This is a genomic window from Kribbella sp. NPDC055071 (assembly GCF_053608045.1).
Map to the genome: position 1 here is coordinate 111959 of NZ_JBSGUS010000011.1, position 54363 is coordinate 166321.

The 54363-nt window shown below is 67.9% G+C and carries 60 protein-coding genes (2 of these 60 only partly in view); 36 read left to right on the plus strand and 24 right to left on the minus strand.

What is annotated here, in order from left to right:
• A protein-coding gene (gene mshD / locus ACWF4Z_RS19665; RefSeq protein WP_452244514.1) for a mycothiol synthase crosses the window boundary here: on the minus strand, positions 1 to 161 show its 5' end (the start). The gene continues 787 nt to the left of window position 1, outside the view; the window shows 161 of its 948 coding nt (coding positions 1-161); it begins with the start codon at positions 159 to 161; the stop codon falls past the left edge of the window.
• Between the two features lie 159 nt (positions 162 to 320).
• Here mshD and ACWF4Z_RS19670 point away from each other — a divergent pair, with 159 nt between their 5' ends.
• Together ACWF4Z_RS19670 and ACWF4Z_RS19675 are read left to right on the plus strand one after the other, a co-directional pair.
• On the plus strand, positions 321 to 2099 hold the full coding sequence (locus ACWF4Z_RS19670) for a bifunctional metallophosphatase/5'-nucleotidase (RefSeq protein ID WP_452244515.1): 1779 nt from the start codon (positions 321 to 323) through the stop codon (positions 2097 to 2099).
• 492 nt (positions 2100 to 2591) lie between these two features.
• Positions 2592 to 3014 carry a hypothetical protein gene (locus tag ACWF4Z_RS19675; protein ID WP_452244516.1) on the plus strand — a complete coding sequence of 141 codons (423 nt, stop codon included), beginning with the start codon at positions 2592 to 2594 and terminating at the stop codon, positions 3012 to 3014.
• 19 nt (positions 3015 to 3033) lie between these two features.
• Here the strand turns inward: ACWF4Z_RS19675 and ACWF4Z_RS19680 are convergent, their stop codons facing one another.
• On the minus strand, positions 3034 to 3294 hold the full coding sequence (locus tag ACWF4Z_RS19680) for a MoaD/ThiS family protein (protein ID WP_452244517.1): 261 nt from the start codon (positions 3292 to 3294) through the stop codon (positions 3034 to 3036).
• A gap of 143 nt (positions 3295 to 3437) precedes the next feature.
• Between ACWF4Z_RS19680 and ACWF4Z_RS19685 the strand changes: the two genes are divergently transcribed.
• Together ACWF4Z_RS19685 and ACWF4Z_RS19690 are read left to right on the plus strand one after the other, a co-directional pair.
• Entirely contained in the window at positions 3438 to 4148 is a 711-nt protein-coding gene (locus ACWF4Z_RS19685; protein WP_452244518.1) for a winged helix-turn-helix domain-containing protein, read from the plus strand.
• A 67-nt stretch (positions 4149 to 4215) separates the two neighbouring features.
• The gene (locus ACWF4Z_RS19690; RefSeq protein ID WP_452244659.1) at positions 4216 to 5589 is read left to right on the plus strand and encodes a hypothetical protein; all 1374 of its coding nucleotides are present in this window, start codon (positions 4216 to 4218) and stop codon (positions 5587 to 5589) included.
• Here ACWF4Z_RS19690 and ACWF4Z_RS19695 read toward each other — a convergent pair.
• The 4 genes from ACWF4Z_RS19695 to arfB all read right to left on the minus strand — a co-directional run bounded on the left by ACWF4Z_RS19695 (position 5543) and on the right by arfB (position 7841).
• Positions 5543 to 6148: a hypothetical protein gene (locus ACWF4Z_RS19695; protein WP_452244519.1), complete on the minus strand. Its 606-nt coding sequence runs from the start codon at positions 6146 to 6148 to the stop codon at positions 5543 to 5545. The genes ACWF4Z_RS19690 and ACWF4Z_RS19695 overlap by 47 nt on opposite strands.
• A complete protein-coding gene (locus tag ACWF4Z_RS19700; RefSeq protein ID WP_452244520.1) occupies positions 6145 to 6708 on the minus strand; it encodes a hypothetical protein in 564 nt (187 codons plus the stop codon). Before ACWF4Z_RS19700 ends, ACWF4Z_RS19695 begins: the two co-directional genes overlap by 4 nt.
• On the minus strand, positions 6705 to 7343 hold the full coding sequence (locus ACWF4Z_RS19705) for a hypothetical protein (protein ID WP_452244521.1): 639 nt from the start codon (positions 7341 to 7343) through the stop codon (positions 6705 to 6707). The genes ACWF4Z_RS19700 and ACWF4Z_RS19705 overlap by 4 nt, the downstream gene beginning before the upstream one ends.
• A gap of 63 nt (positions 7344 to 7406) precedes the next feature.
• Positions 7407 to 7841, minus strand: coding sequence for an alternative ribosome rescue aminoacyl-tRNA hydrolase ArfB (gene arfB, locus ACWF4Z_RS19710; RefSeq protein WP_452244522.1), 435 nt, complete (start codon positions 7839 to 7841; stop codon positions 7407 to 7409).
• Positions 7842 to 7924: 83 nt separating this feature from the next.
• Between arfB and ACWF4Z_RS19715 the strand changes: the two genes are divergently transcribed.
• From ACWF4Z_RS19715 to ACWF4Z_RS19740, 6 genes are all read left to right on the plus strand, one after another.
• Positions 7925 to 8353: a TlpA family protein disulfide reductase gene (locus ACWF4Z_RS19715; RefSeq protein ID WP_452244523.1), complete on the plus strand. Its 429-nt coding sequence runs from the start codon at positions 7925 to 7927 to the stop codon at positions 8351 to 8353.
• A 75-nt stretch (positions 8354 to 8428) separates the two neighbouring features.
• The gene (locus tag ACWF4Z_RS19720) at positions 8429 to 9370 is read left to right on the plus strand and encodes an RDD family protein (RefSeq protein WP_452244524.1); all 942 of its coding nucleotides are present in this window, start codon (positions 8429 to 8431) and stop codon (positions 9368 to 9370) included.
• A gap of 280 nt (positions 9371 to 9650) precedes the next feature.
• Positions 9651 to 10121, plus strand: coding sequence for a DUF4395 domain-containing protein (locus ACWF4Z_RS19725; RefSeq protein ID WP_452244525.1), 471 nt, complete (start codon positions 9651 to 9653; stop codon positions 10119 to 10121).
• Positions 10122 to 10133: 12 nt separating this feature from the next.
• Positions 10134 to 10982: a sulfurtransferase gene (locus ACWF4Z_RS19730; protein ID WP_452244526.1), complete on the plus strand. Its 849-nt coding sequence runs from the start codon at positions 10134 to 10136 to the stop codon at positions 10980 to 10982.
• A gap of 3 nt (positions 10983 to 10985) precedes the next feature.
• Positions 10986 to 11282: a DUF1416 domain-containing protein gene (locus tag ACWF4Z_RS19735; RefSeq protein WP_452244527.1), complete on the plus strand. Its 297-nt coding sequence runs from the start codon at positions 10986 to 10988 to the stop codon at positions 11280 to 11282.
• A 301-nt stretch (positions 11283 to 11583) separates the two neighbouring features.
• Complete coding sequence (locus ACWF4Z_RS19740) at positions 11584 to 12810, plus strand: choice-of-anchor P family protein (RefSeq protein ID WP_452244528.1); 1227 nt, start codon at positions 11584 to 11586, stop codon at positions 12808 to 12810.
• Positions 12811 to 12913: 103 nt separating this feature from the next.
• Here the strand turns inward: ACWF4Z_RS19740 and dtd are convergent, their stop codons facing one another.
• From dtd to ACWF4Z_RS19760, 4 genes are read right to left on the minus strand one after another with little or no spacing between them, the layout of a single operon-like run.
• Positions 12914 to 13339 carry a D-aminoacyl-tRNA deacylase gene (gene dtd / locus ACWF4Z_RS19745; protein WP_452244529.1) on the minus strand — a complete coding sequence of 142 codons (426 nt, stop codon included), beginning with the start codon at positions 13337 to 13339 and terminating at the stop codon, positions 12914 to 12916.
• Positions 13336 to 13767 carry a hypothetical protein gene (locus ACWF4Z_RS19750; protein WP_452244530.1) on the minus strand — a complete coding sequence of 144 codons (432 nt, stop codon included), beginning with the start codon at positions 13765 to 13767 and terminating at the stop codon, positions 13336 to 13338. The genes dtd and ACWF4Z_RS19750 overlap by 4 nt, the downstream gene beginning before the upstream one ends.
• On the minus strand, positions 13767 to 14063 hold the full coding sequence (locus ACWF4Z_RS19755; protein WP_452244660.1) for a molybdopterin-dependent oxidoreductase: 297 nt from the start codon (positions 14061 to 14063) through the stop codon (positions 13767 to 13769). Before ACWF4Z_RS19755 ends, ACWF4Z_RS19750 begins: the two co-directional genes overlap by 1 nt.
• Positions 14006 to 14935, minus strand: a complete 930-nt coding sequence (locus ACWF4Z_RS19760; RefSeq protein ID WP_452244531.1) for a molybdopterin-dependent oxidoreductase — start codon at positions 14933 to 14935, stop codon at positions 14006 to 14008. The genes ACWF4Z_RS19755 and ACWF4Z_RS19760 overlap by 58 nt, the downstream gene beginning before the upstream one ends.
• A gap of 152 nt (positions 14936 to 15087) precedes the next feature.
• Here ACWF4Z_RS19760 and ACWF4Z_RS19765 point away from each other — a divergent pair, with 152 nt between their 5' ends.
• Positions 15088 to 15645, plus strand: coding sequence for a hypothetical protein (locus ACWF4Z_RS19765; protein ID WP_452244532.1), 558 nt, complete (start codon positions 15088 to 15090; stop codon positions 15643 to 15645).
• On the plus strand, positions 15645 to 17366 hold the full coding sequence (locus ACWF4Z_RS19770; RefSeq protein WP_452244533.1) for a hypothetical protein: 1722 nt from the start codon (positions 15645 to 15647) through the stop codon (positions 17364 to 17366). The genes ACWF4Z_RS19765 and ACWF4Z_RS19770 overlap by 1 nt, the downstream gene beginning before the upstream one ends.
• A 57-nt stretch (positions 17367 to 17423) precedes the next feature.
• Here the strand turns inward: ACWF4Z_RS19770 and ACWF4Z_RS19775 are convergent, their stop codons facing one another.
• Positions 17424 to 17786 (minus strand): DsrE family protein, encoded by a 363-nt coding sequence (locus ACWF4Z_RS19775; protein ID WP_452244534.1) that lies wholly within the window; start codon positions 17784 to 17786, stop codon positions 17424 to 17426.
• A gap of 162 nt (positions 17787 to 17948) precedes the next feature.
• On the opposite strand from ACWF4Z_RS19775, the gene ACWF4Z_RS19780 reads away from it, so the two are divergent.
• The gene (locus tag ACWF4Z_RS19780) at positions 17949 to 18443 is read left to right on the plus strand and encodes an FABP family protein (RefSeq protein WP_452244535.1); all 495 of its coding nucleotides are present in this window, start codon (positions 17949 to 17951) and stop codon (positions 18441 to 18443) included.
• Here the strand turns inward: ACWF4Z_RS19780 and ACWF4Z_RS19785 are convergent.
• Together ACWF4Z_RS19785 and ACWF4Z_RS19790 are read right to left on the minus strand one after the other, a co-directional pair.
• A complete protein-coding gene (locus ACWF4Z_RS19785; RefSeq protein ID WP_452244536.1) occupies positions 18440 to 19117 on the minus strand; it encodes a response regulator in 678 nt (225 codons plus the stop codon). The two genes, ACWF4Z_RS19780 and ACWF4Z_RS19785, sit on opposite strands and share 4 nt — an antisense overlap.
• Positions 19110 to 20366, minus strand: a complete 1257-nt coding sequence (locus ACWF4Z_RS19790) for a sensor histidine kinase (protein ID WP_452244537.1) — start codon at positions 20364 to 20366, stop codon at positions 19110 to 19112. The genes ACWF4Z_RS19785 and ACWF4Z_RS19790 overlap by 8 nt, the downstream gene beginning before the upstream one ends.
• A gap of 96 nt (positions 20367 to 20462) precedes the next feature.
• Here ACWF4Z_RS19790 and ACWF4Z_RS19795 point away from each other — a divergent pair, with 96 nt between their 5' ends.
• A complete protein-coding gene (locus ACWF4Z_RS19795) occupies positions 20463 to 21842 on the plus strand; it encodes a cation:dicarboxylate symporter family transporter (RefSeq protein ID WP_452244538.1) in 1380 nt (459 codons plus the stop codon).
• 156 nt (positions 21843 to 21998) lie between these two features.
• Here the strand turns inward: ACWF4Z_RS19795 and ACWF4Z_RS19800 are convergent, their stop codons facing one another.
• Positions 21999 to 22820 (minus strand): LLM class flavin-dependent oxidoreductase, encoded by an 822-nt coding sequence (locus tag ACWF4Z_RS19800; protein WP_452244539.1) that lies wholly within the window; start codon positions 22818 to 22820, stop codon positions 21999 to 22001.
• 111 nt (positions 22821 to 22931) lie between these two features.
• On the opposite strand from ACWF4Z_RS19800, the gene ygfZ reads away from it, so the two are divergent.
• The 5 genes from ygfZ (at position 22932) to ACWF4Z_RS19825 (ending at position 26519) form a co-directional block, all read left to right on the plus strand.
• The gene (gene ygfZ / locus ACWF4Z_RS19805; RefSeq protein WP_452244540.1) at positions 22932 to 23924 is read left to right on the plus strand and encodes a CAF17-like 4Fe-4S cluster assembly/insertion protein YgfZ; all 993 of its coding nucleotides are present in this window, start codon (positions 22932 to 22934) and stop codon (positions 23922 to 23924) included.
• Between the two features lie 46 nt (positions 23925 to 23970).
• Positions 23971 to 24927, plus strand: a complete 957-nt coding sequence (locus ACWF4Z_RS19810) for an asparaginase (protein WP_452244541.1) — start codon at positions 23971 to 23973, stop codon at positions 24925 to 24927.
• 71 nt (positions 24928 to 24998) lie between these two features.
• On the plus strand, positions 24999 to 25517 hold the full coding sequence (locus tag ACWF4Z_RS19815; RefSeq protein WP_452244542.1) for a helix-turn-helix domain-containing protein: 519 nt from the start codon (positions 24999 to 25001) through the stop codon (positions 25515 to 25517).
• A 33-nt stretch (positions 25518 to 25550) separates the two neighbouring features.
• Complete coding sequence (locus ACWF4Z_RS19820) at positions 25551 to 26072, plus strand: hypothetical protein (protein ID WP_452244543.1); 522 nt, start codon at positions 25551 to 25553, stop codon at positions 26070 to 26072.
• A 93-nt stretch (positions 26073 to 26165) separates the two neighbouring features.
• Positions 26166 to 26519, plus strand: a complete 354-nt coding sequence (locus tag ACWF4Z_RS19825; protein ID WP_452244544.1) for a DUF2516 family protein — start codon at positions 26166 to 26168, stop codon at positions 26517 to 26519.
• Between the two features lie 3 nt (positions 26520 to 26522).
• Here ACWF4Z_RS19825 and ACWF4Z_RS19830 read toward each other — a convergent pair whose 3' ends face one another.
• Positions 26523 to 27314, minus strand: coding sequence for a L,D-transpeptidase family protein (locus ACWF4Z_RS19830; protein WP_452244545.1), 792 nt, complete (start codon positions 27312 to 27314; stop codon positions 26523 to 26525).
• 91 nt (positions 27315 to 27405) lie between these two features.
• Here ACWF4Z_RS19830 and ACWF4Z_RS19835 point away from each other — a divergent pair, with 91 nt between their 5' ends.
• Complete coding sequence (locus ACWF4Z_RS19835; RefSeq protein WP_452244546.1) at positions 27406 to 28254, plus strand: haloalkane dehalogenase; 849 nt, start codon at positions 27406 to 27408, stop codon at positions 28252 to 28254.
• Positions 28251 to 28769 (plus strand): O-acetyl-ADP-ribose deacetylase, encoded by a 519-nt coding sequence (locus tag ACWF4Z_RS19840; RefSeq protein ID WP_452244547.1) that lies wholly within the window; start codon positions 28251 to 28253, stop codon positions 28767 to 28769. The genes ACWF4Z_RS19835 and ACWF4Z_RS19840 overlap by 4 nt, the downstream gene beginning before the upstream one ends.
• A 31-nt stretch (positions 28770 to 28800) precedes the next feature.
• On the opposite strand, the gene ACWF4Z_RS19845 is transcribed toward ACWF4Z_RS19840, so the two are convergent.
• Together ACWF4Z_RS19845 and typA are read right to left on the minus strand one after the other, a co-directional pair.
• Entirely contained in the window at positions 28801 to 29364 is a 564-nt protein-coding gene (locus tag ACWF4Z_RS19845; RefSeq protein WP_452244548.1) for a L,D-transpeptidase, read from the minus strand.
• 185 nt (positions 29365 to 29549) lie between these two features.
• Positions 29550 to 31412, minus strand: coding sequence for a translational GTPase TypA (gene typA / locus ACWF4Z_RS19850; protein WP_452244549.1), 1863 nt, complete (start codon positions 31410 to 31412; stop codon positions 29550 to 29552).
• A gap of 303 nt (positions 31413 to 31715) precedes the next feature.
• Between typA and ACWF4Z_RS19855 the strand changes: the two genes are divergently transcribed.
• Complete coding sequence (locus ACWF4Z_RS19855; protein ID WP_452244550.1) at positions 31716 to 32351, plus strand: TetR/AcrR family transcriptional regulator; 636 nt, start codon at positions 31716 to 31718, stop codon at positions 32349 to 32351.
• A gap of 336 nt (positions 32352 to 32687) precedes the next feature.
• Here the strand turns inward: ACWF4Z_RS19855 and ACWF4Z_RS19860 are convergent, their stop codons facing one another.
• Positions 32688 to 33437 (minus strand): SDR family oxidoreductase, encoded by a 750-nt coding sequence (locus ACWF4Z_RS19860; RefSeq protein ID WP_452244551.1) that lies wholly within the window; start codon positions 33435 to 33437, stop codon positions 32688 to 32690.
• A 95-nt stretch (positions 33438 to 33532) separates the two neighbouring features.
• Between ACWF4Z_RS19860 and ACWF4Z_RS19865 the strand changes: the two genes are divergently transcribed.
• Positions 33533 to 34471, plus strand: a complete 939-nt coding sequence (locus tag ACWF4Z_RS19865) for a hypothetical protein (protein ID WP_452244552.1) — start codon at positions 33533 to 33535, stop codon at positions 34469 to 34471.
• 59 nt (positions 34472 to 34530) lie between these two features.
• Positions 34531 to 35688: an amidohydrolase family protein gene (locus tag ACWF4Z_RS19870; protein WP_452244553.1), complete on the plus strand. Its 1158-nt coding sequence runs from the start codon at positions 34531 to 34533 to the stop codon at positions 35686 to 35688.
• On the opposite strand, the gene ACWF4Z_RS19875 is transcribed toward ACWF4Z_RS19870, so the two are convergent.
• Entirely contained in the window at positions 35679 to 36422 is a 744-nt protein-coding gene (locus ACWF4Z_RS19875) for an SDR family oxidoreductase (RefSeq protein WP_452244554.1), read from the minus strand. The genes ACWF4Z_RS19870 and ACWF4Z_RS19875 overlap by 10 nt on opposite strands.
• 143 nt (positions 36423 to 36565) lie before the next feature.
• Between ACWF4Z_RS19875 and ACWF4Z_RS19880 the strand changes: the two genes are divergently transcribed.
• The 5 genes from ACWF4Z_RS19880 (at position 36566) to ACWF4Z_RS19900 (ending at position 41240) form a co-directional block, all read left to right on the plus strand.
• Positions 36566 to 37444: a helix-turn-helix domain-containing protein gene (locus tag ACWF4Z_RS19880; protein WP_452244555.1), complete on the plus strand. Its 879-nt coding sequence runs from the start codon at positions 36566 to 36568 to the stop codon at positions 37442 to 37444.
• 4 nt (positions 37445 to 37448) lie between these two features.
• Positions 37449 to 38744: a D-inositol-3-phosphate glycosyltransferase gene (gene mshA / locus ACWF4Z_RS19885; protein ID WP_452244556.1), complete on the plus strand. Its 1296-nt coding sequence runs from the start codon at positions 37449 to 37451 to the stop codon at positions 38742 to 38744.
• Positions 38741 to 39229, plus strand: coding sequence for a YbjN domain-containing protein (locus ACWF4Z_RS19890; RefSeq protein WP_452244557.1), 489 nt, complete (start codon positions 38741 to 38743; stop codon positions 39227 to 39229). Before mshA ends, ACWF4Z_RS19890 begins: the two co-directional genes overlap by 4 nt.
• 10 nt (positions 39230 to 39239) lie before the next feature.
• Complete coding sequence (locus ACWF4Z_RS19895; protein WP_452244558.1) at positions 39240 to 39986, plus strand: phosphoglyceromutase; 747 nt, start codon at positions 39240 to 39242, stop codon at positions 39984 to 39986.
• A 420-nt stretch (positions 39987 to 40406) separates the two neighbouring features.
• Positions 40407 to 41240 (plus strand): hypothetical protein, encoded by an 834-nt coding sequence (locus ACWF4Z_RS19900; protein WP_452244559.1) that lies wholly within the window; start codon positions 40407 to 40409, stop codon positions 41238 to 41240.
• A gap of 580 nt (positions 41241 to 41820) precedes the next feature.
• On the opposite strand, the gene phoU is transcribed toward ACWF4Z_RS19900, so the two are convergent.
• Complete coding sequence (gene phoU / locus ACWF4Z_RS19905; protein ID WP_452244560.1) at positions 41821 to 42528, minus strand: phosphate signaling complex protein PhoU; 708 nt, start codon at positions 42526 to 42528, stop codon at positions 41821 to 41823.
• A gap of 207 nt (positions 42529 to 42735) precedes the next feature.
• Between phoU and ACWF4Z_RS19910 the strand changes: the two genes are divergently transcribed.
• From ACWF4Z_RS19910 to ACWF4Z_RS19920, 3 genes are all read left to right on the plus strand, one after another.
• Positions 42736 to 43950, plus strand: coding sequence for a sensor histidine kinase (locus ACWF4Z_RS19910; protein ID WP_452244561.1), 1215 nt, complete (start codon positions 42736 to 42738; stop codon positions 43948 to 43950).
• Positions 43947 to 44624, plus strand: a complete 678-nt coding sequence (locus tag ACWF4Z_RS19915) for a response regulator transcription factor (protein WP_131353111.1) — start codon at positions 43947 to 43949, stop codon at positions 44622 to 44624. The genes ACWF4Z_RS19910 and ACWF4Z_RS19915 overlap by 4 nt, the downstream gene beginning before the upstream one ends.
• Before the next feature lie 118 nt (positions 44625 to 44742).
• A complete protein-coding gene (locus ACWF4Z_RS19920; protein WP_452244562.1) occupies positions 44743 to 45765 on the plus strand; it encodes an iron-siderophore ABC transporter substrate-binding protein in 1023 nt (340 codons plus the stop codon).
• Between the two features lie 31 nt (positions 45766 to 45796).
• On the opposite strand, the gene ACWF4Z_RS19925 is transcribed toward ACWF4Z_RS19920, so the two are convergent.
• The gene (locus tag ACWF4Z_RS19925) at positions 45797 to 46363 is read right to left on the minus strand and encodes a hypothetical protein (RefSeq protein ID WP_452244563.1); all 567 of its coding nucleotides are present in this window, start codon (positions 46361 to 46363) and stop codon (positions 45797 to 45799) included.
• A 275-nt stretch (positions 46364 to 46638) separates the two neighbouring features.
• On the opposite strand from ACWF4Z_RS19925, the gene ACWF4Z_RS19930 reads away from it, so the two are divergent.
• The 4 genes from ACWF4Z_RS19930 to ACWF4Z_RS19945 all read left to right on the plus strand — a co-directional run bounded on the left by ACWF4Z_RS19930 (position 46639) and on the right by ACWF4Z_RS19945 (position 49290).
• Positions 46639 to 47124, plus strand: a complete 486-nt coding sequence (locus ACWF4Z_RS19930; protein ID WP_012918679.1) for a CarD family transcriptional regulator — start codon at positions 46639 to 46641, stop codon at positions 47122 to 47124.
• A 13-nt stretch (positions 47125 to 47137) separates the two neighbouring features.
• A complete protein-coding gene (ispD, locus tag ACWF4Z_RS19935; RefSeq protein ID WP_452244564.1) occupies positions 47138 to 47836 on the plus strand; it encodes a 2-C-methyl-D-erythritol 4-phosphate cytidylyltransferase in 699 nt (232 codons plus the stop codon).
• On the plus strand, positions 47833 to 48303 hold the full coding sequence (ispF, locus tag ACWF4Z_RS19940) for a 2-C-methyl-D-erythritol 2,4-cyclodiphosphate synthase (RefSeq protein WP_452244565.1): 471 nt from the start codon (positions 47833 to 47835) through the stop codon (positions 48301 to 48303). The genes ispD and ispF overlap by 4 nt, the downstream gene beginning before the upstream one ends.
• Before the next feature lie 111 nt (positions 48304 to 48414).
• Positions 48415 to 49290 carry a LysR family transcriptional regulator gene (locus ACWF4Z_RS19945; RefSeq protein ID WP_452244566.1) on the plus strand — a complete coding sequence of 292 codons (876 nt, stop codon included), beginning with the start codon at positions 48415 to 48417 and terminating at the stop codon, positions 49288 to 49290.
• Here the strand turns inward: ACWF4Z_RS19945 and ACWF4Z_RS19950 are convergent.
• The 3 genes in view from ACWF4Z_RS19950 to ACWF4Z_RS19960 are tightly spaced (at most 4 nt apart) and all read right to left on the minus strand, a layout consistent with a single transcriptional unit that may run on beyond the window.
• On the minus strand, positions 49274 to 49939 hold the full coding sequence (locus tag ACWF4Z_RS19950; RefSeq protein WP_452244567.1) for a hypothetical protein: 666 nt from the start codon (positions 49937 to 49939) through the stop codon (positions 49274 to 49276). The genes ACWF4Z_RS19945 and ACWF4Z_RS19950 overlap by 17 nt on opposite strands.
• Positions 49940 to 49943: 4 nt before the next feature.
• Positions 49944 to 51302, minus strand: coding sequence for a M1 family metallopeptidase (locus tag ACWF4Z_RS19955; RefSeq protein WP_452244568.1), 1359 nt, complete (start codon positions 51300 to 51302; stop codon positions 49944 to 49946).
• Positions 51302 to 54363 carry the 3' portion of a Pls/PosA family non-ribosomal peptide synthetase gene (locus ACWF4Z_RS19960; protein ID WP_452244569.1) on the minus strand. Its footprint extends 871 nt past the window's final position, so the window shows 3062 of its 3933 coding nt (coding positions 872-3933); its start codon lies beyond the right edge, outside the window; its stop codon occupies positions 51302 to 51304. The genes ACWF4Z_RS19955 and ACWF4Z_RS19960 overlap by 1 nt, the downstream gene beginning before the upstream one ends.

Here is a 54363-nt window from a genome sequence, read left to right on the forward strand (position 1 = left end):
GCGAGGACGTGCACGTCGCCGGGGTGTTCGCCGTCGAGGTGGAGCAGGGAGCGCTCGGACAGTGGATTGACACCGTCGCTGTGTGCGGCGGCGCGGGCGAGTTCCGTGACGGCGGCGGCGGTGGCCGAGGGCAACGGTGAGGGTACGGCTTCGAGAGTCACGTGAATACCGTAAAAGGTCCGGCTGAGTTCATGCTCAGGTCCTTCTCCGGATCGCGCCATGTCGGGTAATTTCGCGGCACCGCGGACCTTTTCGCGGCGATCGCAGCCGCACACCACAGCCGCGGCGATCGAGACGACGACGGAGCAGACGGAGTAGACATGGCCTTGACACGACGAGACAAGACGCGGTTGGGCGGACGGCGGGCCCTCGGGCTGATCGCCGCCGGGACGGCCGCGGTGCTCGCCATGGCCACGGGGGGAACCGTGACCCAGGCAGCGCCGGCGAGGCCCAAGCCGACGCACACGCAGATCCAGTTGCTCGCCATCAACGACTTCCACGGCAACCTGGAGCCGGCGACGGGCTCGGGCGGCAACATCAACGGCATCCCGGCGGGTGGCGCGGCGTATCTGGCCACGCACCTCAAGGACCTGCGCGCGGCCGCGGCCGCCAAGGGACAGGACTCCGTCACCGTTGCCGCAGGTGACCTGATCGGCGCCTCGCCGCTGCTGTCGGCCGCGTTCCACGACGAGCCGACGATCGAAGCGCTGAACGGGATGGGCCTGGAGGCCGCGTCGGTCGGCAACCACGAGTTCGACGAGGGCTGGCACGAGCTGCTCCGGATGCAGTCCGGTGGCTGCCTGCCGGACGGCGACGGGCAGAACAACCAGAACTCCTGCCCGGACACGAAGCACCCGTTCAAGGGCGCGCAGTTCAAGTACCTCTCGGCGAACGTGTTCTTCGAGAACACGCAGCAGACGCTGTTCGCGCCCTACACGATCAAGAGCTTCGACGACGGCCGCAAGGTGGCGTTCATCGGCATGACGCCGGAGAACACGCCGAACATCGTCACCAAGGCCGGCGTCGAAGGGCTGACGTTCAAGGACGAGGTCGAGACGGCGAACAAGCTGGTCCCGATCCTGAAGAAGAAGGGGGTGAAGTCGATCGTCGTGCTGCTGCACGAGGGTGGCTTCCCGGCCGACCCGAAGGCGTACAACAGCTGCCCGGGGATTTCCGGTCCGGTCGTCGACATCAACGCCGGGCTGGACCCGGAGATCGACGCGATCATCTCCGGTCACACCCACCAGGCCTACAACTGCTCGCTGAAGGACAGCGCCGGTCAGCCTCGCCTCGTCACCAGCGCGTCCTCGTTCGGCCGCCTCGTCACCGAGGTCCGGCTGAGCATCAACAACGCGACCAACGACGTCGACCGGGTGAACACGCTCGCCAACAACGAGATCGTCACCCAGGACGTGCCGCAGGACCGCAAGACCAGCGAGTTGGTTGCCAAGTACAAGCAACTGGTCGCCCCGATCGAGAACAAGGTGATCGGCCACATCACCACACCGTCGGTGGTGCGGACGAACGACGACTCACTCGAGTCACCGCTGGGCAACCTGATCGCGGATGCGCAGCTCGCCGATCCGTCCGTCGTGTCAGGCGGGAAGACTCCGGTCGCGGCGTTCATGAACCCGGGCGGGATCCGGGCCGACCTCGCGTCGACCAACGGTGAGGTCACCTTCGGACAGGCGTTCACGGTGCAGCCGTTCAACAACTTCCTGGTGTCGATGGACATGACCGGGACACAGATCAAGGCGTTGCTGGAGCAGCAGTTCTCCGGGCTGAACGGGCCGGAAGCGCCGAAGTTCAAGGTGCTCCAGGTGGCCGGCATCACCTACACCTGGAACCCGGCCGCCGCGGCCGGCTCGAAGATCGTCGCGGGCTCGATCACGATCGGCGGACAGCCGCTGGTGGACGCGACGCCGTACCGCATCGTCACCAACAACTTCCTGTCCGACGGTGGCGACGGGTTCCCGGCGTTCACCACCGCCACCAACAAGGTCTTCGGCGGCCTCGACATCGACGCCTTCTCGAAGTTCCTGAGCGCGCACGATCCCTACACCCCGGGTCCGACGGACCGCATCTCCACCGGCTCCTGACGCACCAGCCGGTGCGCCGCCAGCCCGGCGGCGTACCGGCTCACGCTCCAGGCAAGCGCGGCCCGTCCCGCCAACCCTGTGGGCGCGGGTGGCTGGAAACTCAGGTGCCGGGGCGGACGTGGCGGCCTAGGGTTTGGCGGACTGCTCGGTCTGGGTGACGGTCGAGGCTGAGCTCCCGGGGACACCGCTGTACGAGGCGGCTCCGGCGTTCGGGTCCGCCGGGTGGGACCGGACGCGCGATTGTGTGGTTGAGGTTCTGGAAGCGCTCGCGCAGGTGGAGGTGCCGGACGTCGTACGGCGAATGTCTGTCTTGGACGAGTCACAACCCTTCCGACCGGAAGGAGTCGTACGAGCGGGATTCCGGCATGCCGCTCGACGGGCACCTGTTCAGCAGCCCGGCCGTCGTCGCGTTGTTGGGCTGACCAGCAAGGCTTGGGGGATGCCGAAGGTTGGTGGTACCTTGCGTGTTCGGTCTTTTACGGAAGGTGACCGATGGCGCACGTTGCACCCACTTCGCATCGCCGTGCTTCCCGCTCATCACGCAGGCGTCGCGGTACGAACCAGACCGGTACGAACCAGCCCAGGACGAGCCGGGGCGGCGCTCATCAGGCCGGGGCTCGTCGAGCCGCTACTGACCGGGCCGGAGCTGGAACGGACCAGCACGACGACTGGGTCGACGGACCGATCCAGACGCGCACGTGGCTGGGGCTGACGTTCGCGTTCGTCCTTGGGCTGGTGTTGACGGCCCAGGCTCATGTCGGCGTGCATGCGGCCGGGATCACCCTGCTCGTCATGCTGGTTCCGCTGACAGTGGGCGTGTTCGTGACGGCGTTCCGGCGCGGGTTCGGATCCGGCACGGCGGCCTTGACCACCGGCGCCGCCCTTGCCTTCGTTCTGCTGAAGTTCTTCTTCTGAAAGCCACCCAAAAGACGGCTCAGCCGCCCGCGAACGGCGGCAGCGCGTCGACCTGAGCCCCCGCCTGCAGAGCGGTCGCGGGGTCCGCGCGCTCCCCGTCCAGCAGGAACGTGCAGATCGACAGCACCCGGGCCAACTCCGGACGATCGGCCGAGACAACAGCGATCAGGTCGCGGATCGAGGTCGCCTCGGCGGTCGCGGTGGACCGGCCGGCCGCGGAGCGCGCGGCGGCGAAGTACCTGATCGTCACTTCCGGCATGTGGTCGGACGCCTCACTCATCGGTTAAGTCTTCGGCTATTATGTCAGCTTGCTGTTGCTATCCCAGTGTGGCTCGGGCCCCCGGCAAGGACGCCGTTGGGGCCTGACGCGCACAAGGACCGGGTCGCTCACCAGGGATCCGACGATCAGCACAAGGAGACAGCGTGAGCACGTTGCTTCTGCTGACGAACGCATTGCAGGCCTCCACCGAGGTCCTGCCGTCGCTCGCCCTGCTGCCGCACCAGATCCGGATCCTCCCCGCTGAGGTCGCCGCTCTCGTCGACGCCCCAGACGCGGATGCCGTCCTGCTCGACGCACGCCGTGACCTCGTCGCGGTGCGGAGCGCGTCCCGCCTGATTCGTACGACGGGGATCGACGTACCGCTGATCCTGGTCGTCACCGAGGGTGGTCTGACCGCGGTCAACGCGGACTGGGGTGCGGACGATGTGCTGCTCGACACGGCCGGTCCGGCGGAGATCGAGGCACGGCTGCGCCTGGTGATCGGCCGCCTCGCCGCCGTGCGGAACGAGGAGCCCGACTCCACGCTGATCCGCAGTGGTGACGTCGTGATCGACGAAGCGTCGTACACGGCGAAGCTCAACGGGCGGGCGCTCGACCTGACGTACAAGGAATTCGAGCTCTTCAAGTTCCTCGCGCAGCACCCCGGGCGGGTGTTCACCCGGGAGCAGCTGCTGCAGGAGGTCTGGGGCTACGACTACTTCGGTGGCACTCGGACGGTGGACGTGCACGTACGACGGTTGCGCGCCAAGCTCGGCCCTGAGCACGAGTCACTGATCGGCACCGTGCGGAACGTCGGATACCGCTTCGTCATCCCGCCCGCGGCCACTCGCGAGACAGCCGAGGCGACCGCCTGAGCCAGCCGCCTGAGCCAGCCGCAGGGCCGGGTGGAACCTGCGGGGAGGTAGATTCGGCGCCGTGGCGATGGAGTCGGGGACGCTACTCACCACGGTGGGGCGTGCGGGGGTCTTGTTCGGCAAGGCTTGGCCGCGTCTGTTCGCGGTGTTCCTGATCGCCCAGCTCGCGCATCGTGGACTGCAGTGGGTCGCGGTACAGGCGGGCGCGAAGGCCGAGGCGGCCGGCATCGCCGTACTGGCGCTGCTCGTGGTGGTGTCGCTGGCGATGTACGTGGCGATGTTCCTGGTGATGCGCGGCGAGCTGCCGTTCCACCGCAGAGCCGTCGCCGAGGGCGTGCTCGCCCCGGACGGCATGGAGCCGGGCCGGGAGCACCGCCCGCTGGACGCGCTCGCCGCGGCGCTGCTGCCCTTCCTGGCGTTCTACGCGGCGTACAAGTTCCTGCAGAACGAGGCCCTCGACTACGAGTACCAGCTCGCCGTCCACAAGGTGAACGAGACCGCAGCCACGATCTTCAACGGTGGAACGGTGGCGCCGCAGTCCGAGGGGCTGCAGTCGCTGTCGACCTGGTTGTTCGTCGGGCTCGGCGTCACGGCGTACCTGCTCCGACTCCTGTTCAAGAAGTGGCGCAAGGACAAGGAAGGCCCGGTCCGCAAGCTGTTCGTCACGTACCTCGAGGCGCTGTGGATCTTCGTGGTCGCGTACCAGGCGACCTCGTACATCCCGTCGCCGAAGTCGTGGCTGAAGGAACGGCAGGTGTGGCTGTGGCTGCACGACGGCTACAGCTGGGTGCTCGACCACGTGCTCGGCGTGAACCAGGTCCGCGAGGTCTGGGACGCCGTCACCGGATTCGTTGCCGCAGGCATCGGTGATCTGTGGAGCGCGGCCGTGCTGCCACTGATGTGGATCACGATGACAGCGGTGATCTACGGCCGTTCCGTGCAAAAGCTCGAGAAGCCGCGCTGGCGGTTCGACCGGATCACGCGGCGTTGGGAGCAGACTCCCCGGCTCGTCCGCGCCGCCGGGAACTCGGTGGTCTCGGACTGGAAGGACCGCTGGACGCCGGTCGTGGACGCGTTCCGGCTGGTCGTACGGTCCGGGCTACGCCCGATGCTGGGGTACTTCCTGGCCTGGGCGGTCGTCACCTTCGCGGCCAGCGCGGTCTGGATCGTGCTCAAGGTGTACGTCCTCAGCCCGCACACGCTGCAGTTCTGGCTGGTCATCGACGAACCGCTCAACCTGGTCACCGACGGCCTGAAGATCATGCTCCAGGTCAGCCTGCTCGCCGCCGCGTACGACCGGATGGTCGGCGGCCTGGCCGGCTACCTCACCCCGCGGACCCGCGCGCTCCACCAGCAGGCCCCCGGCGACCACGGCATCACCGACCTGACCGCGGCTACCTCGGGAATTCCAGATACTGAGGAAGCTTCGTCGCCCACGTGATCGTCGGTTGAACGCTCGCCGCGACCGATGACGGTACGACGAACACCGCGACCGTCTCGAACGGTTTCCCGGCCACCGGCTTCACGAAGTACTGCGCCAGCGGACCACGCCAGCTCTGCGGCTTGTCGTCGTACCCGCCGCTGCAGCCCGTCGGCCGGTCCTGGAAGTTGTCCGCCAGGATGCTCTCGTCCCACGTACGCCCGTCCGGCGCGCGCAGGTGGATCTGGCAGCCGCCGAGCTTGTCGAGCGTCGACAGCTGCGCCACCTGCAGCCGGAAGTACACGCGAACCCGCGTGGTTCCGGGCGGCAGCGGGGGATTGGTACCGGTCGACGTCGGCTCCGGGTCCACCTCGGTGCTCGCGGCGTACCAGGTGGCTCCTTGGTACGACGTTCCGCCCGCGGCGACGACCACGGCATCGCGCGGCTCCCCGTCGTACCAGGTCTTGTAGTCGCTGTGCGTCGTCCACCAACCGGCCACCGGGATCGCGATGACCAGCGTCGCGAGGGCCACGCTGTTCGTCCGGAACCAGCCGCGGCGGGCCCGGCGTGCGCCGCTCATGAGTCGCTCGCCGGGGTCAGGGTCTCCACCTTCGCCACTTCGGGGTCGCTCTTGATCCCCAGCGGCACGGTGACCTGGGCTTCGAGATCGTTCAGGATCGCCTTCTCCATCACCTGCAAGGTTGCTCCGGGCACCTTGTCGGCCGGCATCTCGACCACGAACGACCCGTGCACCGGGATGTCCGGCGCGAGCTGGAACCCGGTCAGGTCGATCTCGCCGAGACCGTTGCGGTTGGCACCGAGGTACGTGACGCCGTCGGAAGCGCGGATCTGCACCTTGTTCAGGTGGATCGGCTCGCGCTTCGCGGTCACGATCGCGTCGACGATCACGAAGTCGGTCAGGGTGTCGCGGACCGACCCCTGGATCTTCAGGGTCTTGGCGACCTTCACGTCCTTGACGGTCAGGTCGAACCGCGGGGTGTGGACCGGGCGGTCGACGATGCCCTTCACCGCGACCGGCTCCTGGATGTCCTTCTGGGTCGGCGTCAGCCGGTAGAGCCCGACGATCGCGACCAGGACGGCCAGCGTGAGGGCGATGTTGAGGAGCTTACGACCGCTCATTTGTTGGTGTTGTCCTTGACCTCGACCGTGCTCTCGGCGGCGATCTTGTCCGGCAGCCACGTCTCGTGGTGGTCCAGCAGCGACTCGTCCTCGTGCTCGTACCCCTGCACGGTCAGCTTGACCTCGGTCGGCAACTTCTTCAGGTCGGGCAATTTCCACACGTACGCGACGTCCTCGCCGGCGTCCGGGGTCAGCATCGGGCTCATGGTCTGGTCACGGAGGTTCGTGGTGCCCATCGGCGGAGCGTCGTCCTTGATCCCTGGTACGCCGATCAACCGGATCAGATCCTGTGGTGGCGTCGTACCCGTGTCGTCGGTGACCTTCAGCTTCGTCACCACCGCGATCAGCGCACCGCCGTCGTCGGGGCTGAACAGTGGCTTCAGGTCCTTCGCCGTGACCACACGCTGGATCGTGACCTCGAACTGCCCGGTGTCGATCGCCGCACCCGCACCCACGCTCGGCGTCGCGTCATCGGCCTTCTTCAGCCCGCCGAACGCCGCCGAGATCACGAGCAGCACCACAGCCGCGCTGATTACCCAGGTCCGGACCGAGCGGCCGCGCACCTTGATGTGCTGCAGCTCCGGAAGCTCCTCCGGAGCCTCCGGCTCAGTCCCCCCGTTCCCCGAATCCGGCACGGCAGTCAGGGTAAACCAGCACCAGGGCCGCCCTAGGGCCCGCAACGGAACCAGCGCGGGGCGCTAGTCCTCCGGACGGCCTCGGAGGCGCTTCGTCTGGCCTCGACGCTTCTTGCTGTCGAGCCGGCGCCGGACCGAGGCCTTGCTCGGTTTGGTCGGCCGCCGCGGCCGTGGCGGGGGAGCGATCGCCTCTCGCAGCAGTGTGACCAGTCGCTCCCGCGCCGCCTCACGGTTACGCCACTGCGACTTGTACTCCGATGCGGCGATCGTGACCACACCGTCGACCAGACGGGATTGCAGCCGTTCGAGTGCCCGGGACTTCAGTACGTCGCTCAACGCCGTCGTACTCGCGACGTCGTAGCTCAGCTCCACCCTGCTGTCCGTGGTGTTGACGGACTGCCCACCCGGCCCGCCCGACCGCGAGAACCGCCACGTCAGCTCCGCCTCGGGGATCACCACCCCGGCCCGAACCGCCAATCCGCTCTCCACGGACCCCATTGTCCAGTCTGAGGAGTGCTGTGTCGTCCGAGGAGTGAAATGCGCGGTTGAACCGTCAACACACCGCCGTACTGTGGATAACTGTGAGCTTGGGTATCTGGGTCCTGGTCGGCGCGTTGGTGGCCGGTGTGGTCCTGAGCGCGCTCAAGGCGTGGATCGACGGGCGATTCCGGGGAAAGGCCGAGGACGTGGAGCGGGTGTCGGCGGCCGAGATCGGTGCGGAGCTCGGAGACCGAGCGACGCTGCTGCAGTTCTCGTCCGCGTTCTGTGCGCCCTGCCGGGCCACTCGGCGGACGTTGGCCGAGGTCGAGGGCATGATCGACGGAGTGCGGCACGTAGAGCTCGATGCGGAGTCGCATCTGGAGCTGGTCCGGCGACTCGACATCCTGCGTACTCCGACGACGCTGGTGCTCGACCGCACCGGTGCGGTCGTCAAGCGGGCCAGTGGTGCCCCGCGCAAACCTGATGTGATCGCGGCCCTGGCCACTGCGATCGAGCGCCAAACCAACTGACTCAGCCAAACTGAGACCGACCGCAACGTGCCATCGGATGGCGGTTGCCCTCCGTTGTAGGGAATGCTGGGGCGCGTGAGCTTCCAAGCCGGTTGGTACGACGACCCACAGGACCCGACCCAGCAGCGTTACTGGGACGGGAGCACCTGGACGGATCAACGCCGTGCCCAGCAGGGCCCACCGCCGTACCAGGGTCAGTTCGGGCAGCAGCCAGGCCAGACCGACCAGCCGAGCCAGACCGCGCAGCACGGCCAGGTGTACGGCGGCGCTCAGCCAGGACCAGCCCAGTACGGCCAGCCGACCCCAGGTCAGCCGAGCGCAGGCCAGTACGGGCAGGCGACCCCAGGCCAGTACGGCGTAGGCCAGTTCGGTGCAGGCCAGTACGGCGGTCAGCCGGGCCAGGGGTATCCGCCGTACCCGCAGCAAGGCCAGGGCTACCCGCCGCAGGGCTACGGGTATCCCGGCCAGGGCCGCCACATGACTCCGGACGGTCAGGCGCTCGCCGGCTGGTGGCGACGGGTCTGGGCGCGCATCCTCGACTCGATCATCGTCGGCCTGGTCGGCCTGCCGTTCACCGGCTACTTCTACTACAAGTACTTCCAGGTGATCTGGAACAACACCTCGGACCTTGCGGATCGGGCGGCGAGGGGTGAGCAGCCGCCGAGCACGTTCAGCATCCCGGCCGAGGCGTACAAGTGGGTGATTCCGGCGCTCCTGATCGGGATCGTGGTGTCGTTCGTCTACGAGTACCTGTTCCTCACCAAGAAGGGCGCAACGCTCGGCAAGATGGCCCTCGGGCTCAAGGTGCGGCTCCGCGACGTCCCGGGGAATCCGTCCGGCTCCGCGGTGGCCAAGCGGATCGGCTTCGTCGTCGGGATCGGTGTGCTCGGCGTGATCCCGCTGGTCGGGACGCTGGTGGGTTTCGTGGCCCTGCTCGACGACCTCTGGCCGCTCTGGGACGACAAGAAGCAGGCCCTGCACGACAAGATCGCCGCCACGAATGTGGTGCTCGCCTAGCAGTTGTCCGAGGCGTGATCATTTGTCTCACCAGGTGGGACCACGGCTGGCAGGTCTCGCTGGTTTCCGTACTCTCGGTTGCGTGGCGTATACGACGTGGCTGACCAAGCGCAGGGCAGTGGACAACTGCCGGATGCGCTCGTCGCTGTGTCGTCGCCGCTGACCAGGCGGCGTCCCGAGCGCTGCGAAACCGGTCGCTGAGCACGGTTTCGCGTACGTCGTCTTCCCGCAGACCCGGGCGGGTTCCGGCTCGACAGTCCTCCTTCTCCGAGGGGTCGTCATGTCCGAACCACAGGCAGGCCAGGAGTCAACCCAGAAGTCGGCACCACAGGTCGACCCGCGCGGACTCAGGTTCGCGGCCGGTGTGACCACGGTCGTGCTGGCGTTGACGCTCGTACTGAACAACCCGTGGCCGCTTGCGGTGCAGGCCGTGGTGTTCGCGATCTCGGTCGCGTTCGGGGTCCAGGCCTCGCCGTACGGGCTGTTCTTCAAGCGGGTGATCCGCCCCCGGCTGGGTCCGCCGAAGGAGCTGGAGGACGCGGCACCGCCGCGGTTCGCGCAGCTGGTCGGCCTCGTCTTCGCGGTCCTCGGCCTGATCGGTTACCTGTCCGGGGCGACCGTGCTGGGCGTGGTCGCGACCGGATTCGCCCTGGTGGCCGCGTTCGTGAACGCGGCGGTCGGGCTCTGCCTCGGCTGCGAGGCCTATCTGCTGATCCACCGCATTCGTACGCCAACAACCGCTACCAACTGAGAGGCAGCACACATGAGCAGGGAATCCGCGCTCGTCTCGGCCGACTGGGTCGAGGAGCACAAGAACGACGCCGGTGTCGTCCTGATCGAGGTCGACGAGGACGTCTCGGCGTACGACGCCGGCCACATCGCCGGTGCGATCAAGCTGGACTGGAAGGATGACCTGCAGGACGCGGTCCGCCGCGACTTCGTCAACCAGGAGCAGTTCAGCGCGCTGCTGTCCGAGCGTGGCGTGAAGAACGACGACACGGTCGTGCTGTACGGCGGCAACAACAACTGGTTCGCGGCGTACGCGTTCTGGTACTTCAAGCTCTACGGCCACGCCGACGTCCGCCTGCTCGACGGTGGCCGCAAGCGCTGGGAGCTGGACAGCCGTGAGCTGACCGACGAGGTCGTCAAGCGCGACGCGACCGAGTACCAGGCCAAGGAGCCGGACCTGAACATCCGGGCCTTCCGCGACGAGGTCAAGGACGCGATCGGCGTCAAGAACCTGGTCGACGTCCGCAGCCCCGACGAGTACGCCGGCCGGCTGCTCGCCCCGGCCCACCTCCCGCAGGAGCAGGCGCAGCGCGCGGGTCACATCCCGACCGCGGCCAGCATCCCGTGGAGCAAGGCGGCCAACGACGACGGCACCTTCCGCTCCGACGACGAGCTGAAGACCCTGTACGCCGATGCCGGCGTCGACTTCGACAAGGACACCATCGCGTACTGCCGCATCGGCGAGCGCTCGGCGCACACCTGGTTCGTGCTGCACGAGATCCTCGAGCAGCCGAACGTGAAGAACTACGACGGTTCGTGGACCGAGTGGGGCTCGCTGGTCGGCGTCCCCGTCGCGCTCGGCGACGAGCCCGGGAAGGCCTGACCCATGTGCGGAGCCAAGCAGGGCGGCCTTGACCTCAAGGGCGTCGACATCGACAAGGAAGCCGTGATCCAGGGCCAGGTCCTGCGCGGCGAGGAGCCGGTCGGCGGCGCCTACGTGCGGCTGCTCGACTCCTCCGGCGAGTTCACCGCCGAGGTGCCGACGTCGGCGACCGGGCACTTCCGGTTCTTCGCGGCGCCGGGCAGCTGGACGCTGCGCACGCTGGCGCCGAAGGCCGACCCGGTCGACCGCCAGGTGGTCGCCCAGTACGGCGAGGTCGCGGAAGTGGCCGTCACCGTCTGAGCTGTCGTTCGTTACTGATGGTGCCACCCCTACCCGGCGGTGGCCCACCCTGAGTAAGACCCCAGGGGCCCGGACCTTGCGCGTCCGGGCCCTTCGGCATGTCCGGAATCCCTGACAGAACAAGGGTTTTCGGGTCATCGCATCGGAGTTACGGGTAGCCGCCGGAATCTCGCGGGACGAGCGTCAATGTAACGGTTCTGTCTCGGAGTGCGTTCTTCTCGTTACCTACCGCTACCGCCTGAGTTGTGTCAGTGTCCTGGCCCGCGATTCGGGTCACGTCATCACTCAGGGAGGAGGGGTCATGAGACCCCGCATCGGATACAAGAAGCTCGCTGTCGTCGGAGTTGCGGCGGTAGTCGGCGTGGCTTCGACGATCGCGCTGACCTCGGGTTCGGCATCCGCGTCGCCGGTCTACGGCTACAGCGGTTACTCGTACGGAACCGACGTCGAGTCGGGTCTGGCCAACAGCGGTCCGCAGGTCATCAGCAAGTTCGGCTGCACGACGGACGCCACCAAGTCCGACCGCAACGACATCGCCACCGCGAACGTGAACGACCAGGCGATCGCGCGCACCGTCAAGACCGAAACCCACGCCTTCGACGACAAGAGCGGCACGGGCGTCACCAGCACCGCGACCGCCGTCGACATCAAGGTCGGGAGTCTGCTCACGCTGACCGGTGTGAAGACCACCACCACGGCGAAGTACTCCAAGGGCAAGCTGTCCTACACCGGCAACACCACCTTCGCCGGCGTGAAGATCGGCGCCATCTCGGTGCCGTCGCTGATCAACCCGAAGTGGAACACCAAGGTCGCCGTTCCGGGCCTGGGCTACATCGTGCTGAACCGCGTCGGTGGCGTGAAGACGAGCTCCGGCATCTACTCGTACGCGCAGGCTGTCGTGATCCACGCGAACGTCAAGAACGCGTATGTCCCGCAGGGCGTCGACGTCGCGGTGCTGAAGACCCGCGCGGAGATCTCGAAGCCGGCCACCGCGCTGGTCATCGGTTCCGCGTACGGCACGCAGGCGAACGTCGACAAGTTGGTCGTCTCCAGCCCGACGTCGCTTCAGACCACCTGCCAGGGGACTGAAGGCAAGACCGTCCGGGTCGCCGTCGGCGAGGTCAACATCCCGAAGGTCGCCTACGTGGGTGCGGTCTACACCACGAAGAACGGCGCCATCGGAGCGGACAAGTCGTACATCAACTTCACCTCGCACGTCGGTGGAGTGAAGGTCGGCAACCTGTTCATCGGTGCGATCGAGTCGTCCGCGTCCGCGTGGAAGACCAAGGACAACAAGGCCGGCGTGTCGTCGTCCTCGAGCATCGCCTCGATCCGCGTCGGCAACCGGGTCTACCCGGTCGCGACCGGTGAGAACAAGACGCTGAACATCCCGGGTGTCGCCAAGCTGACCTTCAACCAGGTCCTGCGGCAGAAGCGCTACATCTCGGTGAACGCTCTGGTGATCGACGTCTACAGCCTGAACACCCGCGTCATCGTCGGCCACTCGGCCGCCGGCGTCGTCAGCTGATTCAGCCCGCACCACCTTTCTGAGTCGAACCTCACCGACCCAGAACGCCGACTCGGCCCCCGGATCCCTTGCGGATCCGGGGGCCGGTTCTTTAGGTCGTGTCCTACGCGTCGAGGATGAGGGTGACCGGGCCGTCGTTGACCAGGGCAACCTTCATGTCGGCGCCGAAGCGGCCGCGTTCGACCTTGGCACCCAGGTCCTCCAGCGCGGTGCAGAAGGCGTCGTAGAGCGGTTCGGAGACCGGGCCGGGCGCTGCGGCGCTCCAGGACGGGCGACGGCCCTTGCGGGTGTCGGCGTACAGAGTGAATTGGCTGATCGCGAGGATCGGTGCCTGCTCGTCTGCGGCGGAGCGTTCGTCGCGGAGGATGCGCAGGGCCCAGATCTTGGCGGCGAGGGCGGTTGCCTGTTCCGGCGTGTCGTCGTGGGTGATGCCGACCAGGACCAGGAGCCCTGGCTCGTCGATCGCGCCGATCACCTCGCCCTCGACGGTGACGGACGCCTGGCTGACTCGCTGTACGACGGCTCTCATGCCTCCATTGTTCCGCGCGGGCGGATCCGCTCGACCACGAACACCACTGCGCCGGCTACCACGATCGTTGCCTCCAGCAATAGCCAGTCGCGGAGGTAGTCACGCGGGAGCACCGTCGGATTGATGCCCTTGCCTTGGCGCAGCAGGAGTGGGATCGCGATCAGGGTGGTGAGACCGACGTACAACAAGGTGGTGCGGACGGCGCCGACGGTCCGGTGGTGATCCGGGCCGATGGACCACCGGGTGACCAGCCAGCCGATGCCGACGGTCAGTGGCACGAGGAAGAAGTCGTCCGCGAGCACGGCACCACCGAGCCACAGGGGCAGACGAACCAGGGCCGGTCCCTGCACTGCGCTGAGCAGCAGCCAGAGTCCCCACAGCCCGATTCCGACTCCGACGGCGGCCATCGCGGCACGGATCTTCAGCATCAGATGATCTCCAGACGGTGGACCCACTTGGTTTGCAGTACGCCGGGGCGGTTGGGGGCGATGATGCGACCGGGGAAGCCGTGGTCTAGGGCGAGTTCGGTGCCGTTGAGGCGCAGCGCCAGTAGCGTCAGCGGGTCGTCGGCGAACTCCGGTGGTAGCTCGGTGGTGGCGTAGAAGCCGCCCTTCTCCATCGAGAGGACGCGGACCCGCGAGTCCTGCGGTGCACCACAGAGGCGGATCAGGTCGCGGATCCGCTGCCCTCCCAGCGCGCGCCCTGGCTCCAGCCCTCTACACAGGCGATCGGCAGGTCGGAGCGACTCTGTGGCAGTTGCTGCAGCTCGTTGATCGTGTACGACAGTTGCTGTGGGCCCTTGATCGTGAAGCGCCAGTCCGCGTCGATCCCGGTGACGCCCGCGTCCTTCGCCGTACGGTTGATCGGCAGGCCCTGCGGGCCGACGTTGGGCTTGCGGGGAGCCAGGACGGCGATCGGGCCGAAGGCCGGGACCGACTGGCCGATCGTGGTGATACCGACGAGGGAGGCGGCACCGGCGACCGTCCGGAGCAGGCCACGACGGGTCAATCCGGTGATTGCCGGCGGCAATGAGTCGGTCTTCGGGTCCACAGGCAGGGAACGGTCTTCCGCCGTACGACGCCAGTGCTTGACGATCAGTGGGAGCTTGACGGCCAGGTGGACGACGAGGGAGCCGACGATGATCCAGGCAAGCGCGTAGTGGGTCTGCTTGAACGGGAATGGCCACGGATACCACTGGATGGTGTTGAGGAAGCCCGTGAACAGTTCGAGCGCCATCGCCGAGACCAGGACGAGGATCGAGAGCCGTTCGACGATCTCGGCGAGCGCAGCCCGGCTCGGCGGCCACGGTGGCTTCGCGAACAGCTTCGGGTAGACCGTCCACAACTTTGCCAGCAGCAACGGAACGGCGACGATGCCGCTCAGCACATGCAGTCCCTGGGTCACCCGGTACAGCGAGGCCGGCCGGCTGGGGATGGTCAGCCAGCTCGGCGTGTCCTGCTGCAGGTGGCTGAACAGGCCGGTCAGGAAGCAGATGACCACCGCGATGCCGAGCCAGCGTCCGATCATGACCGCCGTCCGCGGATGGTGCAGCCGCGACGGGAAAGACTTCACGGTCGGTGGGGCCGGGAGCTTCATACGTCCACTACAACGCAGTCCAGTCCGTCTGTCGGTCGCTGATCGCTTACTGCTCGCTGACGGAGCCGGTTATCCACAGGCTGCGTCGGAGCGGAGGTGGAGGGGACCGGTTGGGGCTTAGGCTGGGCGGACGGAGGAAAGGAGTGCGGCGGGTGAAGACTCAGGAGCGGCCGTCCGACGACGACGAGCGCGCGATGACGGATCTGGCTGAGGTCTCGGACTGGAGACCGATCTGGGGGCCGCCCGCGTCCGGCATGGAGGCGATCCGTGCGCTGGTCGCTCGTGTCACCGCCGCCACCGGCTGGCGCCCTTGGGCTCCTGGTGACATCGATCCTGACCGCTTCGCCTGGGGCCTTGTGACTCCGCGCGAGACCGTGATGCTGGTTCTGCCGGACGCCGTCCTGCCGGAGAGCCCGCGCAGTGGGTGGTCGGCGTACGACATCGCTGCCTCGGAGCTACCTCAGGCCGAGGAGGGGCTGGACGACCACTGGCCCGGGCAGCTCGCGCTCGCCCGGAAGTTCTGGGGTCCGCCGGTCTTCGTCGGGCCGGGATCGGATCCGCGGGTTCCGATCGAGTGGCGCGACCGCCGCCGTCATCTGGCCGTCTGGCTTCGGCCGGGCGCCGAGTACCACCTGTACGCATCTCAGCCGGGACCGGATGACACTGCTGCCGGGTTCGGATACTCCGTCTATGCCAGCGAGGTGGCGTAATGGCCGACGCCGACGACTCAGTCAATGACGTAATCCAGCAGACCCTGGCGGGGCTTCGCCGGATCTTCCGGCCGGCGCGCGCCTTGCTCAGCCGTTCGCGGTTGCTCCGTTGGCTGACACGCCTGACCCAGTCACAGCGCCATCGAGTGGGCACGGAGACGGTGCGCGACAACGGGGCGTGGAGTCCGAACTACGACACTGAGCGCCAACTGAATGGCGCCCAGGCGAGGTGGCTCAATGCCCACCGCGACCTGCAGGCGCAGGAGGCGAATCTCAGGGACCTGCGGGCGGAGGTCGCCGATCTCGGTCAGCAGGCGGCTCAGCGGGACCGGGACCTGCATGAGGCGAGGGGTAACGACAACGACCCGCTGCGGGACCCGAACAGCGACAGGCCGTTCGTCGTTGAAGGCGAGGTCGTGGACAGCCACGACACGCCTCTCACTGCCGAGCAGGCCGCGCGCGATGCGGATCGGGCTGCGGCTGACAGGGACCAGGCCGCGCAGGACGCAGACCAGGCCAAGAGAGATCGGGACGACGCGCAGGAGACCGCCGACCAGTCACCCGGTGCGGCCGGCACCGTCGCGGAGGTCGCCGCGGCCGAAGCTGTCGTGGTCGAGGCCGACGAGCTCCGGGACCGCGCCGAGGAGCAGGCGGAAACAGACTCCGACGAGCTGGCCGAAGCGGATCAGAAGGAGGACTTCGAGCAGGGGGCCGAGCTGAACGAGAACGGCGTGATCGAGCCGGTCGGTCCGGAGGCTCCGCGGGATCCCGAGCTGGATTCGGCGGCGGACGAGGTGGATTCGCCGACGGCTGAGGCCGATGAGGTCGGTACGTCCGCGGACGAGGTGGACGCGCCTGGACTCGATGCGAACGAGCTGGATTCGCTGGCGGCTGACGCGGACGAGCTCGATGCGCCTGGGGCCGAGGCAGATGAGGTCGGTGCGCCCGGGGCTGAGGCGGACGGGATTGACGCGGACAGGCTTGACGCGGACGGGATCGATCGGCCTGCGGGTGAGGTGGATGCGCAGGGCCAGGACTTCCAGCAACAGTCCGAGCTGAACGAGAACGGCGTGATCGAGCCAGTTGGCCCGGAGGCTCCGCGGGATCCTGAGGTGGATTCGCCGGCGGTCGAGGCGGATGGGGTGGATACGCCTGCTGCTCAGGCGAACGGGGTGAATGCGCCTGCGGCGCAGGCGGATGCGCAGGATCAGGACTTCCAGCAGCAGGCCGCGCTGAACGAGGACGGCGTGATCGAGCCGGTTGGTGCCGAGGCGCCCCGCGTCGACGAGCCGGATCAGCAGCAGGAGACAGGCGAGTCGGGCCCGGCTCTGCCGACGGCGACGGACGAACGGGACAGAAGCGAGCGCAACGAGCAGAACGCTCAGCAGGCGGGGCAGAGTGGGCCGGCCGTGGATCCGCCGGTGGAGGACTATGCGATCGCCGACCAGAAGGCCGCGATGTCGAACAACCCCGGTGCGCAGCAGAACCGGACGGGCGGGCCGAAGGAGATGTCGGACGGGGACAGGAACCATCTGAGGCACCAGGTCGACGCCGGGATCGAGCGGCCGGGTGCGCCGGCGCCGGCCGCAGCCCCGGCCACCTCGCAGGAGTCGAACGGCAATGGAGAGCGGTCGTTCAACGATCGTCAACTGGCGAACCAAGGCAGCGGCCGCAGTGGCCCGAGCCAGGGAAGCAGTGGTCCGCCGGCACGCGGGGAGTAGCCCGCCGAGCTGAGCGAGTGGACAGCGACGCCAACGAGGCGTCGCTGTCCGGGGGCGTCAGTACACGATTGCCTGGGCGGTGTCGGCCAGGATCTCCTCGGTGAAGGCGGGGGCTCCGGCGATGCGGGTCCCAGGCAACAGGTCCGACTCGGTGAGATCGCGGCGTTTGGCGCACTGGGTGCACACCGTCAGCTGACCGCCCTCCAGGACAGCGGCAACCAGGTCCGCCAGCGGAGCCGCGTGCGGAAGCTCGAACGCCTCAGCCCGACCAGGTACGGCGAACCACACCGCCTCGCCGGTCAGCCACAACGAGACCGTGGCCCCGGCCGCGACCGCAGTCGCCGCGACCGTAAAGGCTTGGTTGGCGCGCTCGGGTTCATCGGCGCCTGCGGTCAGTTTGATCACCAGCGTGCGGGACATCACGCCACGGTAGCCGACAGCCCCGCGAGCGTCCTCTAGACTGACGAACGTGCTGCACGTCATCTTCACCACGCTGCTGGTCCTGGTCTGTGTGTTCATGGGCTGGTTCTCGGCGTTCGTCGTCTACCGGCTGTATCGCGGCCGCAGCGCGAGCTGATCGACATGGCCTTCGAGATTCCGCAGGACCTGCACCCCGATCTGATCCCGCTCGCCTGGCTGCTCGGCCGCTGGGAGGGGCGCGGTCACGGCGACTACCCGACGATCGAGAAGTTCGAGTTCGGGCAGCAGATCGACTTCAGCCACAACGGCAAGCCGTTCCTGCACTACGTCAGCCAGACCTACGTGGTCGGCGAGGACGGCACCCGGGAGCGCCCGCTGGCGGTCGAGACCGGCTTCTGGCGCCCGCGTCCGGACAACAAGCTCGAGGTGATCCTGGCGCACCCGACCGGCTTCGCCGAGATCTGGTACGGCGAGATCGACGGCGCGAAGATCGAGCTGACGACCGACGTCGTCGCCCGGACCGTGAGCGCCAAGGAAGTCACCGCAGGCCACCGGCTGTACGGCCTGGTCAACGGCGAGCTCCTCTGGGCCTACGACATGGCCGCCGAGGGCCAGCCGCTCCAGCCGCACCTGTGGGCGACGCTCATCCGCGCCTAACTCTCCGCCACCCAGGAGTATTCGACCTTCGGTCGTCCGCTGCGCCCGTCGTAGCGCTGCGTCCGCAACGCCTGCCCCTGATCCGCCAGGTGCTCCAGGTATCGACGCGCCGTGATCCGCGACGTCCCCAACGACGTCGCGACCTCTTCGGCAGTCCAGCCCTCCCGGTCGCCGAGTAACTGAACGACGCGATCCAGTACAGACCCGGCCAGCCCCTTCGGCACCGACGAGACGGTTGCCGGATGCAACAGGCGGTCGACCTCTTCCTGATCGGCGACCACCTCGCCCAGCGCGGCAGCCCGCCGTTGCCGCGCGTACGCCGTCAAGCGGTCCCGCAATGTCTCGAACGCAAAGGGCTTCAGTACATACTGAACGACCCCGATCCGGGCCGCCGCCTGGACCGCGGCGACCTCCCGCGCCGACGTCACCGCGACCACGTCAGTTTGGTTGCCTAGGGCCCGCATTCGCCGGACGATGTCCAGCCCATGCCCGTCCGGTAGATGCATGTCCAGCAGTACGACGTCGACGTCACCACGGGCGAGCACCTGCAGTGCGCGAGCCGCCGTACCCGCGATCCCGATACACGTGAAGCCCGGCAACCGTTCGACGTACGTGCGATGGGCCTCCGCCGCGACCGGATCGTCCTCGACGACGAGCACCCTCAGGTCAGGCACTGGCACTCACCGCCCGCGGCAACCGGACCCGCACGGTCAGCGCCGGCACGTCGTCGAGCTCCGAATCCGGATCGACCATCAACGTCCCCTGCCATCGCTCGACCGTGCTCCGGACCAGCACGAGTCCGAGCCCGTGCCCGGGCTCGGACTTCGTCGTCCAACCCCGGTCGAACATGTGCGCCAACTCGACCGCGCCCAGCTCGGCGCCAGTGTTCGTGACCACGAGATCGATCGCGTCCGGCGTCGTACCGGCGCGAAGCTCGACCCGTCGCGGGGCCGGTCCGCCGCGCGCGGCCTCGATCGCGTTGTCGAGCAGATTACCCACGACCGTCACGACGTCCTGTGCAGGAAGCCTTGTGTTCAAGGCCTCCTGGCCCAACTCCAGGGTGAGTGCGACGCCACGCTCCTGCGCCTGTGACAACTTTGCCAGCAGCAACGACGCCAGTACGGGATCGCCGACCGTCCCGACCACCCGGTCCGTCATCGCCTGGGCGAACTGCAGTTCGGACACCGCGAACTCGCGGGCGCGTTCGGGCTTGCCGATCTCGATCAGGCTGACGACTGTGTGCAGACGGTTCGACGCCTCGTGGTTCTGTGCCTGCAGGGACTCGGCCAGGCTGCGTACGGCGTCCAGTTCGCCGAGCAACCGCTGCAGTTGGGTGTGGTCCCGCAGCGTCACGATCCAACCGGACCGGGCCGGCTGCTGGTTCACGACCACGACGCCGTTCGCGCCCAGGTGCAGTTCGTCGTACGCCGTTCGCCCGGCCCGCAGGAGCTCCGCGAGGGTGGACCCGAGGTGCAGCTCGTCGATCGGAGTCCCAGGCGGCGCCTCGCGCAACCCGAGCAGCTGGAGTGCTTCGTCGTTCGCGAGCTGAACGCGCCCGGCCGCGTCGAGCAGGATCAGACCCTCGCGGGCGGCATGCAGGACGCCCTCGTAGAAGTCGAGCATCCGGGCCAGCGACTGCGTCCCCATCCCGCGCGTAGCCTGCCGGACCCGCCACGTCACGAGCGCGTTACCGGCGATCGCGACGCCGAGCATCAGGCTCCCGATGCCGAGCATCGAGCGGAGGTCGTGCCGGATCAGGGTTCCCCAGTCGGGCACCGGGAGGCCGGTCGCGGCCGCGTCACGCTCCGCCTGGGCGCGGGAGCGGCTGACCAGCGTGATCCAGACCATCACGATCAGCACGGCGACAGTGCCCGTCTGCAGCCAGAGAACCTGGCGTCGAAGCTCCCACGGACGGTGTCGCATGCCGACAGTCTGCACTGAGAACGATATGAACGAAATGAGCACTTCGCCTGTGCGTCACGTCACAGTTACTCAAGCCCACCGTACAGGGAGTCCCACATGTCGAGCCCGAGCGAACCCCGACCGACTCCGGTCCGCAACGACCGGACCCATTTCCTCTACATCGCCGTCATCGTCGCCGTCTTCCTCGGCATCGGCGTCGGCCTGCTGTTCCCGGACTTCGCGGTCGAGCTGAAACCGCTCGGTACCGGATTCGTGAACCTGATCAAGATGCTGATCAGCCCGATCATCTTCTGCACCCTGGTCCTCGGCATCGGCTCGGTCCGCCAAGCCGCCCGGGTCGGCAAGGTCGGCGGTCTGGCGCTCGTCTACTTCCTGGTGATGTCGACGGTCGCACTCGCCATCGGCCTGCTGGTCGGCAACCTGGTCCAGCCGGGCAGCGGCCTGAACCTGACCGACAAGCTCCGCCAGCAAGGCCAGAGCCAGGCCGCCGGCGGGCACGAGACCACGACGGACTTCATCCTCGGCATCATCCCGAAGTCGCTGCTGTCCTCGCTGACCGAGGGTCAGGTCCTGCAGACCGTCCTGGTCGCGCTGCTGGTCGGCTTCGCGCTGCAGGCGATGGGCTCGAAGGGCCAGCCGATCCTGGTCGGCATCGGCCACATCCAGCGGCTGGTGTTCAAGATCCTGTCGATGATCATGTGGGTCGCGCCGGTCGGTGCGTTCGGCGCCATCGCGACCGTCGTCGGCGCGGCCGGCTCGACCGCGCTGCTCAGCCTGCTGAAGATCATGGTCGCCTTCTACATCACCTGTCTGCTCTTCGTGATCGTTGTCCTGGGCACCATTCTTCGGGCGGTCACCGGGGTGTCGATCTTCCAGCTGCTGCGGTATCTCGGCCGGGAGTTCCTGCTGATCGTGTCCAGCTCGTCGTCGGAGACCGCCCTGCCCCGACTGATCGGGAAGATGGAACACCTCGGCGTGGACAAGTCCGTGGTCGGTATCACCGTGCCGACCGGATACTCGTTCAACCTGGACGGAACCGCGATCTATCTGACGATGGCGTCGCTGTTCATCGCCGAGGCGATGGACACACCGTTCTCGCTCGGCCAGCAGATCTCCCTGCTGCTGTTCATGATCGTCGCCTCGAAGGGCGCCGCCGGTGTCACCGGCGCGGGCCTGGCCACCCTGGCCGGCGGTCTGCAGTCGCACCGCCCGGAGCTCGTCGACGGCGTCGGCCTGATCGTCGGCATCGACCGCTTCATGTCCGAGGCCCGCGCCCTGACGAACTTCGCGGGTAACGCGGTCGCGACGGTCCTGGTCGGCCACTGGGTCGGCGAGTTCGACAAGGACCAGGCCCGGCAGGTCTTCGCCGGCGAAGATCCCTTCGACGAAGCCGCCTTCGCCGCCGGCGACACCCACGCCGGCGACGTCCCCGAATCAAGCCCCGGGCTAACGACCGAACCGTCACCCACCCGCTGAGCCACTCTCCACCCCTCCCCACCACTGCCCGCCGAGCCACAGACCGGCGGGCAGCGGTGTGTCTACGGAGCTCCAGGCCATCACAATCGCCGCCGAGCCGAGGCTTCACGCCTGAAACCCGGTCGAATGCTGGATTGTGATGGCCTGGGGATCGGCCTACTTGCCGTCCAGGAGGTCGATGACGGGGGCGAAGTCTTCGAGGTAGCCGGAGTTGACGCTGATGTAGCTGGCGCCGATCTGGTCGCGGCGGCGCTGGAGCTCGTCGGCCATCTCCTGCGGGGTGCCGCGGAGCAGCATCAACGAGTCCATCGCCTCAAGCTCGTCGGGGTCGACGCCGGAAGCGCGCTTGGTCCACGGCGGCAAGGGGCGCGTCCCTGCGGCGAGCAGGTTCATCGCCAGCTCGATGTCGTCAGCCCGAGATCCGGCCAGCTCCCGTAGTTCGTGAGCCACGGCGGCGATCTCCTCGCGTGGCGTGGTCGCATCCTTGGCCAGCGAGACGATGTCGGCCCGCTCGGCCGCCAACGCCAGCGCTTTCGGTCCACCCGCGGCCAGCATGATCGGCGTACGACGTTCGCCGTCGAGCTCGCGCAGCAGGTCGAGGGTCTCGATCACCTGCTCCCGTCGTTCCCGCGCTGTTCCCCAGCGCAGACCGACCTCGGCCGTCTGCTGCTCCGCGACCGGACGGCCGGTACCGATGCCGAACTCGAACCGGCCCTCGGTGAGCACGGTCAACGTGTGCGCCTCCCAGGCAGCCTGGCGCGGCGTCCGCAGTGGCGCGGCCGCGACGAACGTGCCGACCCGGATGTCGGCGACCGCGGCCGCCATCGCCAACGACGAGAACGGCGCGGGGAGCTGGAGGCCGTCCGGCATCAGCACGGTCGAGAACCCGAGGTCCGCGGCCTGCCGGACCGTCTTCACCCACTCCGCACCGGTCGTCGGACTCCCCGCTACGCCGAACCGGAATCGCCTGTCGCTCATCGCTCGTCCCCTTCGTCAGATGTGATGCCCTCAGACTGGCGGCGAGACAGGGTCGTCCACATCCCACCCCGGGAGGCGTTCGCCGTACGCCGATCGACGTACTCTGGTGACATGTCACGGATGCGCAGCCCCCTGCTGGACCGGCCCGGTGCGGTCGAGGCCGACGGACCCGACGCCGGGGTTGCGGCGCATTACGGCTCTGACCTGCGCGAACAGCGGGCCTTGGTGGCCGGCCAGGCGTTCGTCGACCTGTCGCACCGCGATGTCGTCACGATCACCGGCCCGGACCGCCTGACCTGGCTGCACGCGCTGACCACGCAGTACTTCGAGGGCCTGAAGCCTGGTACGTCGACCACCGCGCTGCTGCTCTCGCCGACCGGCCACATCGAGCACGTGATGTACGGCGTCGACGACGGCGAAACGTTCTGGCTCCACACGGAGCCCGGCGCCGCGGCCGCGCTGGTCGAGTGGCTGCAGAAGATGGTGTTCATGTCCCGCGTCGAGATCGCGGACGTGACCGATGACTACGCGATCATCTGGCGCCCGGGAGCTGCGGCAGGCCCACATCTGACCCGCAGCGGTGCGGACTCGCTCGGCGGGCACGAGGTATTCCTGCCGCGCGCCGAGTTGGCTGCGCTCGAGGGCCCGGCGGCCGGGATCTGGGCGTACGAAGCGCTCCGGATCGAGTCCGGCGCGCCACGGTTCGGTCTCGACACCGACGACCGCGCGATCCCGAACGAGGTCGGCTGGCTCGGCGTCGGCGTACACCTGGACAAGGGCTGCTACCGCGGCCAGGAGACCGTCGCCCGCGTACACAACCTGGGCCGCCCACCGCGCCGCGTCGTACGACTCCTCCTCGACGGTTCGGTCGACCACCTGCCCGCCCACGGCTACGCCGTCCGCGCCGGCGACAAGCAGGTCGGCTTCATCGGCTCCGCATCCCGGCACCACGAACTCGGCCCGATCGCCCTCGCCCTGATCAAACGCAACGTAGATCCCGAAGCAGTCCTGGAGATCGTCGCCGCCGACCAACCCACCGTGACAGCCACCCAGGAGATCCTCGTAGACCCCGAAGCAGGTCTCCACGTCCGCGCCCGTTTGTGAGCGGAATCATTCGCAACAGTTGATTTTGCACCTGTACAGTTCAGGCGTGACTGGACCTGTGATCGTGGCCGACGTGGTTCGGAGTGGGTTTGTCGAGGGGCATCACCGCGGCTCGGTCGTGGTGACCAACCCGGACGGAAGTGTTGCTTGGTCGGTCGGTGTGGTTGACGAGCCGATGTTTCCGCGGTCGTCCAACAAGCCGATGCAGGCCCTCGGGATGCTCCGCAACGGATTGCCTTTGGACGGCAGGCTGCTCGCGCTCGCCGGCGCTTCGCACTCGGGTGAGCAGATCCATCTCGACGGCGTTCGCGAGATCCTCGGGCTGGCCGGTCTGGACGAGTCGGTACTGCGGACGCCCGAGCAATACCCGCTGACCGACGCGGCCCGGGATGCCTGGGTACGCGCGGGATACGGGCCGGAGCGAATCACGATGAACTGCTCCGGCAAGCACGCCGCGATGATCCTGACCTGCACGCTCAACGACTGGCCGCTCGACGACTACCGAGCGCCGGATCACCCACTCCAGAAGGAGATCCGGGCCGCGATCGAGGACTCCGCGGGCGAGAAGGTCTCGTCGATCGCGGTCGACGGCTGCGGTGCCCCGATCTTCGCGATCACGCTGTCCGGGCTGGCTCGTTCGTTCGGTCTCTTCGCCGCCGCTGCTCCCGACACGCTGGAGGGACGTGTCGCGGCCGCCTTCCGCGAGCATCCGGCGTACGCCAGCGGGAGTACGCGCGACGAGTACGAGTTGATGCGTGACACCAGTGGTGTGTTCTGCAAGGCCGGTGCCGAGGGTGTGTACGCCGTTGGCCTGGCCGACGGCCGCGGTATCGCGCTCAAGATCGACGACGGCGCTGCCCGGCCCCGCAAGGTCGTGATGGCCGCCGTCCTCCAGCACCTGGGGATCACCAACCCCACCATCGAGAGCCACCTTCGCTTCGACCTCACCGGCGGCGACGCCGTGGTCGGCGCCGTACAACCCCACCCCTCGCTGTTCGGCTGACGACCCGCCCGTGAGCGGGGTCACGGGGTTGCTGCTTGCAATTGCAAGCAGGTTGCTAGCACACTGGGGACATGGCCAGGTTGAGTGATCGTGCTGCTGGGGCGGTGGGCTCCGTCGGGGAGTATCTCGCCGAGCAGCGGCGGAACGCACAGTTGTCGTTGCGGCAACTGTCGGACCTGGCCGGAGTGTCGAACCCGTATCTGAGCCAGATCGAGCGCGGCCTGCGGAAACCGTCGGCCGACGTGCTGCAGCAGCTCGCGAAGGCGTTGCGGATCTCCGCGGAGACCTTGTACGTACGGGCCGGCATTCTTGATCCGGATGACAGCTCGGAGGGTTCCGCCGGTCGGCGGGGCCCGGGCGTGGTCGACGCCGTCCTGCTCGACCCCGCGCTGAACGAGCGGCAGAAGCGTGTCCTGCTGGACGTCTACGCGTCCTTCGTCCGTGAGAACACGTCCCCTGAGGACGAGTCTGCGAAGGCTCCGGCCACCAAGAAGGCCCCGGCCACCGAGAAGGCTCCGTCCACCACGAAGGTCGCGTCGACGAAGACGGCGGCCGCGAAGACCCCTGCAAGTAAGCGCACCACCCGCTGAAGCACACCTGCTGAAAATCCGAGGAGAAGCCTGATGGCTACCCGTACGCCCGTTACCCCGTTCTACGCGATCGCCGGCGCCGGCGACCTGGCGGTGGAGAAGTTCCGCGCCCTCAGCGAGGACGTCACCGCCCGGTTCGCCAAGCTGGACCAGAAGACGCTGCAGACCGAGCTGACCAAGGCTCAGTCCGAGCTGAACAAGCGGTTCGAGGCGATCGTCGCCGACGCCAAGACCGCCCCCGCGAAGCTGCGTGAGCTGCCGAAGACCGCGCAGGCCGGCTTCACCACCGTCCTCGGCCAGGCCGAGGAGACCTACGAGGACCTCGCCGGTCGCGGCAAGGACCTGGTCGAGCGGATCCGTCACCAGCAGGCCACCGAGGACCTCGAGGCCCAGGCCAAGAGCACGGTGAGCAAGGCGAAGGCGACCCGGACCACGGTCAAGAAGACCGCCGAGACCGCGAGCCGGACCGTCAAGGCCACCACGACGAGCGCCCGCAAGACCGCAAAGGCCGCCACCAAGGCCGTCGAGGACGCCGCCGACAAGATCGGCGACTGACAGTAACGATCGCTGTACCGATCGACCCAGGGTGGTCCACATCTGCAACTGAGCAGATGAGGACCACCCTGTCTGTCGGTTAGGCTCTAAGACATGCCACCACTCGCCATCGTCCCGACCCTCGTCCCTGGGTTCTCGGGTCCGCTCGAGATCATCTGGTGGATTCTGTTCGGGATGAAGGCGGTCGCGTTGCTCGACGCGTTGTTCCGGCCGCGCGCGGTGTTCATCGCCGCGGACAAGCTGACCAAGCCAGGCTGGGTCCTGATCCTGGTCGTGTTCATGCTGAGCCAGATCTTCCAGGGCGGCTGGCTGAGCTTCTTCGGTTTGATCGGGGTCGTCGCGTCGGCGGTCTACCTGGTCGACGCCCGTCCGGCCCTGCGGGCGGCCACCGGCCGCGGCCGAGGCGGCTGGGGCATCCGCCGCCGTCGCGGTCCACGTCCCCTGTAGGACCTACGACCGGTAGACGATGACCTTGTCGCCGACCTTGATCTCGTCGAACAGGACCTTGATCTTGGCCAGGTCGCGGACGTTCACACATCCGTGCGAGGCGCCGTTGTAGCCGCGGGCGGCGAAGTCCGACGAGTAGTGCACGGCCTGGCCGCCGCTGAAGAACATCGCGTACGGCATCTTCGACTGGTACAGCTTGGAGACGTGGTTCCGGCTCTTCCAGCCGACCGTGAAGCTGCCTTCGCGAGTAGCGGTCTTCACTGATCCGAACCGGACGTCCAGCTGCATCTTCACGACGCCGTCGACGACGTACCGCAGCTTGCGGCTGGTCTTGTCGATGCACATCGCGACGCCGGTCGCGCAGCGCGGATCCAGCGCCTTGCCGTTCACCACCGGTGGCGGCGGGAAGAGCTCGGTCTGCGTCGGTTCGTGGGTGACCGCGATCAGCTTGTTCCACGTGTTCTGGTCGAGGTACCCGAGCTCGGGGATCCCCTTCGACTTCTGGAACTTCTTCACCGCGGACCGGGTCATGGTCCCGAAATCGTTGTCCAGGTACTGCTTGTCGAGCAGCTTGAGCTGGACCAGCCGCGCCTCGACCTTCCGTACGTCGGCGCCCGCGGAACCGTTCTTCCACAGCGCCTTCGGGTAGATCGGCAGCGTCCCACTCACCTCGAACGGGACCGTCTTCAGCTCGACCGGAGCGGCTGTGGCCGTCATCCCGGAACCGAGGAGCGCCGCAATCCCAGCACTAGCGATCAACCCCACGACGAGGTTGCGAATGATCAGCCCGCGCATTGGACACCCCTCTGACAGACCTCGTCCTTACACTTCTAGGACGTCCTCACCGGCCTTTTGGTTGGCCCTCAAGCGTACCGGAGGTACTCGCGTGGAGCTGATCCGAGGAGCGGCGCCGCTGGCCTACCGCCGGGCCGGACGCGGCCGGCCGGTCGTCTTCCTGCACGGCAATCCGACCTCGTCGTACCTCTGGCGCGACGTCGCGGGTCCTGTTTCCGCCATCGCCCTTTGCCTCGCGCCCGACCTCGTGGGGATGGGCCGGTCGGAGCCGTCGGACGCCGATGAGACCGAGCGATACCGGTTCGTCGACCATCGCCGGTACCTCGATCGGTTCTTCGACGCCCTCGGTCTGACCAGCGACGTGATCCTTGTCGGCCACGATTGGGGTGGTGCGCTGGCCATCGATTGGGCTCGCCGCCACCCGGGTGCCGTGCGCGGGATCGCGTACCTGGAGACACTGGTCGCGCCGGTGACCTGGGACAGCCCGAACGCACCGGCGCCTGACCTGTTTCGCCGGCTGCGCGGACCCGAGGGTGAGCAGCTGGTGCTGGACGACAACGTGTTCGTCGAGCTGGTCCTCCCGAGCGGCATGCTCCGCACACTGACCGCGGCCGAGCTGACGGAGTACCGGGCGCCATACGTCGAACCCGGCGAGAGCCGCCGTCCGATGCTGACCTGGGCCCGCGAGATCCCGATCGACGGTACGCCGCAGGACGTCCACGACATCGTGGCAGCGAACGCCACCTGGATGGCAAGCTCGCCAGTACCGAAGCTCTTCGTGAACGGCGATCCTGGTGCCTTGCTGAACGGGCCACTACGCGAGCAGTGCCGCCAGTGGCCGAACCAGCGCGAGGTGACGGTCCCTGGCCTGCACTTCCTTCCCGAGGACTCAGCCGCCGCCATCGCATCCGCCCTGCTGGATTGGATTCCCACCTGTTGAAGGAGTTCGTCATCGATATCGAGCTGAGCACCGCGGACATCACTACTGTGCCTGCGGATGCGATTGTGAACGCGGCGCATCATGCGTTGCGGGGTGGGGGTGGGGTGGACGGGGCGATTCATCGGGCGGGTGGGCCGGAGATCCTTGCCGAGCTCATCGAGCGTTATCCGGACGGGACGCCGACGGGTACGGCGGTGTGGACCACGGCCGGGGCGCTTCCGGCCGACTACGTCATCCATGTGGTTGGGCCGAATTACACCGCTGGGCAACGGGATCCGGGCTTGCTCGAGTCCTGTTATCGGAATGCGTTGCAGATCGCGGACGAGTTGGGGGTGACGACTATGACGCTGCCGGCGGTGTCGGCCGGGATCTACGGGTGGCCGGCGCAGTCCGCTGCGGACATCGCCGTACAGACACTTCGTCGTACGACGAGCGCCGTCGCGAAAGCCACCTTCTGTTTGCTGGATCCCCGGCTGTACAAGGCGTTTCAGAACGCGACAGCGGCCGGGGAGTAGCTCCCCGGCCGCTGGTCAGACGTTCGTCAGCTCACTTGGCGCTGTAGACGACAACCTTGTCGCCGACGTGGATCCGGGCGAACACCCAGGCGATCTTCTTCTTGTCGCGAACGTTCACGCAGCCGTGCGAGGCGCCGTTGTACCCGCGGGCCTTGAAGTCCGACGAGTAGTGGACAGCCTGGCCGCCGCTGAAGAACATCGCGTACGGCATCTTCGAGTGGTAGATCGAGGACACGTGGTTCTTCGACTTGCGCTGAACCTTGAAGACACCGTTGCGTGTCGGGGTCTTGCTGGCGCCGAACCGGACATCCATCACCTGGATGGCCTTGCCGTTCACGACGTACACCAGCTTGCGGGTCTTCTTGTTGATGCAGAGGACCCGGCCTCGCGTCAGGCAACGCTTGTCGAGCCGGTACTTGCCCACGACCGCACTCGACGTCGTCGCCGCGGCCGCCATCTGCGGCGCGACCACGACCTGGGGCGCAACCTTCGGTGCGACAACAGCGGCATCAGCCGTCGTGGTCGCCGAAAGCGCGCCGACACCCACGAACGCGGCGGCCGTCAGAGTAGCGCCGAGCTTACGCAGAATACCCATGGTTCCTTTGTCCTTCCCCCAACAGAGTTGCTTGCACTAAGACAGACGTCACCCACTGCCGTCTGGTTGGTAACGATCCGGAAATTCCTGCCCCCGCGACCGGCCGAGGAATGGTGTATCACACGGCTGTGCTTCGCATCACGCGCTGCACAGGACCGTTGCCGGAACGTGTTCTAGGACTGGTTCTAGGCCTTGCTCTTGCGGCCGAGCTTCGCGCGCTCGAGCTGGGTCAGCGCGACCTTGCGGATCCGGATGGCGTCGGGGGTGACCTCGACGCACTCGTCCTCGCGGCAGAACTCCAGCGACTGCTCGAGTGACAACTTGCGGGCCGGCACCAGCTTCTCGAACTCGTCCGCGTTCGACCGGACGTTGGTCATCTTCTTCTCACGGGTGATGTTCACGTCCATGTCGTCGGCGCGCGAGTTCTCGCCGACCACCATGCCCTCGTACACGTCGGTGCCCGGCTCGCAGAACATCGTCCCGCGCTCCTGCAGGTTGACCATCGCGTACGACGTGGTGACGCCGGTGCGGTCCGAGACGAGCGAACCCGACGGACGCGTGCGCAGCTCGCCGAACCAGGGCTCGTAACCCTCGAAGACGTGGTGCGCGATACCGGTACCGCGGGTGTCGGTGAGGAACTCGGTGCGGAACCCGATCAGGCCGCGGGCCGGCACCAGGAACTCCATCCGGACCCAGCCGGTGCCGTGGTTGGTCATCTGCTCCATCCGGCCCTTGCGGACCGCGAGCAGCTGGGTGACCGTGCCGAGGTACTCCTCGGGGCAGTCGATCGTCAGCCGCTCGACCGGCTCGTGCCGCTTGCCGTTGATCTCCTTGGCGACCACCTGCGGCTTGCCGACAGTCAGCTCGTAGCCCTCGCGGCGCATCTGCTCGACCAGGATGGCTAGCGCCAGCTCTCCTCGGCCCTGCACCTCCCAGGTGTCCGGACGCTCGGTCGGCAGCACCTTCAGCGAGACGTTACCGACGAGCTCGCGGTCGAGGCGGTCCTTGACCAGGCGGGCGGTGACCTTCGTGCCCTTGACCCGGCCGGCCAGCGGCGAGCTGTTGGTGCCGATGGTCATCGAGATGGCCGGCTCGTCCACGGTGATGAACGGCAGCGGCTTCGGGTCCTCCGGGTCGGCCAGGGTGTCGCCGATCATGATCTCCGGGATACCGGCGATCGCGACGATGTCACCCGGTCCGGCAGAGTCGCCGGGGACGCGCTCGAGCGCCTCGGTGATCAGCAGTTCGGTGATCTTGACCTTCTGGATGGTGCCGTCGTGCTTGCACCACGCGACCTGGGCGCCCTTCTTCAGGGTGCCCTCGTGGACCCGGACCAGCGCGAGCCGGCCGAGGAACGGCGAGGCGTCCAGGTTGGTCACGTGGGCCTGCAGCGGCGCACCCTCGGTGAACTCCGGGGCGGGCACGTTCTTGAGGATCGTCTCGAACAGCGGCTCGAGGTCCTCCGAATCCGGCATCCCGCCGTCGGCCGGCTGGTTCAGCGAGGCGCGACCGGCGCGGGCCGAGGCGTAGACGACCGGGAAGTCCAGCGCGCCCTGATCGGCGTCGTGGTCGAGCAGGTCCAGGAACAGCTCGTACGTCTCGTCGACGACCTCGGAGATCCGGGCGTCGGGACGGTCGACCTTGTTCACCACCAGGATCACCGGCATCTTCCGCGCGAGTGCCTTGCGCAGCACGAACCGGGTCTGCGGCAGCGGGCCCTCGGAGGCGTCCACCAGCAGCACGATGGCGTCCACCATCGACAGGCCGCGCTCGACCTCACCACCGAAGTCGGCGTGGCCGGGGGTGTCGATGATGTTGAGCGTCATCTGCTCGCCGTTGGCCATCTTGTGCCGGACGGCGGTGTTCTTGGCCAGGATCGTGATGCCCTTTTCGCGCTCCAGGTCACCGGAGTCCATCGCGCGTTCGTCGACGTGCTGGTGCGCGCCGAAAGCGCCGGACTGCCAGAGCATCGCGTCGACCAAGGTGGTCTTCCCGTGGTCGACGTGGGCCACGATCGCGACATTGCGCAGGTCGTTACGGACAGACATGGGGAAGCGCTCCAAGGCAGAGGTGACTGGCAGATGACTGACAGTTGAGGACTGGATGTCAGGTGGTGGCTACGGCGTGTTGTATCGCTCAGGAAAGCCAACCGACGCAGGTCACAGCGCACCCATTCTACCCGTGACGGATCGTGTCCACGAAACGGGCGATGTCTTTGACATTTGTTGACTGGACATCCAGTCTATAGACGGCGCCTGGGGAGGGGTCGCAGTACAGCGGGGGGTCGGCCTGGGAGCGCCGGGCATGGGGGGTTGTCCGGCGCTTCGGGGTCACGACCGGAAGGGAATGCCGTGCCGCGTTCCGCGACTGCGAATCAGGAGCTGCGTGAGCGCTCCCGGGAGCGCATCCTGGCCGCCGCGCTGGAGGTCTTCGCCGCCAAGGGCTACGAGGCCGCGTCCATCTCGGACGTGACGGCGGCCGCCGGTGTCTCCCGCGGCCTGGTGTCGTACTACTTCGCCACGAAGGAGCAGCTCGCCGCCGAGCTGCTGGACCGCTGGCTGGACGGCATCGCCGGCATCCTGACGATCCAGGGGACGCCGGACGAGCGACTGGCGGGCATCATCGACGGCGCTCTGATGGCCGCCGCGACCACGCTCCCGATCCAGCGGCTCGCGATCACGCTGATGATGCAGCCGACCACGCACGACGTGTTCGCCCGCGTCGAGACCGCCAAGTCGGCCCGCCTGTCCCTGGTCGAGGATGCGATCCGCGAGGTCTTCGCCGCGCGCGGCGCCGCCGAGCCCGCCGTCGAGGAAATGTTGCTCAGAGCAACCTTAGAGGGCGTCACCGTCAAACTCGCGATCTATCGCGAGACCTTCCCCCTGGAAGCGATCCGCCGCCGCATCTACGCGACGTACGAACTCCCCACTCCCGCCGCCCCCCTCCCGATCCCCTCACCCCCGGTCGACCGCCTCCGCGCCAGGTGATTCACGGTCACGCCGCTTGCAGTGGCGTGAAGAGGTTGACGAAGTTGCCGTCGGGGTCGCGGAAGAGGAGCGAATGGTTTCCCCACGGCATTGTGGTCGAGTTGCTGCAGTCAGACGGCATCCGGACGGTCGCCAACCGCCTCGTGTCGTACGCCCGCCGGCGCTGACCATTTGCCTGGCAGACCGACCAATTTGGCTGGTGTACCCACGAAGTCAGGGGTTTGTGACCCGGAACGTGGGTGACTAACCCCGGATTTGGTGGGTTGACCAGCCAAATTGGTGGGTCGGCCAGGCAAATTGCGGAGCGCGCTGCGGTTGAGTCGGGGCGGCGTGAGGCTAGTCGAACACCCGGTACACCTTGTGCTGGGCGGCCTGGGCCCGGGGGCGGACGGTGATGCGGTCGACGTTGACGTGGGCCGGGCGGGTGGCGATCCAGGCGACGATGTCGGCGATGTCGTCGGAGGTGAGTGGCTCGGCGACACCGGCGTACACGGCGTCGGCCTTGGCCTGGTCGCCCTCGAAGCGGGTCAGCGCGAAGCCCTCACTGCGAACCATCCCCGGCGCGATCTCGCAGACGCGGACCGGCTGGTCGTACAGCTCGAGCCGGAGGGTGTCGACGAGGGCCGTGGTGCCGTGCTTCGCCGCGACGTACCCGCCGCCGCCCTCGTAGGCGACCTGGCCGGCCGTCGAGCCCATCACGATGATCGTGCCCTTCCCGGCGATAAGGGCCGGGAGCAACGACTTCGTCACGGAAGCGACCCCGATCACGTTCACCTCGAACATCCGCCGCCACGCGTCCAGGTCCGCCTCGGCCACCGGCTCGAACCCGAACGCGCCGCCGGCGTTGTTCACCAGTACGGCGAGCTCGCCGCCGACGGCCTCGGCCAGCGCGGCCACATCCTCGACAGACGTGACGTCGCACCGGACAGCGCGTCCGTCGATCTCCTTGGCCAGCGCCTCGATCCGATCGAGGCGACGCGCGGCGGCGATCACCTCGAACCCTTCGCGGGCCAGGTACCGCGCGGACGCGGCCCCGATCCCACTGCTCGCTCCGGTCACGACGGCAAGAGGACGCTCGGAAGTCATGACTCCCAGTCTCTCAGCCCGCTTGCCAAGAGCCGGAACCAGTCCACACAGTAGAACGTCGGTACTGTGCGGACGCTCGATGATCAGGGGTGGGGATGGCGACCGAGGACCCGAAGAAAACGAAGAAGCAGAAGAAGGTGCAGCCGCTCTTCTCGCCCGAGCTCGCGCCGGATGTCCGCAAACTGCTCGCCGACCACAAGAAGATCCTGGTCCCGGCGAGTGCCCCGGTCCCGCCGAAGTACATCGACCTGCGGGACGCGACCGGCGCCACGATCGGCGGCCTGGTCGTCTTCGCCGCGATGGAGTACGGCGTCTGGCTCTTCCTCCGGTGGATCCTCGTCGGCGTCTTCCCGGACGACGTGGCCGTCGCCTTGAGCGGTGCTGTCGGGGTGATCGGCGTCCTGCTGCTGATCGCGATGCTCATCGGCACACTGGTCGAGTCCAAGGAGCGGACCGCGGCTCGGGTGCATCACGGTCAGTACCTGCTCCCGGCGGACTGGGACAAGGCCGCCACTGCGTTGATGCTGCGCGCACAACAGGCCGTCGGCTCGGTGCAGGAGTCCGCCGTGAACCGGATGGGCCTGCTGGACGCGGTGAAGAACGAGGTGGTCCTGCCCGAGCAACTATGGGACATCGGCCGGGTGCTCCAGCAACAGTCGGTCCTGCGCGCCCGCCAGGTCGAGCTCCGCGGACAGCTGTCAGCCGCCCAGCTCGATGCCGTGCTCGGTCCGCAGCGACAGGCGATCGAGTTGTCCGCGACCGCGATGGAGGCCAAGGTCGCCAAGCTCGAGCGGTACGCCGAACAGGCGCTCGAGGCGGACGCCGTGCTCAAGGCCGAATCCGTCCTCACCACCGCCCTCGAGGATCGCGATCGGTACGTCGAACTCCTCGCCAGCACCGAGATCGCCAACCACAGCGGCCTGATCGACGAGCTCAGCAAGGAGACCGCGGACCTCAAGGCCGTGCTGACCCGCAGTATCAACGCCGCCCTCGAGACCGGCCAGACCCTCGCACTACCGCAGGATCCGGCTTAGCTGGACGGTGTCGCGCTGGACCGTGGCTCGTTGGACCCCGGCTGGGCGAGACTGCGCGCATGAGCAGAATGGCGGTGCGGGCCGACCGGATCTTCGACGGCGAACGGGTTCTCGACGAGACCGTCGTACTCGTCGAGGACGGCCTGATCACCGCGACCACGCGCGAGGTGCCCGAGGGGTGGCCGATCCACGAGGTGCCTGGCGGGACCGTCGTACCGGGACTGATCGACGCGCATGTGCATCTGTCCGCCGACGCCGGTCCAGGTGCGCTCGATCGCCTGGCTGAATCCGGCGATGACACGATCGAGCAGTCGCTGCGGATCCACCTGCAGGCCGGAGTCACGACGGTCCGCGACCTGGGCGACCGGAACGACGCCGTACTCGACTGGCGCCGGCGAGGCCTCACGGGACTGCCGACGGTCGTTGCCGCGGGTACACCACTCACCAGCGTGGGCGGGCATTGCTGGTCGCTGGGTGGTGAGGTCGCGGGTCCCGACGAGATGCGTGCGGCCGTACATCAACGGGCCGACAAGGGCGCCGACGTCATCAAGATCATGGCCAGTGGCGGTGTACTGACGCCGGGCTCGGACACCATGAGTCCGCAGTTCACCGAGGCCGATCTGGCGGTTGCCGTCGCGGCAGCACATGAGGTGGGTCTGCCGATCACCGCGCATGCGCACGCGCTTTCCGCCGTACGGCAAGCCTTGGCCGTGGGCGTCGACGGGATCGAGCACTGCACCTGCCTGACACCGACAGGGGTGGCGATCGACGAGGAGTTGCTCGCCGCACTGGCCGCCAGCGGGATCGCAGTGTGCGGCACGCTCGGCTCCGACCCGTCGATCGTCGTACCGCCCGCGATTCTGGACCTGGTCGCCAAGGCCGGGATCAGCGAGGCTGCCCTGCAGCAGGCCGTACGCCGCTTGTCCGATGGGGGAGTCCGGATCGTCGCCGGGTCCGACGGCGGTATCGGACCCGCGAAGCCGCACGGGCTGCTGCCTGCGACCTTGGCCGAGTACGTCCACTCCGGTCTCTCGGCCACGGCCGCCCTGACCGCCGCGACCTCAGCCGCCGCGGACGCCCTCGGCCTCGGGGACCGGAAGGGCCGTCTGCGGTCGGGAGCGGACGCCGACCTCGTGCTCGTCGATGGCGATCCGACCGCCGACATCACGACGCTCGCCCGCCCGGTGGCCGTCTACCTCGCGGGGCGTCAGGCCTGACGCGTGGGCTGCGCGACGATCTGCGGCAGGTTGAGTTCGCGTCGCCGGCTGACCGTGAACGTGACGACGTCCGCGATGTCGGTGGCGGTGAGCGGCCCGATCTGGTCGTTCATCGACGCGATCAGGTCCTGGCCGGTGGAGTTGAGGTGGGTGGCGAGTTCCGTGTCGGTCAGTCCGGGTTCGAGGTTCGTGACGCGGACGTCGTACGGCGAAAGGTCCGACCGGAGCGCCGCGGACAGTTGGGTGAGGGCGGCCTTGGTGGCGCCATAGACGGCGTACTCGGGGAAGGCCACGTGCGCGGCGATCGACGAGATGTTCACCAGGTCCGCGGTCCGGCCCTCGGCGGCGGACTTGATCAGGTCCGGAGCGAACGCGTGCACGAGTCGCAGGGCACCAGTCAGGTTGGTGTCGATCATCCGGGTCCAGTCGTCGAACGCGGCCTGGTCGACCGGTGCGGCCAGCATCACGCCGGCTGCGTTCACCACCAGGTCGACGACGCCGAGCCGCTCGTGGATCCGGTCGACGCCCGCGTCGACCGAGGCCTGCGAGGTCACGTCGAGGGCGACGCCGAAGGCCTGTGGGCCGAGCTTGCCGGCCAGGTCGTCCAGCCGGTCCTGTCGGCGCGATACCAGGGCGACGTTGGCACCGGCGGCGGCGAACTGCTCGGCAATCGCTGCGCCGATACCGCTCGCGGCACCGGTGACTACTGCGTTACGACCGGTCAGGTTGGTCATCAGGTTCTCCAGGTTCGTGGGGTGATGACACCGATCCTGTCGGCGGCCTCGACGGCTACCCAGACGTCTGTTGAGCCTGGGTTGGCTGAACCTGGTTCTGGCAGGACCAGGTTGCGGACCCGGGCGATCTGGATACTGGGCCTATGGACCGTCGCGAGGAGCTGAGCGAATTCCTGAAGTCACGGAGGGCCCGGGTGCAGCCCGAGGACCTGGGGCTGAAGGTGTTCGGCGGCCGTCGGCGGGTTCCCGGTCTGCGGCGTGAGGAGCTCGCGCAGGCGGCCGGGGTGAGCGCTGACTACTACGTGCGGCTCGAGCAAGGTCGCACCGAGAACGTCTCGCAGGAGATCCTCGACGCGGTCGCGGATGTGCTCAGCCTGACCACGGACGAGCGCATCCACCTGGCCTTGCTGGCGAAACCGGGCCGGCGCCGGGCGCCACGTCGTACGACGCAACGGTTGCGACCCGGCTTGCAACGGTTGCTCGACTCGATGCCCGACGTACCGGCCTTCGTGCTCGGCCGCCGGATGGACGTAATCGGCTGGAACCGGCTGGCCGCCGCCCTGATCGCGGACTTCGACGCGATGGACGCCAAGGAACGCAATATCCCGCGGCTGGTCTTCCTCGACCCGGCGACGCGCGACTTCTACCCGGAGTGGGAAGGGGTCGCGGAGGAGACCGTCGGGTATCTGCGGATGTACGCCGGCCGCTACCCGGACGACCCGGAGCTCGCCGAGCTGATCGGGGAGCTGTCGATCCACAGCGACGACTTCCGGTCGTTCTGGGCCCGGCACGAGGTGAAGGACAAGACCTTCGGGGCGAAGCTGCAGCACCACTCGATCGTTGGTGACATCGCCGTCCAGTACGAGACCCTGCAGCCGCCCGGTGACCCGGATCAGCTGCTGGTCACCTACACCGTCGAGCCGGGCTCGACGTCCGAGCAGAACCTCCGGTTGCTGGCCAGCTGGACGGCCACTGATAGGGAGATCTCCCGATTCCCGGCGGAGGCTCCGGAGTTACCCTGACGAGGTGACCGAACCGCCGTCCGCCGACCGTCCGCCGCGGCGGGTCGCAATGATCAGCCTGCACACGTCGCCGCTGGACCAACCGGGCACCGGGGACGCCGGCGGGATGAACGTGTACGTGGTGGAGCTGTCCAAGCAGCTCGCGGGCCTGGGGATCGAGGTCGACGTGTTCACCCGGGCTACCGCGTCGGCGCAGCCCCCGCGGGTCGAGCTGATGCCCGGCGTGATGGTCCGCAACGTCGCGGCCGGTCCGTACGAAGGACTCACCAAGAACGAGCTGCCCGCCCAGCTGTGCACGTTCGCCCGCGCTGTCCTGCGCGCCGAGGCGATCCACGAGCCCGGCTGGTACGACGTGATCCACTCGCACTACTGGTTGTCCGGCCAGGTCGGATTGCTCGCCCGTGACCGTTGGGCAGTCCCGCTGGTCCACACCATGCACACGATGGCGAAAGTGAAGAACGCCAGCCTTGCCGAGGACGACGTACCCGAACCGCCTGCGCGGCTGCTCGGGGAGGAGCAGGTCGTCGAGGCCGCGGATCGCTTGCTGGCCAACACCGATGAAGAGTCGCGCGAGCTGATCTCGCTGTACGGCGCATCGCCGGCCAAGGTCGAGGTGGTCAACCCTGGCGTGGATCTGGACATGTTCACGCCGGGTTCTCAGGGTGCGGCCCGGAAGGCTGTCGGAGTCGCTCCCGATGCCGTCGTACTGGCGTTTGTCGGTCGGATCCAGACGTTGAAGGCGCCGGACCTGCTGATCCGGGCGGCCGCGCGGATGCTTGAGCGGGATCCGGCGCTGCGGTCACGGCTGGTGGTGGCGATCATCGGTGGGCCGTCGGGCAACGGGATGGAGCATCCGGAGGCGCATGCGGAGTTGGCGCGGGCGTTGGGCGTGGACGACGTGACCCGGTTCGTGAAGCCGATGGAGCGGCCGGGGTTGGCGGAGTGGTACCGGGCCGCGTCCGTCGTGTGTGTTCCGTCGTACTCGGAATCCTTTGGTTTGGTGGCTTTGGAGGCACAGGCCTGTGGGACGCCGGTGGTCGCGGCGGCGGTCGGCGGTCTGAGTACGGCGGTGGTCGACGGGCAGACCGGGTTACTGGTGCGGGGGCACAGCGTCGACGACTTCGCCGACGCGCTGAGCCGGATCGCGACGGATCCGGGTACGCGCGAGAACATGAGCCGGGCGGCACTCAAGCACGCACAAGGCTTCGGCTGGGAGTTGACCGCCCGCAAGACGCTGGCGGCGTACCGGACCGCAGCGGACACGATGGCGGCCGAGATCGCCGCGGAGGTGAACGGGTGAGAGTCGCGGCGGCGGACGTGATCCGCGAGGTGCTGACCGAGAACGACATCGAGTTCACCGAGCCGACGCCGGGCGCGTTCATCGCGGACCTGCCGGGGGAGCGGAAGCTCAAGACCACGGTCACGTTGACCGTCGGGGCGCAGGCTGTGCAGGTGCACGCGTTCGTGGCCCGGCATCCGGACGAGAATCACGCGGCGGTCTACCGGTGGTTGCTCGAGCGGAACCTGAAGATGTACGGCGTCGCCTTCGCCGTCGACCACATGGGTGACATCCACCTGGACGGGCACGTCCCGCTGCACGCGATCACGCCGACCGAGGTCGATCGGTTGCTGGGTGCGGTGCTCGAATACTCGGATTCGTCGTTCAACATGATCCTTGAACTGGGGTTCGCGTCGTCGATCCGCAAGGAGTACGACTGGCGGGTGTCGCGGGGCGAATCCACCCGGAACCTGGACGCCTTCAAGGGCTGGCTGGAGCCTCGATAGACTCCGAGGCATGACCTATCGCCTGATCCTGCTCCGCCACGGCCACAGCGACTGGAACGCCAAGAACCTCTTCACCGGGTGGGTCGACGTCGACCTGAACGCCCAGGGTGTCGAGGAGGCGCAGCGGGGTGGTGAGCTGATCCGTGACCGCGACCTGCTCCCCGACGTACTGCACACCTCGGTGCTGAGCCGCGCGATCCGCACCGCGAACATCGCGCTCGAGGTCGCCGGTCGCCAGTGGATCGACGTACGACGCTCCTGGCGGCTGAACGAGCGTCACTACGGCGGCCTGCAGGGCAAGGACAAGAAGCAGACCCTGGAGGAGCTCGGCGAGGAGCAGTTCATGCTGTTCCGCCGTTCCTACGACACCCCGCCGCCGGCGATCGAGCGCGGCTCCGAATACGACCAGGCCGGCGACCCCCGCTACGCTGGGCTCCCGTCCGAGCTACTCCCCACCACCGAGTGCCTCAAGGACGTCGTCGAGCGCATGCTCCCCTACTGGTACGACGCGATCGTGCCCGACCTCCGCGCCGGCAAAACCGTCCTGGTAGCCGCCCACGGCAACTCCCTGCGAGCCCTCGTCAAACACCTCGACAACCTCGACGAGAAAACCGTAGTAGGCCTGAACATCCCCACCGGCATCCCCCTCTACTACGAACTCGACGACGACTTCACCCCCCTCACCCCCGGCGGCGAATACCTGGACCCAGCCGCCGCCCAAGCCTCCATAGAAGCCGTAAAAAACCAGGGCCGCTAACCCCAAACGACCCGCCTCCGGCGCGGCTGACTGTCTGCCGGCTCCGTCCGGGGGCGCCAACTGCGATGACGCGCTCCTGCACTTGGCGCCGGGTACTGGGTCACGCGCGGGTACGGCGAGGAGTTCACGCCTCCGGCGCGGCTGCCTGTTGCCGGCTCCGCCGGGGCGCCACCTTCGATCACGCGCTCTCGCAGTTGGCGCCAACTACTGGATCACGCGAGGGTGCGGCGCCGAGGTCCCGCGGCTTCTGGGGGAGAACGTCGCACGACCTTCGGCTCGGAGCCGTGATTACGCAATGTAGGCGGATCCTGGTACCTATTGGTTCACCTCTGGGCCTGGCGCCCTGAGACGTGCTCACCGGACAGCGGTTGGTGAGGGTTTTAGCGGGTCGGTGGAAGGAAGTACGTGGGACGCGGGATCGTGCAGTTCGCTGAGTACCGGGCGTTCGAGGTTCAGCGTCAAGACGCCAGCAACGCGATGATGGGACTGTTGGCCGGCGCCCAGTTGGCATCGCATTTGCTGCAGCTGACCGAGGGGTCAGATACCTTGCTTCCCGAGGTATTTCCCCGCGTCCCGCACATCCGCCGCTTCAACCTCCGGACCGAAGCTGCACGGTCGATCTTGCAGTCCGCCGACACGCATCTCGGCGCGATGAGCGTTCCGTACGCTCTTGCGCTACACGAAGACTTTCTCAAGACCTGTGTCGGACTGCTTATTCGCGATGGGAAGGCACCCTCGAATGCCTGCAACGCGGTGCTCGCGCAGTTGCACGATGCGATCGAAACCGCCACCGGTAAGACATTCGACGCGGACAGCATCATCCAGATCGACACGGTTCGGCTGATGCGCAACGCAACCATTCACAGCGGCGGCCGGGCGCATCAGGCGCTGATCGACAAGGTGGCGCTGTGGACCCCGACGGCAGAGGCCGCCTGGGTGAAGGTGGCGAAGAAATCCCTCGCCGGGATCGCAACGGGCGATCGGGTGGAGTTCGGCCACCCGGAACTCATCCTCACTTTGGCAGTGACGAAATCCCTCGGACGCCAGGCGAACGTCATCCTCCGCGACTCCCTCAGCCGCAGCCTGTGGGCGGAGCTCGTCATCGAAGACGTGCTTGCCGAGGAACCCGGCATCCTGAATCGGCACCAGTTCGAGCGCAAAGCGGCAGGAAAGGCTCGACGGCACTATGCCGGGCTCAAGTTGACCGAGCGCGAGCTCGGCGCCGCGATTCGCGTCGTGCTGGCCGGCACATGATAAGAGGCGGGCCACCGGGGTGGCCCGCCTCTGAAGAAAAAGTGGGGCTCTGCCGTTGAGCTACGTCCCTCCAAGGAGGGCGCCGGGATTCGAACCCGGATCGTCCACTTCAGCCGGAGCATCCGGTGATGAACCGCTGGGACTGATTCCCCATGCTCCGATACCGCGAATTTGTTACGTCTCCAATGTACCACCGGCGCGTTGAAGGACGCCTCGCGTGGCTACCACACTCCCCTCGCGCGCGACCACCCGCGCATGGGGTTGGTGCCAGGGGCTCGGATCAGCCGGGCGCGGATCTCCAGGCCATCACAATCCGTCGGCCGGTCGGGAACCAGGCGTGCTGCTCGCGCTCGGTGGTGATTGTGATGGGCCGGAGATCCGCGCCTCGGGCGGACGCCGGCCACTCAGCAACTGCGGATCGCGTCCCGCCGGGCGGGTGGTTGAGCGGTCAGCAGGCGCTCGCCGACGTGGTTGGTGAGTGGTGCGAGTCCGCCAATGACCGGAGTCCCCTGCTGAGCGGCGGGTGCAACGGAACAAGGCGCCCTCGGCAACTGTTTGCCGGGGGCGCCTTGGGGGGAAGCTAGTTGCCGTTGGGGTTGGGGGTTGAGGCGCCTGCGCCGGAGCCGGCGGCGGTGCCGCCGATGGCTACGGGGAGTTCGCCGGTGACGAGGTAGACGACTCGGCGGGCCATGGAGACGGCGTGGTCGGAGATGCGCTCGTAGTAGCGGCCGAGGAGGGCGATGTCGACAGCGACCTCGACGCCGTGCGGCCAGGCGTCGTCCATCATCAGGCGGAACTGGCTGGTGCGCAGCGAGTCCATCTGGTCGTCGGTGGCTTCCAGCCTGGCGGCGGCCTCGACGTCGCGGGAGCGGATCACGTCACCGGCGGCGTTGACCATCTTGCCGGCGACGGTGCCCATCTCCTGGATGACGTCGTGCAGCTCGGCGGGAATGGCGGGGGCCGGGTAGCGCATCCGGGCGATCTTGGAGACGTGGGCGGCGAGGTCGCCCATCCGCTCGAGGTCGGCGACCATGCGCAGGGCCGCGACGAGCATCCGCAGTTCGTTGGCGACCGGCGACTGCCGCGCCATCAGCTCGAACACCTTCTCCTCGACACCCTCACCGGCGGCGTCGAGCTGGATGTCGGCGGCAATGACCTCTTCGGCGAGGCGGATGTCCGCCTCCAGCAGCGCCGAGGTGGACCGCCGTACGGCGGTGGACACCGTCCGCGTCATCCGCTCCAGTTCGGCGAGGATGTCGTCGAGCTGCTCGTGATAACTGTCACGCATTGTGTTCGATTCCGATCTGTGGTGTCCGGTGCTGCGGTGGCTCGAGTGGCAAGTATCAGACCAGTACCCGTCCACCGGTGACCGTATGCCGCTGAGGTTGCCGGACGGCGACGAGTGGTGAACGCGCGATGAACAGTTCGGTCGCGTCCCGGTCATCCCGTGCTCATTCGGTCTTTCCCTGCTGGTTGCCCGCGTAGCATCGTTGCCGTGGACCCCACGCTGGCTGCGGTGCTGGGCGGCGTCATCGGCGCGGCCCTGGCTCTGCTTTCACTTGGCGCGATGATGCTTTCCGAGCGGGCGCAGCGCAAGATTCCGGAGCCCTCCGACCCGTTCGTCCCGGCCGGCGTCGCCACGGTCCTGTCGGTTCTGCGCTCCTCCGCGGTGGTGATGGGTCCGGAGGATCAGGTGCTCCAGGCCAGTGCGCCGGCGCACGTGCTCGGCATCGTCCGTGGTGAGCGGTTGGTGGTCGACGACATCCTCACCATGGTCCGCGCGGTCCGCCGCGACGGCGAGATTCGCCAGCAGGACTTGGAGATTGTCCGCGGCCGGCTCGGTGCGACGCAGTACGTGAGTGCCCGGGTGGCGCCGCTCGGCAGCCAGCTGGTCCTGGTCCTGGTCGAGGACCGGACCCGCGAACGGCGGCTCGAAGCGATCCGCCGTGACTTCACCGTCAACGTCAGCCACGAGCTCAAGACGCCTGTCGGTGCACTGATCCTGCTCGCCGACGCGGTCTCCGAAGCCTCCGACGATCCCGAGGCCGTACAGCGGTTCTCGGACCGGATGCGGATCGAGGCGTCGCGGTTGAGCCGGCTGGTCAAAGAGATCATCGAGTTGTCCCGGCTCCAAGGCGACGACCCCCTGGAGAACCCGGGGCCGGTCGACATCAACGGGGTCATCGACGCCGCCGTTGATCGCTGCCGGGTCGACGCCGAGGATCGCGACATCAAGATCGTGGTCAAGACCCAGCCAGGCCTGGAGGTGATGGGCAGCGAGGACCAGCTGTCCATCGCGATCGGCAACCTGGTCGAGAACGCGGTCAACTACAGCCCCGACGGCACCCGGGTCGCGGTCGCCGCGCACCCGATCGGGGACCTGGTCGAGGTCACCGTCAGCGACCAGGGCGTGGGTATCCCGAGCAGCGACCTGGAACGCATCTTCGAGCGGTTCTACCGGGTCGACCGGGCCCGCAGCCGTGAAACCGGTGGCACCGGCCTCGGCCTCTCGATCGTCAAGCACATCGCCTCGATTCATGGTGGCGACGTGCGGGTCTGGAGTGTCGAAGGTCAGGGTTCCACCTTCACCGTGAGACTCCCGCTGCGGCTCGAACCCGCTCCGGGTCAGACCGACTCCGCCAGCCAGGAGGAGTCGGCCATCTACCTGACGCCTACCCCGTCAGACAGAACCAAGGAGGCAGCTTCGTGACCCGAGTGCTGGTCGTCGAAGACGAAGAGAGCTACAGCGACGCGTTGTCGTACGTGCTGCGCAAGGAAGGGTTCGAGGTCGCCGTGGCGGAGACCGGGCCCGATGCGCTGGACGAGTACGACCGGGCCGGTGCGGACATCGTCCTGCTCGACCTGATGCTGCCGGGTCTTTCCGGCACGGAGGTCTGCCGGGCGCTGCGCAGCCGGGGCAATGTGCCGGTGATCATCGTCAGCGCCAAGGACACCGAGGTCGACAAGGTCGTCGGTCTCGAACTGGGCGCGGACGACTACGTCACCAAGCCCTACAGTCCGCGGGAGCTGCTGGCCCGCATCCGGGCGGTTCTGCGCCGCGGTCAGGATGTCGAGCTGCTGCCCGACACCCTCGAGGCCGGTCCGGTCCGGATGGACGTGGAGCGGCACGTGGTGACCGTGTCCGGGACCGAGATCCGGCTCCCGCTCAAGGAGTTCGAGCTGCTCGAAATGCTGCTGCGCAACACCGGCCGCGTGCTCACCCGTGGGCAGCTGATCGACCGGATCTGGGGCGCCGACTACGTGGGCGACACCAAGACGCTGGACGTTCACGTCAAGCGCCTGCGGTCCAAGCTGGAGAAGGATCCGTCGAATCCGCAGCACCTCGTCACCGTGCGCGGCCTCGGCTACAAATTCGAATCCTGAGGTCTCGCCGGGTCTCGCCCACCCGGTCCGAGTCCTGAGTCACATCCCCGCGGGCTACGCGAGCCGCCGGGGTTAGCTTAGGCTTTCCTTAGTTGAGGCAGTCAGACTAAGGAGAGTCATGATGTTCTGGTCCCGTACCCGAATGATCGGCGCGGCGGCGAGCGCCGTACTGATCGCGACCACGCTGGCCGCGTGTGGCAACGATGCCGATCAGCAGGCCGACGGCGCCGCGAGTACGGCGACAGCCGGGTTCCCGGTGACGTTGAAGAACACGTTCGGTACGACGACCATCCCGAAGAAGCCGGAGCGGATCGTCACACTCGGCTGGAACGCGCAGGACGTCGTCTACGCGCTCGGTGAGACCCCGGTCGGTATGCCGAAGGTGACGTACGGCCCGACCGCGGCCGGCACCACCGCGTGGGACGCGGACAAGTTCGATCCGGCGAAGACCACGCTGCTGGACACCGGCGACAAGTACCCGTTCGAGAAGATCGCGGCGCTGAAGCCCGACGTCATCCTGGCTCCGTACGAGGGGTTCGACGAGGCGACGTACAAGACCCTGAGCGGGATCGCGCCGACCGTCGCGTACCCGGGGGCGCCGTGGCAGACCACCTGGCAGGACCAGACCCTGCTCGTCGGTGAGGCGCTCGGCAAGAAGGCCGACGCGGAGAAGTTGATCGCCGGGATCGGCGACAAGATCAAGCAGGTCGCGGCCGACCACCCCGAGTTCAAGGGGAAGACGATCACGGTCGGCTCGTTCGGTGCCGACAACTACGTCTACATGCCCGGCGACCCGCGCGTGCAGATCCTGAACGAGATGGGCTTCAAGAACGCGCCGGGCGTCGAGGCGCTGGAGAAGACGAACACCAAGCAGGAATTCTCGCTGGCGATCAGCAAGGAGAAGGTCGCCGATGTCGACGCCGACGTACTGGTCGCGTACGTCGATGGCATCGGGACCCAGAAGTTCCTGGCCGACCCGGTCTATTCGTCGCTCGGCGCGGTCAAGAACGGCGGCGCCTTCGCACTGCAGGACCAGCAGGTCATCTCCGGCATGAGCGCTGTCAGCGTGCTGAGCGTCCCGTGGGTGCTGGACAAGATCATCCCGGGGCTGGCGAAGGCCGCCCAGGCGAACAAGGGATAATTGCCCGCCGAACAATAATTGCCTGGAGCAATTACTGGGCCGCGTTGGAGCTGGGGGTCGGCGAGTAGTGGTCGTCGGTCAGCACCGGTACGTAGGCGTTGATCGGCGCGGCCGTGCCGAACGTGATCGTCACGTTGACCATCTGGCCGGGCTTGGCGCCGGTGACCGTGATCGGGTCGCCCTCGTCCTCGCCGTTCCCGTCGGTGGTCCCCGGCGGCAACAGCGTCGACGAACCGGCGGGCAGGTCCAGCGGCTTCTTCAGCGCGCTGAAGGTGACCTCTCCCGGCGCCCAGTTGCCGTCGATGCCATCGGCCGTGCCGGCCGGGGCCTGGGACAGCTTGACCAGGGTGTCGCTGCCGGGGCCGTCGTTGACGATGACCGTGTGCAACTCGCCCTTGCCGGTGGCATCGGCCAGGACCAGCATGTTCCGGACGTGGAGGGAGCCCGAGTTCGCGTTGGTTCCCTCGGCGGCCTGGTACTCCTGCGAGGTCGGGGCGCTGAAGCCCGCGCTGCACGCCGACAGCGCGAGACTGAGAGCGGCGGCGGCACCCGCCAGCGCGGTACGCCGGACGGACCGCGAGGACAACGTGATCGGCACTGGAATCCCTCTCGTGCAAGCTTTTCAAGGCCGTCAGGCAGCCGCCTCCGGCGCGACAAAGCGTAGCCGCCGTCCGGTCCGGACCGGACGGCGGGCTACCGCCCGGCAGGTAGACTGAAAGTAGATAAGTGGTGTCGCGGGCAACCGTTCACGCGCGCACAAGGCACGGCACACAGCGTTTGTCAAGGCGCGAAGTGGCCTCTGACCAGCGCAAACGTCCCGACCGGACCACCTTCCGCGTGGTAGGATGGATCTTGGAAAGGGGCACGTGACATATGACTTTCACAGTCGGCGAGACGGTTGTTTACCCCAATCACGGAGCGGCCGTCATCGAGGACATCGAGACCCGTCAGATCAAAGGTGAGGACAAGACCTACCTGGTCTTGAGGATCGTCGCTCAGAACGACCTGGTCGTCCGGGTCCCCGCGTGCAACCTCGATCTGGTCGGCGTGCGTGACGTCGTGGATCAGGCTGGCCTGGAGCGCGTCTTCGACGTGCTGCGTGCACCGCACACGGAGGAGCCGACCAACTGGTCGCGACGGTACAAGGCGAACCTGGAGAAGCTGCACTCCGGCGACGTGATGAAGGTGGCAGAGGTCGTCCGCGACCTGTGGCGCCGTGAGCGTGATCGTGGTCTGTCCGCCGGTGAGAAGCGGATGCTGGCGAAGGCTCGCCAGATCCTGGTCTCCGAGCTGGCCCTGGCCGAGCACACCAACGAGGACAAGGCGGAAGCCATCCTCGACGAGGTTCTCGCTTCCTGAGTGTCGCACCTGCATGAGTAGCGCGGTCGTGATTCCCGCGGCCGGGCTCGGGTTGCGGCTGGGTGGAGAGATCCCGAAGGCATTTCGAGAGGTCGGTGGCGATTCGCTGCTGGTCCACGCGGTGCGTGGGCTGAAGGCAGCGACCGCCGCCGACCTCGTCTGCATTGTGGTCGCCGTCCCTCCGGGCACGGAGGAGACGATCGGCAAAGAGCTCGAGCCGTACGCCGGTGACGCGCAACTACTCGTGGTCCCCGGCGGTGCCGAGCGACCCGACTCGGTCAAGGCTGCGCTGGATGTGGTCCCGGTCGACGGGATCGACTGCATCCTCGTGCACGACGCGGCGCGTGCCTTCGTGCCGGTCGACGTGATCGAGCGCGTGGTCGCGGCAGTGCGTGGTGGGGCCCAGGCCGTCGTACCGGTCGTGCCGGTGACGGACACCATCAAGCGGGTCGCGCCGACGGGCGAGGTGGTCGAGACCCCGGACCGGTCGACGTTGGTCGCCGTGCAGACACCACAGGGGTTCGATCCACAGACGCTGCGGCGGGCGCATGCCGCGGGGATACTCGGTGCCACTGACGACGCGATGCTGTGCGAGCGGCTCGGGGTGACCGTGATGACGGTCGCGGGTTCGCAGGACGCGTTCAAGGTGACGCAGCCGCGGGATCTGCTGCTGGCCGAGGCCCTCCTGGCTGAGAGGCTGGCAGAGACATGAGGATTCCCCGGGTCGGTAACGGCATCGACGTCCATCCACTGGAGGAAGGCCGTCCGATGTGGCTGGCCGGCCTGCACTGGCCGGACGAGGCCGCCGGCCTGGCGGGTCACTCCGATGGCGACGCGGCCGCCCACGCGATCTGTACGGCGCTGCTGAGCGCCGCCCGACTGGGTGACCTGGGATCCAACTTCGGGACGGCCGAGCCGGAGTGGGCCGGCGCCGCCGGGGTCGTGCTGGTGACGGAAGCCGCCCGGCGGGTGCGGGCCGCCGGCTTCGAGATCGGCAACGTGTCGGTGCAGATCGTGTGCAACCGGCCGCGGATCGGCGTTCGCCGGGAGGAAGCCGAGAAGGTGCTCAGCGCCGCCTGCGATGCCGAGGTATCGGTGAGCGCGGCAACGACCGACGGCCTGGGTTTCACCGGCCGGGCCGAAGGAATCACCGCAATCGCCACAGCGCTTGTCTACTGACGGTATCCGGCGGCCCGCCGATTGGTTGCTCTCAGCAACACCGTCCCACGGGAACGCACGACGATCCATGACGTCCACCCACCTGCGGGGCCGATTCCATATCCTGAGGTTATGGATCTCCGTTTGCTGCGCGCGTTCGTCACGCTGGCCAGAGTGCGGAACTTCGGTGCCGCGGCCGCAGAGCTGTCGACCAGCCAACCGGCGCTGACCAAGCAGATCCAGGTGCTGGAGCGCCGGGTCGGCTCGGTCCTGTTCAGTCGGGGCCGGCAGGGTGCCCGACTGACCCCGGCCGGCGAGTTGCTGCTCCCGGACGCTCTGGAGTTGCTCGACCGTTCCGAGGCCTTCGAGCGGCGTGCGGCCCAGGTCGCTGCCGGGGACGAAGGCTCGCTGTCGATCGGGTTCGGGCAGTCCGGGATCGACCTCGCGCCACGGGCGGTCGCGTTGTTCCGGAGTCGCTGGCCCGGCGTCGCCATCTCGCTCGAGGACCTCTCGTCGGCGGTCCAGTACGAGCGGTTGCTGTCCGGCCGACTGCAGGTCGGGTTCGTCCGGCTGCCTGTCCCGGCCGGTCTCGAACACCTTCGGTTACGGCGAGATCGGCTCACCCTCGCCGTCCCGACCACCCAGAGCGTCCCGCGCGACCTGGTCAGCTGGCTCGACTCCCGACCGCTGGTCCGGATCGCTCCGGCCAGTGGTCCCGGCCTGACGGCCCAGATCAACGGCCTGTACGCCGAACTCGGTTGCCACCCGCAAGTACTCCAGGAGTCCGGTGACCTGCCGACCGTCCTCGCGCTGACCGCGGCCGGCGCCGGGCCTTCCGTCGTACCTCAGTCGGCCGAACGGTTCGCGCCACCCGAGGTCCGGCTGATCCCGCTGCCAGGTCGCGCGGCCACCTGGTGGACAGGCGCCGCGTGGTCGACCAGGACTCCACTCACCGAACGCTTCGTCAAAGCCGCCGCGGAGGTCGCACGAGCTAAGGACCCGAGCTGAAGCCTGGTTTCACCACGTGCCGGACGTTGCCGTGCAGGCGTCGGTTGTGGACCAGCGCGGCCACGACGATGCCCGCGGCACCAATCAGGCACAGGATCCCGCCGACGGTGTCGGCAGTCACGTTCTCCTCGCCGACGAACTCCGCCTGCAGGATGCCGTGCCGGTCGACGATGACCGGCACGTTGCCACCGGGGAAGTTGTGCGCGCCGTGCTTGGTGAAGTCGTAGCTCTTGCCGCCCGGGCAGTCCGCGGTGAACTCGTACACCTCATGGCCGCGGTAGTCGCGGACGTGGCAGTCGATTGTCGTACCGACGATGCTGAGCGCGAGCGGCGTCGGCGTCATCAGGAACGGCAGCGCCGCAAGCCCACCGGCCAACGCACCGAAGTAGCCGAAGTTTCCGCCGCCCAGCGTCGCGACACCCATCGTCAGGAAACCCGCGCCCAGGACCATGATGAGCGCGGCCAGTACGACGTTGTGCGGCGGGAAGAAGTACACCGCGCCGGCCACTACGAACAGCGCCGAGGCGAGGGTGATGTGTCCCCAGGTCGGGCCTTTCGGCGAGCCCGGACGCCGCAGGTGGCGACCCGCGATGATCACGATGACGATGATCAGCGCCGTACCACCGAAGAACTCGACGCCGGCGCTCATGTCGTCAACGCTTCCGGGGCAGGGGTGGCAGGTCGTACGAACCCAGCCAGGCGGCGAACACCCGCCCGAGCGCCTCTTCGTCGGAGCTGAAGCCCGTCGCCAGCTCGACGAAGTCGGACGTGGTCACGGACCCGTGCCGGTACGTCTTCGTCCACGTCCGCAGCATGTCGAAGAACGCTTCGTCGCCCAGATGCCGTCGGACCATGTGCAGCGTGATCGCACCGCGCTTGTAGAGCCGGTCGTCGAACATCAGCTCCGGCCCGGGGTTCGACAAGAGCAGATCCTGCGGCAGGCCCTTCAACCGGGAGTAAGCCTTCGACACTTGCTGCTCGGCGGACAGACCGCCGGACTCCTCCGACCACAACCACTCGGAGTAGCAGGCGAATCCCTCGTTCAGCCAGATGTGCTGCCACCGCGACGGGGTCAGGCTGTTCCCGAACCACTGATGCGCGAGCTCGTGCGCGACCAGCCGTTCGGAGGTACGACGGCCGTCCACATGATTGCTCCCGAACACCGAGATGCCCTGTGCCTCCAGGGGAATCTCCAGGTCGTCGTCGGTCACCACAACCGTGTAGCCGCCGAACGGATACGGCCCGAACAACCGGCAGAACAGCTTCATCATGTCCTGCTGCCGCCCGAAGTCATGCCGGAACTCGCGAATTTGCCCGCCCGGCAGCACTCCACGCGTCGTCACCGGCGAGGTCGCCAGCTCGACCACGTCGTACCGGCCGATCTGCACGGTTGCCAGGTACGTCGCCATCGGTGCGGCCTGGTCGAAGACCCATGTGGTCCGGCTCGCCTTCACCCGGCGCGACACGAGCCGACCGTTCGCGACCACCTCGTACGGCGAGTCGGTGGTCAGCGCGATCCGGTAATGCGCCTTGTCACCGGGGTGGTCGTTGCACGGGAACCAGGTCGCCGCGCCGCTGGGCTGGCTCGCGACGATCACGCCCTCGGTGAGCTCTTCCCAGCCGAGCTCGCCCCACGGGCTGGCGTCGGGCTTCGGGTTCCCGGCGTACTGGATCTCGACGGTGAACTCGGCGCCGTCCATGATCGTCGCGGCCGGCGTGACGTGCAGCTTGCCGGAGCGGTGGACGTAGCGCTGCGGGCGGCGACCGTTCACGCTCACCTTCGAGACGCGCAGGGTGGACAGGTCGAAGCTGACCCGGGTCAACGGCTGCGTCGCGTACGCCGTGATCGTTGCCTTGCCGCTCAATCGGTTGCTGTTGACCCGGTAGTCCAGGTCGAGCTCGTACGACTCCACCTTGTAGCCGCCGTTGCCGTGCGTGGGGACGTAGGGATCCTCAGCGGACGCCGCGCCGGGCAGCCCTTGACTCTGCTGCCTCCGGATCGGGCCAACCATCAACCCTGCCAAGGAGCGATCGGGTTCCCCGCCCACCGAGTACCGGCCGGGACACCTTCACCGCGCATGACGAGAGACACCGGGCCGATAGTAGCCCCAGCACCGACAGTAGCCGCAGGCAGGACGATGCCGTGCGGCCCGAGGGTCGCTCCGGATCCGAAGGTGACTGTGCTCATGGAGAGAACTCGATCATGGAAAAGGTGCGTCTGCAGCACGCAGCCGCGATTCACCGTGGCGCCGTCGCCGAGGGTGACCAGATCCGCCTCGGGCAACCAGTACGTCTCGCACCAGACGCCCTTGCCGATCTTCGCCCCGAGTGATCGCAGCCAGAGATTGAGCACCGGCGTGCCGGCGGCGGCGTTCGCGAACCAGGGCGCCGCAACCAGCTCGACGAAGCTGTCGACGACCTCGTTGCGCCAGACGAACGAGCTCCACAACGGATACTCGACCGCGCGGGTGCGGCCGATGATCAGCCACTTGGCGGCGGTCGCGATCCCGCCGGCAACCGCTCCCGCGGCCAGGATCACCGCACCGGACAGCACCAACGTCCACCACGGCCCGAGCCAGATGTCGAGACCTTGCAGCGCGAACAGCACGCCCAGCGCGACCAGGACCGTGCACATCATCGGCACGAACCGGCAGAGCTCGACCAGCGCCCGCGCGACCTTCAGCTTGTACGGCGGATTGAACGTGCGGCTCTGGTCACCCTCGATCGCCTGGCGACGAAGCTTCACCGGTGGCGAACCGAGCCACGACGTACCGGCCTTGGACTTCTTCGGAGCAGCGGAGAGCACGGCGACCAGGCCGTTCTTCGGGACGCTCCGGCCGGGCGCGGCCATGCCGGAGTTGCCGAGGAAGGCGCGCTTGCCGACCTTCGCGCCGGCCACGTGCAGCCAGCCGCCACCCAGCTCGTACGACGCGATCATCGTGTCGTCGGCCAGGAACGCGCCTTCGCCGACCGTCGTCATCTTGGGGAGCAGGAGGACCGTCGAGGCCTCGACGTCGCGGCCGATCTTCGCGCCGAGGGCTCGCAGCCACCACGGTGTCGCCAGGCTCGCGTACAGCGGGAACAGGAAGGTCCGGGCCGAGTCGAGCAGCCGCTCCGTCGCCCACACCTGCCAGCCCATCCGGCTGCGGACGGGGAAGTGTCCTGGCTTGATCCCGATGCCGAGCAGCCGCACACCGATCAGCGTCAGGAGAGCGAGCGTCACAAAGGCGACCAGCGTCATCAACGGCGTCGCGGCCAAGGCCTTCAACGCCGCATCACCAAGGCTGGTCGTGCCTCGCAGCGCACGCCCGAGAACGAGGAGCGCCGCAGCGGCCGCGGCGACCGGGAGCAACGACATCACGGCCGACTGGATGCCGTACGCAAGGACCCACCAAGGCGCGCGGGCCGGTCGGTTCTCGGGCCAGGGGTGCCGGGACCGGCCGAGTCTCGCTGCGGGAGATCCGGACCACCGTTCGTTCGCGGGGACCTTGCCGGAGACGGCCGAGCCGGCGGCGATCTCAGCCTTGCGGCCGATCTCTGCGCCCGGCAGCAGCGTGCTGCGGGAACCAACGACGGCCTCGGCGCCGACGGTGACCGCTCCGACGTGCAGCCGGTCGCCGTCGATCCAGTACCCGGCCAGGTCGACCTCGGGCTCGATCGACGCGCCGCGTCCCATCGTGAGCATGCCGGTCACCGGCGGCAGCGTGTGCAGGTCGACGCCGCGGCCGATCTTCGCGCCGAGCGCGCGGGCGTAGTAGGTGATCCAGGGTGCACCGGCAAGGTTGGCTGCGCCGGCGGCGTCCGCCAGGTTCTCTGCGGCCCACAGCCGGACGTGCACGTTGCCGCCGCGCGGATACGTGCCAGGTTTGAGGCCTCGGAGCAGGATGCGCGCGCCGACGACCGAGATGCTCATCCGGCCGGCCGGGGTGATCAGGATCAACCAGCCGGCCAGGATCCACCACCACGAGATCGTCCTGGCCCACGGCAGCGGACCGACGAGCTCAGCCAGCAGGTTGTTCAAGGTGAAGAGGTAGACGAGCCAGCGAACGCCGACGACCGTCTGCAGGATCAGGGTGAGCGCCGTCTGCAGGAGCTGCGTACCCTTCGGTGTCGGCCGGATGTCACGGAGCTCGAGCGGCTCGTTCGGCACGGGCGCCGAATCGTCGAGCCGCTCCGCGAGCGCGCCGAGGCGTGGGTACTCGTAGATGTCGCCGACGGTCACCTCGGGATAGCGCTCGCGCAGGGACGACACCAGTTGCGCCGCAGCCAGGCTGCCGCCGCCGTGCAGGAAGAAGTCGTTGTCAGGGCCGGTGACCTTCGCACCGAGGACCCGCGTCCAGCGCTCGGCCAACCACCCGGCTGTGCCACTCAGCTCAGCCGCCGGCCCGTCGCTGTCCATCCCGGGCGGTGGCCAGGGCAGCGCGTTGCGGTCGACCTTGCCGGACGTCCTCGTCGGCAAGGTGTCCACCACGGCCAGCAGCGGTACGAGCGCGGCAGGCAGCTCCTCGCGCAGCCGCGCAGTCGCCTTGGCCTGATCGAACGCGTCCGGATCCTCGGGTACGACGTACCCGACCAGCAACTGGTTACCGGCGGCACTGTTGCGAACGGCGGCCGCGGCACCGGAGATCTGCGGGAGAGCTTGCAGCGCGGCGTCGACCTCGCCGAGCTCGATCCGGCGGCCACCGAGTTTGACCTGCTCGTCGGCGCGGCCTTGGAACAACAGACCTTCGGCTTCGTTGCGGACGAGGTCGCCACTGCGGTACGCGCGCTCCCAGCCGAGCGTCGGCATCGGCGCGAACTTCTCGGCGTCCTTGTCCGGGTCGAGGTATCGGGCCAGGCCGACGCCGCCGATGATCAGCTGACCGATCTCACCTTCCGGAATTTCGTTGCCCTCGGCATCGACAACGGCCAGATCCCAACCATCCAGGGGAAGTCCGATCCGGACCGGTCCTTGACCCGTGAGCTGCGCGGCGCAGGCAACGACCGTCGCCTCCGTCGGACCGTAGGTGTTCCAGACCTCGCGGCCATCGATCGCCAGCCGCTCGGCCAGCTCCGGCGGACACGCCTCGCCAC

What these genes read in the sequence shown, in the direction of transcription:
- ACWF4Z_RS19770 (WP_452244533.1), top strand. Translation starts at nt 15,645, where the DNA reads ATGGCCGACGCCGACGACTCAGTCAATGACGTAATCCAGCAGACCCTG.
- ACWF4Z_RS19875 (WP_452244554.1), bottom strand. Translation starts at nt 36,422, where the DNA reads ATGACCAACCTGACCGGTCGTAACGCAGTAGTCACCGGTGCCGCGAGC.
- ACWF4Z_RS19945 (WP_452244566.1), top strand. Translation starts at nt 48,415, where the DNA reads ATGGATCTCCGTTTGCTGCGCGCGTTCGTCACGCTGGCCAGAGTGCGG.
- ACWF4Z_RS19930 (WP_012918679.1), top strand. Translation starts at nt 46,639, where the DNA reads ATGACTTTCACAGTCGGCGAGACGGTTGTTTACCCCAATCACGGAGCG.
- ACWF4Z_RS19790 (WP_452244537.1), bottom strand. Translation starts at nt 20,366, where the DNA reads ATGCGACACCGTCCGTGGGAGCTTCGACGCCAGGTTCTCTGGCTGCAG.
- ACWF4Z_RS19780 (WP_452244535.1), top strand. Translation starts at nt 17,949, where the DNA reads ATGGCCTTCGAGATTCCGCAGGACCTGCACCCCGATCTGATCCCGCTC.
- dtd (WP_452244529.1), bottom strand. Translation starts at nt 13,339, where the DNA reads ATGAGAGCCGTCGTACAGCGAGTCAGCCAGGCGTCCGTCACCGTCGAG.
- ACWF4Z_RS19730 (WP_452244526.1), top strand. Translation starts at nt 10,134, where the DNA reads ATGAGCAGGGAATCCGCGCTCGTCTCGGCCGACTGGGTCGAGGAGCAC.
- arfB (WP_452244522.1), bottom strand. Translation starts at nt 7,841, where the DNA reads ATGGGGTCCGTGGAGAGCGGATTGGCGGTTCGGGCCGGGGTGGTGATC.
- ACWF4Z_RS19695 (WP_452244519.1), bottom strand. Translation starts at nt 6,148, where the DNA reads ATGAGCGGCGCACGCCGGGCCCGCCGCGGCTGGTTCCGGACGAACAGC.
- ACWF4Z_RS19950 (WP_452244567.1), bottom strand. Translation starts at nt 49,939, where the DNA reads ATGAGCGCCGGCGTCGAGTTCTTCGGTGGTACGGCGCTGATCATCGTC.
- ACWF4Z_RS19775 (WP_452244534.1), bottom strand. Translation starts at nt 17,786, where the DNA reads ATGTCCCGCACGCTGGTGATCAAACTGACCGCAGGCGCCGATGAACCC.
- ACWF4Z_RS19830 (WP_452244545.1), bottom strand. Translation starts at nt 27,314, where the DNA reads ATGCGCGGGCTGATCATTCGCAACCTCGTCGTGGGGTTGATCGCTAGT.
- ACWF4Z_RS19815 (WP_452244542.1), top strand. Translation starts at nt 24,999, where the DNA reads ATGGCCAGGTTGAGTGATCGTGCTGCTGGGGCGGTGGGCTCCGTCGGG.
- ygfZ (WP_452244540.1), top strand. Translation starts at nt 22,932, where the DNA reads ATGTCACGGATGCGCAGCCCCCTGCTGGACCGGCCCGGTGCGGTCGAG.
- ACWF4Z_RS19955 (WP_452244568.1), bottom strand. Translation starts at nt 51,302, where the DNA reads ATGGTTGGCCCGATCCGGAGGCAGCAGAGTCAAGGGCTGCCCGGCGCG.
- ispF (WP_452244565.1), top strand. Translation starts at nt 47,833, where the DNA reads ATGAGGATTCCCCGGGTCGGTAACGGCATCGACGTCCATCCACTGGAG.
- ACWF4Z_RS19725 (WP_452244525.1), top strand. Translation starts at nt 9,651, where the DNA reads ATGTCCGAACCACAGGCAGGCCAGGAGTCAACCCAGAAGTCGGCACCA.
- ACWF4Z_RS19750 (WP_452244530.1), bottom strand. Translation starts at nt 13,767, where the DNA reads ATGCTGAAGATCCGTGCCGCGATGGCCGCCGTCGGAGTCGGAATCGGG.
- ACWF4Z_RS19735 (WP_452244527.1), top strand. Translation starts at nt 10,986, where the DNA reads ATGTGCGGAGCCAAGCAGGGCGGCCTTGACCTCAAGGGCGTCGACATC.
- ACWF4Z_RS19670 (WP_452244515.1), top strand. Translation starts at nt 321, where the DNA reads ATGGCCTTGACACGACGAGACAAGACGCGGTTGGGCGGACGGCGGGCC.
- ACWF4Z_RS19895 (WP_452244558.1), top strand. Translation starts at nt 39,240, where the DNA reads ATGACCTATCGCCTGATCCTGCTCCGCCACGGCCACAGCGACTGGAAC.
- ACWF4Z_RS19845 (WP_452244548.1), bottom strand. Translation starts at nt 29,364, where the DNA reads ATGGGTATTCTGCGTAAGCTCGGCGCTACTCTGACGGCCGCCGCGTTC.
- ispD (WP_452244564.1), top strand. Translation starts at nt 47,138, where the DNA reads ATGAGTAGCGCGGTCGTGATTCCCGCGGCCGGGCTCGGGTTGCGGCTG.
- ACWF4Z_RS19825 (WP_452244544.1), top strand. Translation starts at nt 26,166, where the DNA reads ATGCCACCACTCGCCATCGTCCCGACCCTCGTCCCTGGGTTCTCGGGT.
- phoU (WP_452244560.1), bottom strand. Translation starts at nt 42,528, where the DNA reads ATGCGTGACAGTTATCACGAGCAGCTCGACGACATCCTCGCCGAACTG.
- ACWF4Z_RS19700 (WP_452244520.1), bottom strand. Translation starts at nt 6,708, where the DNA reads ATGAGCGGTCGTAAGCTCCTCAACATCGCCCTCACGCTGGCCGTCCTG.
- ACWF4Z_RS19675 (WP_452244516.1), top strand. Translation starts at nt 2,592, where the DNA reads ATGGCGCACGTTGCACCCACTTCGCATCGCCGTGCTTCCCGCTCATCA.
- ACWF4Z_RS19860 (WP_452244551.1), bottom strand. Translation starts at nt 33,437, where the DNA reads ATGACTTCCGAGCGTCCTCTTGCCGTCGTGACCGGAGCGAGCAGTGGG.
- ACWF4Z_RS19865 (WP_452244552.1), top strand. Translation starts at nt 33,533, where the DNA reads ATGGCGACCGAGGACCCGAAGAAAACGAAGAAGCAGAAGAAGGTGCAG.
- ACWF4Z_RS19760 (WP_452244531.1), bottom strand. Translation starts at nt 14,935, where the DNA reads ATGAAGCTCCCGGCCCCACCGACCGTGAAGTCTTTCCCGTCGCGGCTG.
- ACWF4Z_RS19870 (WP_452244553.1), top strand. Translation starts at nt 34,531, where the DNA reads ATGAGCAGAATGGCGGTGCGGGCCGACCGGATCTTCGACGGCGAACGG.
- ACWF4Z_RS19800 (WP_452244539.1), bottom strand. Translation starts at nt 22,820, where the DNA reads ATGAGCGACAGGCGATTCCGGTTCGGCGTAGCGGGGAGTCCGACGACC.
- ACWF4Z_RS19680 (WP_452244517.1), bottom strand. Translation starts at nt 3,294, where the DNA reads ATGAGTGAGGCGTCCGACCACATGCCGGAAGTGACGATCAGGTACTTC.
- typA (WP_452244549.1), bottom strand. Translation starts at nt 31,412, where the DNA reads ATGTCTGTCCGTAACGACCTGCGCAATGTCGCGATCGTGGCCCACGTC.
- ACWF4Z_RS19820 (WP_452244543.1), top strand. Translation starts at nt 25,551, where the DNA reads ATGGCTACCCGTACGCCCGTTACCCCGTTCTACGCGATCGCCGGCGCC.
- ACWF4Z_RS19795 (WP_452244538.1), top strand. Translation starts at nt 20,463, where the DNA reads ATGTCGAGCCCGAGCGAACCCCGACCGACTCCGGTCCGCAACGACCGG.
- ACWF4Z_RS19880 (WP_452244555.1), top strand. Translation starts at nt 36,566, where the DNA reads ATGGACCGTCGCGAGGAGCTGAGCGAATTCCTGAAGTCACGGAGGGCC.
- ACWF4Z_RS19740 (WP_452244528.1), top strand. Translation starts at nt 11,584, where the DNA reads ATGAGACCCCGCATCGGATACAAGAAGCTCGCTGTCGTCGGAGTTGCG.
- ACWF4Z_RS19690 (WP_452244659.1), top strand. Translation starts at nt 4,216, where the DNA reads ATGGAGTCGGGGACGCTACTCACCACGGTGGGGCGTGCGGGGGTCTTG.
- ACWF4Z_RS19920 (WP_452244562.1), top strand. Translation starts at nt 44,743, where the DNA reads ATGATGTTCTGGTCCCGTACCCGAATGATCGGCGCGGCGGCGAGCGCC.